Annotated in this window: 41 protein-coding genes, 2 pseudogenes and 1 riboswitch (1 of these 44 running past the window's edge); of the genes and pseudogenes, 15 read left to right on the forward strand and 28 right to left on the reverse strand. The window is 71.9% G+C overall.

Translation table 11 applies throughout. From position 1 onward, the window contains the following. The 7 genes from ACSMXR_RS01225 to ACSMXR_RS01255 form a co-directional block, all read right to left on the reverse strand. Positions 1 to 6,405, reverse strand: partial view of a non-ribosomal peptide synthetase gene (locus tag ACSMXR_RS01225; RefSeq protein WP_473170996.1) — the 5' portion only. 4,518 nt of this gene lie to the left of the window's left edge; only the first 6,405 of its 10,923 coding nucleotides appear in the window; it begins with the start codon at positions 6,403 to 6,405; its stop codon lies beyond the left edge, outside the window. 57 nt (positions 6,406 to 6,462) lie between these two features. Further along, positions 6,463 to 8,250, reverse strand: coding sequence for an ABC transporter ATP-binding protein (locus tag ACSMXR_RS01230; protein WP_137231011.1), 1,788 nt, complete (start codon positions 8,248 to 8,250; stop codon positions 6,463 to 6,465). 46 nt (positions 8,251 to 8,296) lie between these two features. Continuing rightward, a complete protein-coding gene (locus ACSMXR_RS01235) occupies positions 8,297 to 9,349 on the reverse strand; it encodes an iron-siderophore ABC transporter substrate-binding protein (RefSeq protein ID WP_218527149.1) in 1,053 nt (350 codons plus the stop codon). A gap of 209 nt (positions 9,350 to 9,558) precedes the next feature. After that, positions 9,559 to 10,401 (reverse strand): ABC transporter ATP-binding protein, encoded by an 843-nt coding sequence (locus tag ACSMXR_RS01240; RefSeq protein WP_218527148.1) that lies wholly within the window; start codon positions 10,399 to 10,401, stop codon positions 9,559 to 9,561. A gap of 38 nt (positions 10,402 to 10,439) precedes the next feature. Beyond that, the gene (locus tag ACSMXR_RS01245) at positions 10,440 to 11,501 is read right to left on the reverse strand and encodes a FecCD family ABC transporter permease (protein WP_218527147.1); all 1,062 of its coding nucleotides are present in this window, start codon (positions 11,499 to 11,501) and stop codon (positions 10,440 to 10,442) included. A 38-nt stretch (positions 11,502 to 11,539) separates the two neighbouring features. Next, a complete protein-coding gene (locus ACSMXR_RS01250; protein ID WP_137231005.1) occupies positions 11,540 to 12,598 on the reverse strand; it encodes a FecCD family ABC transporter permease in 1,059 nt (352 codons plus the stop codon). Between the two features lie 119 nt (positions 12,599 to 12,717). After that, entirely contained in the window at positions 12,718 to 14,064 is a 1,347-nt protein-coding gene (locus tag ACSMXR_RS01255; RefSeq protein WP_473170997.1) for a lysine N(6)-hydroxylase/L-ornithine N(5)-oxygenase family protein, read from the reverse strand. 327 nt (positions 14,065 to 14,391) lie between these two features. Between ACSMXR_RS01255 and ACSMXR_RS01260 the strand changes: the two genes are divergently transcribed. Then, complete coding sequence (locus ACSMXR_RS01260; protein ID WP_137231001.1) at positions 14,392 to 15,489, forward strand: NAD-dependent epimerase/dehydratase family protein; 1,098 nt, start codon at positions 14,392 to 14,394, stop codon at positions 15,487 to 15,489. Here the strand turns inward: ACSMXR_RS01260 and ACSMXR_RS01265 are convergent. Continuing rightward, the gene (locus ACSMXR_RS01265; RefSeq protein ID WP_137230999.1) at positions 15,470 to 16,576 is read right to left on the reverse strand and encodes a sensor histidine kinase; all 1,107 of its coding nucleotides are present in this window, start codon (positions 16,574 to 16,576) and stop codon (positions 15,470 to 15,472) included. The two genes, ACSMXR_RS01260 and ACSMXR_RS01265, sit on opposite strands and share 20 nt — an antisense overlap. Beyond that, the gene (locus ACSMXR_RS01270; protein ID WP_473170998.1) at positions 16,573 to 17,346 is read right to left on the reverse strand and encodes a response regulator transcription factor; all 774 of its coding nucleotides are present in this window, start codon (positions 17,344 to 17,346) and stop codon (positions 16,573 to 16,575) included. Before ACSMXR_RS01270 ends, ACSMXR_RS01265 begins: the two co-directional genes overlap by 4 nt. Before the next feature lie 124 nt (positions 17,347 to 17,470). On the opposite strand from ACSMXR_RS01270, the gene ACSMXR_RS01275 reads away from it, so the two are divergent. From ACSMXR_RS01275 to ACSMXR_RS01285, 3 genes are read left to right on the forward strand one after another with little or no spacing between them, the layout of a single operon-like run. Continuing rightward, the gene (locus ACSMXR_RS01275; RefSeq protein ID WP_473170999.1) at positions 17,471 to 18,232 is read left to right on the forward strand and encodes a glycosyltransferase family 2 protein; all 762 of its coding nucleotides are present in this window, start codon (positions 17,471 to 17,473) and stop codon (positions 18,230 to 18,232) included. Further along, positions 18,229 to 18,885 (forward strand): TIGR04282 family arsenosugar biosynthesis glycosyltransferase, encoded by a 657-nt coding sequence (locus tag ACSMXR_RS01280; protein ID WP_381796158.1) that lies wholly within the window; start codon positions 18,229 to 18,231, stop codon positions 18,883 to 18,885. The genes ACSMXR_RS01275 and ACSMXR_RS01280 overlap by 4 nt, the downstream gene beginning before the upstream one ends. Next, a complete protein-coding gene (locus ACSMXR_RS01285) occupies positions 18,882 to 19,793 on the forward strand; it encodes a class I SAM-dependent methyltransferase (protein ID WP_473171000.1) in 912 nt (303 codons plus the stop codon). Before ACSMXR_RS01280 ends, ACSMXR_RS01285 begins: the two co-directional genes overlap by 4 nt. Before the next feature lie 418 nt (positions 19,794 to 20,211). Here ACSMXR_RS01285 and ACSMXR_RS01290 read toward each other — a convergent pair whose 3' ends face one another. Continuing rightward, on the reverse strand, positions 20,212 to 21,492 hold the full coding sequence (locus ACSMXR_RS01290) for a molybdopterin-dependent oxidoreductase (RefSeq protein WP_473171001.1): 1,281 nt from the start codon (positions 21,490 to 21,492) through the stop codon (positions 20,212 to 20,214). Positions 21,493 to 21,723: 231 nt separating this feature from the next. Between ACSMXR_RS01290 and ACSMXR_RS01295 the strand changes: the two are divergent. Next, positions 21,724 to 23,165: pseudogene (locus tag ACSMXR_RS01295) on the forward strand (hypothetical protein). 42 nt (positions 23,166 to 23,207) lie between these two features. Here the strand turns inward: ACSMXR_RS01295 and ACSMXR_RS01300 are convergent. The 5 genes from ACSMXR_RS01300 to ACSMXR_RS01320 all read right to left on the reverse strand — a co-directional run bounded on the left by ACSMXR_RS01300 (position 23,208) and on the right by ACSMXR_RS01320 (position 30,109). Beyond that, positions 23,208 to 24,086: a phosphotransferase gene (locus ACSMXR_RS01300; RefSeq protein ID WP_473171002.1), complete on the reverse strand. Its 879-nt coding sequence runs from the start codon at positions 24,084 to 24,086 to the stop codon at positions 23,208 to 23,210. A 47-nt stretch (positions 24,087 to 24,133) separates the two neighbouring features. Continuing rightward, a complete protein-coding gene (locus tag ACSMXR_RS01305; protein ID WP_473171003.1) occupies positions 24,134 to 27,319 on the reverse strand; it encodes an error-prone DNA polymerase in 3,186 nt (1,061 codons plus the stop codon). Further along, on the reverse strand, positions 27,312 to 28,871 hold the full coding sequence (locus tag ACSMXR_RS01310; RefSeq protein ID WP_473171004.1) for a DNA polymerase Y family protein: 1,560 nt from the start codon (positions 28,869 to 28,871) through the stop codon (positions 27,312 to 27,314). The genes ACSMXR_RS01305 and ACSMXR_RS01310 overlap by 8 nt, the downstream gene beginning before the upstream one ends. Beyond that, entirely contained in the window at positions 28,868 to 29,437 is a 570-nt protein-coding gene (locus ACSMXR_RS01315; protein ID WP_473171005.1) for a hypothetical protein, read from the reverse strand. The genes ACSMXR_RS01310 and ACSMXR_RS01315 overlap by 4 nt, the downstream gene beginning before the upstream one ends. A 282-nt stretch (positions 29,438 to 29,719) precedes the next feature. Next, the gene (locus tag ACSMXR_RS01320; RefSeq protein ID WP_376184323.1) at positions 29,720 to 30,109 is read right to left on the reverse strand and encodes an ArsR/SmtB family transcription factor; all 390 of its coding nucleotides are present in this window, start codon (positions 30,107 to 30,109) and stop codon (positions 29,720 to 29,722) included. A 95-nt stretch (positions 30,110 to 30,204) separates the two neighbouring features. Between ACSMXR_RS01320 and ACSMXR_RS01325 the strand changes: the two genes are divergently transcribed. Together ACSMXR_RS01325 and ACSMXR_RS01330 are read left to right on the forward strand one after the other, a co-directional pair. After that, positions 30,205 to 32,208: a heavy metal translocating P-type ATPase gene (locus ACSMXR_RS01325; RefSeq protein WP_473171006.1), complete on the forward strand. Its 2,004-nt coding sequence runs from the start codon at positions 30,205 to 30,207 to the stop codon at positions 32,206 to 32,208. Positions 32,209 to 32,225: 17 nt separating this feature from the next. Then, positions 32,226 to 32,564 carry a hypothetical protein gene (locus tag ACSMXR_RS01330; RefSeq protein WP_137230974.1) on the forward strand — a complete coding sequence of 113 codons (339 nt, stop codon included), beginning with the start codon at positions 32,226 to 32,228 and terminating at the stop codon, positions 32,562 to 32,564. Positions 32,565 to 32,598: 34 nt separating this feature from the next. Here ACSMXR_RS01330 and ACSMXR_RS01335 read toward each other — a convergent pair whose 3' ends face one another. The 4 genes from ACSMXR_RS01335 to ACSMXR_RS01350 form a co-directional block, all read right to left on the reverse strand. After that, positions 32,599 to 33,549 carry an arsenic resistance protein gene (locus tag ACSMXR_RS01335; protein ID WP_032787255.1) on the reverse strand — a complete coding sequence of 317 codons (951 nt, stop codon included), beginning with the start codon at positions 33,547 to 33,549 and terminating at the stop codon, positions 32,599 to 32,601. Positions 33,550 to 33,599: 50 nt separating this feature from the next. Further along, positions 33,600 to 34,085 carry a DedA family protein gene (locus ACSMXR_RS01340; protein ID WP_381796177.1) on the reverse strand — a complete coding sequence of 162 codons (486 nt, stop codon included), beginning with the start codon at positions 34,083 to 34,085 and terminating at the stop codon, positions 33,600 to 33,602. 314 nt (positions 34,086 to 34,399) lie between these two features. After that, positions 34,400 to 37,318, reverse strand: a complete 2,919-nt coding sequence (locus tag ACSMXR_RS01345) for an AfsR/SARP family transcriptional regulator (RefSeq protein WP_473171007.1) — start codon at positions 37,316 to 37,318, stop codon at positions 34,400 to 34,402. A 194-nt stretch (positions 37,319 to 37,512) separates the two neighbouring features. Beyond that, entirely contained in the window at positions 37,513 to 38,361 is an 849-nt protein-coding gene (locus tag ACSMXR_RS01350) for an isocitrate lyase/PEP mutase family protein (protein WP_473171008.1), read from the reverse strand. A 139-nt stretch (positions 38,362 to 38,500) separates the two neighbouring features. On the opposite strand from ACSMXR_RS01350, the gene ACSMXR_RS01355 reads away from it, so the two are divergent. Then, on the forward strand, positions 38,501 to 39,184 hold the full coding sequence (locus ACSMXR_RS01355) for a GntR family transcriptional regulator (protein ID WP_473171009.1): 684 nt from the start codon (positions 38,501 to 38,503) through the stop codon (positions 39,182 to 39,184). 8 nt (positions 39,185 to 39,192) lie between these two features. Here ACSMXR_RS01355 and ACSMXR_RS01360 read toward each other — a convergent pair whose 3' ends face one another. Next, positions 39,193 to 40,074 carry an alpha/beta fold hydrolase gene (locus ACSMXR_RS01360; RefSeq protein ID WP_381854364.1) on the reverse strand — a complete coding sequence of 294 codons (882 nt, stop codon included), beginning with the start codon at positions 40,072 to 40,074 and terminating at the stop codon, positions 39,193 to 39,195. A 106-nt stretch (positions 40,075 to 40,180) separates the two neighbouring features. On the opposite strand from ACSMXR_RS01360, the gene ACSMXR_RS01365 reads away from it, so the two are divergent. Further along, the gene (locus ACSMXR_RS01365; protein ID WP_137230961.1) at positions 40,181 to 40,660 is read left to right on the forward strand and encodes a CGNR zinc finger domain-containing protein; all 480 of its coding nucleotides are present in this window, start codon (positions 40,181 to 40,183) and stop codon (positions 40,658 to 40,660) included. A 34-nt stretch (positions 40,661 to 40,694) separates the two neighbouring features. On the opposite strand, the gene ACSMXR_RS01370 is transcribed toward ACSMXR_RS01365, so the two are convergent. Then, positions 40,695 to 42,155 carry a short-chain fatty acyl-CoA regulator family protein gene (locus ACSMXR_RS01370; protein ID WP_137230959.1) on the reverse strand — a complete coding sequence of 487 codons (1,461 nt, stop codon included), beginning with the start codon at positions 42,153 to 42,155 and terminating at the stop codon, positions 40,695 to 40,697. 270 nt (positions 42,156 to 42,425) lie between these two features. Here ACSMXR_RS01370 and ACSMXR_RS01375 point away from each other — a divergent pair, with 270 nt between their 5' ends. From ACSMXR_RS01375 to ACSMXR_RS01385, 3 genes are all read left to right on the forward strand, one after another. Beyond that, positions 42,426 to 43,946, forward strand: coding sequence for an MmgE/PrpD family protein (locus ACSMXR_RS01375; RefSeq protein WP_473171010.1), 1,521 nt, complete (start codon positions 42,426 to 42,428; stop codon positions 43,944 to 43,946). Between the two features lie 20 nt (positions 43,947 to 43,966). Next, a complete protein-coding gene (locus ACSMXR_RS01380; protein WP_473171011.1) occupies positions 43,967 to 45,100 on the forward strand; it encodes a bifunctional 2-methylcitrate synthase/citrate synthase in 1,134 nt (377 codons plus the stop codon). A gap of 338 nt (positions 45,101 to 45,438) precedes the next feature. After that, positions 45,439 to 45,948 carry a DUF4430 domain-containing protein gene (locus tag ACSMXR_RS01385; protein ID WP_137230953.1) on the forward strand — a complete coding sequence of 170 codons (510 nt, stop codon included), beginning with the start codon at positions 45,439 to 45,441 and terminating at the stop codon, positions 45,946 to 45,948. Here the strand turns inward: ACSMXR_RS01385 and thiI are convergent. The 6 genes from thiI to ACSMXR_RS01415 form a co-directional block, all read right to left on the reverse strand. After that, positions 45,945 to 47,195, reverse strand: a complete 1,251-nt coding sequence (gene thiI / locus ACSMXR_RS01390; RefSeq protein ID WP_473171012.1) for a tRNA uracil 4-sulfurtransferase ThiI — start codon at positions 47,193 to 47,195, stop codon at positions 45,945 to 45,947. The two genes, ACSMXR_RS01385 and thiI, sit on opposite strands and share 4 nt — an antisense overlap. Positions 47,196 to 47,198: 3 nt before the next feature. Beyond that, entirely contained in the window at positions 47,199 to 48,221 is a 1,023-nt protein-coding gene (gene nrdF / locus ACSMXR_RS01395; protein ID WP_473171013.1) for a class 1b ribonucleoside-diphosphate reductase subunit beta, read from the reverse strand. Positions 48,222 to 48,256: 35 nt separating this feature from the next. After that, positions 48,257 to 50,437 carry a class 1b ribonucleoside-diphosphate reductase subunit alpha gene (nrdE, locus tag ACSMXR_RS01400; RefSeq protein ID WP_473171014.1) on the reverse strand — a complete coding sequence of 727 codons (2,181 nt, stop codon included), beginning with the start codon at positions 50,435 to 50,437 and terminating at the stop codon, positions 48,257 to 48,259. Next, a complete protein-coding gene (nrdI, locus tag ACSMXR_RS01405; protein ID WP_218527121.1) occupies positions 50,434 to 50,862 on the reverse strand; it encodes a class Ib ribonucleoside-diphosphate reductase assembly flavoprotein NrdI in 429 nt (142 codons plus the stop codon). The genes nrdE and nrdI overlap by 4 nt, the downstream gene beginning before the upstream one ends. A 170-nt stretch (positions 50,863 to 51,032) precedes the next feature. Continuing rightward, positions 51,033 to 51,256: riboswitch (cobalamin riboswitch) on the reverse strand. A gap of 111 nt (positions 51,257 to 51,367) precedes the next feature. Continuing rightward, the gene (locus tag ACSMXR_RS01410) at positions 51,368 to 51,961 is read right to left on the reverse strand and encodes a molybdopterin-dependent oxidoreductase (RefSeq protein ID WP_473171015.1); all 594 of its coding nucleotides are present in this window, start codon (positions 51,959 to 51,961) and stop codon (positions 51,368 to 51,370) included. Positions 51,962 to 52,133: 172 nt separating this feature from the next. Next, positions 52,134 to 52,553, reverse strand: a complete 420-nt coding sequence (locus ACSMXR_RS01415; protein ID WP_473171016.1) for a TOBE domain-containing protein — start codon at positions 52,551 to 52,553, stop codon at positions 52,134 to 52,136. Positions 52,554 to 52,975: 422 nt separating this feature from the next. Here ACSMXR_RS01415 and ACSMXR_RS01420 point away from each other — a divergent pair, with 422 nt between their 5' ends. After that, positions 52,976 to 53,776, forward strand: a complete 801-nt coding sequence (locus ACSMXR_RS01420) for a hypothetical protein (protein ID WP_473171017.1) — start codon at positions 52,976 to 52,978, stop codon at positions 53,774 to 53,776. Between the two features lie 223 nt (positions 53,777 to 53,999). Here the strand turns inward: ACSMXR_RS01420 and ACSMXR_RS01425 are convergent, their stop codons facing one another. After that, complete coding sequence (locus tag ACSMXR_RS01425) at positions 54,000 to 54,677, reverse strand: PDDEXK family nuclease (RefSeq protein ID WP_473171018.1); 678 nt, start codon at positions 54,675 to 54,677, stop codon at positions 54,000 to 54,002. A gap of 361 nt (positions 54,678 to 55,038) precedes the next feature. Here ACSMXR_RS01425 and ACSMXR_RS01430 point away from each other — a divergent pair, with 361 nt between their 5' ends. Next, positions 55,039 to 55,176, forward strand: coding sequence for a hypothetical protein (locus tag ACSMXR_RS01430; protein ID WP_473171019.1), 138 nt, complete (start codon positions 55,039 to 55,041; stop codon positions 55,174 to 55,176). A gap of 1,231 nt (positions 55,177 to 56,407) precedes the next feature. Next, positions 56,408 to 57,122: pseudogene (locus ACSMXR_RS01435) on the forward strand (HNH endonuclease family protein). Positions 57,123 to 57,671 lie beyond the last annotated feature (549 nt).

Raw genomic sequence — 57,671 nt, forward strand, 5'->3', positions numbered from 1 at the left:
TTCGGTCGCGGACGCGGCCTCCTGGCGGTCCGGCCGCGCGGCCCGCTCGGTGAGCGCCTTGCGGTCCAGCTTGCCGTTGACCGTCAGCGGCAGCGCGTCGAGCGGCAGCACCCGGCCCGGCACCATGTGCCCGGGGAGCCTGGCGGCGAGCAGGGCGGTGAGATCGGCGGGCGGCTCCCCGACGACATGGGCGACGAGGTGGTCGCCGCTGTCCGCCACGGTGACGGCCACATCGACGACGCCGTCCACCTCCCGTACGGCGTTCTCGACTTCGCCGAGCTCGATACGGAATCCCTTGAGCTGCACCTGGTCGTCGGCGCGGCCCGCGAACTCCAGCTCGCCGTCGAGGGTCCGGCGGGCGAGGTCGCCCGTGTGGTACATGCGGGAGCCGTCGGCCGCGAACGGGTCCGCCACGAACCGTCCGGCGGTGAGCCCGGGGCGGCCCAGATAGCCGAGGGACAGCTGGCCGCCCGCGACGTAGATGGCGCCCACCCGGCCCGGCGGCACCGGTCGCAGCCGGTCGTCGAGGAGATAGGTGGTCAGGCCGGGGATCGGCCCGCCGATGGGGCTGACGTCGTCGTCCCGGGCGAAGTCCTCGTCGTTCAGGACCCGGTGGGTGACGTGGACGGTCGTCTCGGTGATGCCGTACATGTTGACCAGCCGGGGCGTCGCGGTGCCGTGCCGCTCGGCCCAGCCGCGCAGCCGCCCGAGGTCGAGCGCCTCGCCGCCGAAGATGACGCGGCGCAGCGCACCGGCCGGTTCGCCGGAGCGCAGGTCGGCCTCGATGAACTGGTAGAAGGCGGACGGGGTCTGGTTGAGGACGGTGACGCCGCGTTCCCGGACCAGCCGGTGGAAGTCGACCGGCGAGCGGGTCAGTCCGTACTCCGGCACGAGCAGTTCGCCGCCGTGCGCGAGTGCGCCCCACAGCTCCCAGACGGCGAAGTCGAAGGAGAAGGAGTGGAATTGGACCCAGACGTCGTCGGGGCCGAAATCCATGTCGGGCCGGGTGTTGGCGAGGAGGGTGGAGACGGCGGAGTGCGGGACGACGACGCCCTTGGGCCGGCCGGTCGAGCCGGAGGTGTAGATGATGTACGCCGGGTCGCCGGGACGGACCTCGGGGACGGTGGTGTCCAGCGGGTGGTCCTCGCCCTGGACCAGGACCCGGGCGCTCACGCCCGCGCGGTCCAGCAGCCGGGTGAAGCGGCTCCGCTGTTCGCGGTCGACGAGGACGACCTGCGGGGCGGCGTCGGCGAGGATGTACTCCAGCCGTTCGTCCGGATACGCCAGGTCCAGCGGGACGTACGCGCCTCCGGCGGTGACGACGGCGACGAGGGCGACGACCTGTTCCAGGGAGCGCGGTACGGCGACGGCGACCCGCTGTCCGGGCCCGACCCCGGCGGCACGGAGGGCGGCGGCCAACTCCGTCTTCGCGTCGGAGAGTTCGCCGTAGGTGAGGGAGCGGGTGGCGCCGTCCAGCGCGCACTGGGTGACGGCGGTGGCCGCGGGGTCGCGGTGCGCGGCGGTGTCGAACAGCTCGCCCAGCGTCGACGGGGCCTCCTGTGCGGGGGCCCGGCCGGTCGCGGGGACCAGGGTGTCGACCGGGGCGTCCGGTCGGCCGAGCAGCCCGGTGAGGCTCCGGGTGAAGGTGTGCAGGATCGCCTCGGCGCTCGCGGGGCGCAGGAGTTCACCGTCGTAGATCAGGTTGAAGCGCGGGCGGCCCTCCGGTGAGCGTTCGACCACGAGCGTCAACGGGTAGTGCGGGGCGCCCTCGTTGACGATGTCGGTGATGACGAGGGTGTCGTCCGGGCGGCGCAGGGCGTCCACGTCGGTGGCGACGTCGAACACCACCAGGGTGTCGAAGAGGGATCCCAGGCCGCTCCGGCGGCCGATCCGGGCCAGTGAGACGTGCTGGTGCGGCAGCACCGCGCCCTGGTGCCGCTTCACGGCGTCGAGCAGCTCGCGTGCGGTCCCGTCCGGGGTCCAACGGGCGCGCACCGGGATGGTGTTGATGAAGAGTCCGACCATGTCGCGGATGCCGGGGACGTCGGCGTCGCGGCCGGAGACGGTGGAGCCGAAGACGACGTCCTTGCTGTGCAGAAGGCTGCCCAGGGTCGTCGCCCACGCGCTGTGCACGGCCACGCTCAAGGACACCCCGGCCGAGCGTGCGGCGATGTCGATGTCGTCGGCGGGTTCGACCGCGAGGTCGGCGAACCGTTCGGAGGGGGTGTGGCCCTCGGCTACCAGGCAGGGGCCCGGCAGTCCGGCGAGCTCCTCGTGCCACACCCGGTCGCTCTCGTCCTGGTCGCGTCCGGCGAGCCAGTCCACGTAGTCGCGGTAGCCGCCGGTCGGGTACCCGGATCCGGGTGCGTGGTACTCGGCCAGCAGGGTGCGGAGCATCGGCGGCACCGACCAGCCGTCCGCGATGATGTGGTGCACGGTCTGCACCAGGACGGTGCGGCCTGCGCCGGCGCGGATGAGCGTGTAGCGCATCAGGGGCCCGGTGGCGAGGTCGAATCCGGCCCGGCGGTCCCGCTCGGCGAGGTCGCGGATCTCCTGGTCGGTGCGGGCGGGTCCGTCCAGGACGGTGAAGGGCGCGCTCCTGCCGCTCTCGACGACGGAGACGACCCGCCCGTCCGCGAGGGCCGTGAAACGGGCGGCCAGATTGGGGTAGAGCGTGAGCAGCCGGGTGGCCGCCGCCGCCAGCCGGTCGGCGTCCACCTCGCCTTCCAGCGTGAGCAGTTGCTGCTCGACGTAGCTGCCCGTGGCGTCGTCGTCGAAGACGGAGTGGAAGTAGAGGCCTTCCTGCAGTGGGGTCAGCGGCAGGATGTCGTGCAGGGCCGGGCCGTCCAGGGCGTCCACGTCGGCCTGGGTCAGCGGCACCAGCGGGAAGTCGCTGGGGGTGTGGCCGCCCTCTTCGAGCGCCGCGAGGGCGGTGAGGGCGGAACGGAAGTGGTCGCCGATGGCGGTGATGTCGGTGTCGGTGAACACGCCGTCGGGCCAGGAGATGGTGGTGACCAGCTCATAGGCGCCGCTCGGGTCGGGTTCGGCGATCGCGTTGAACTCCAGGGCGCGCGGCAGCCGCATGAGGGGGTCGCGCTTCTCCCCCAGCTGTCCGGTCGTGCCCGCGAGTTGCCAGCTCTCCGTGCCGCCCGCGTCGAACCGGCCCAGGTAGTTGAAGAGCACCTGCGGGGCGGGTCCGGTCGGCACGTCGCCGGTGAGGTGGCGCAGGGCGCCGTAGGAGAGTCCGTTGCTCGGTGTGCGGGCGAGGTCCTCCTTGACGGCCTTGAGGGCGGCGGCGAGGTAGCCGGGCCCGGAGAGGTCGGTGGCCGTGCCGGGGTCGACGATGACCGGGAAGAGGGTGGTGAACCAGCCGACGGTGCGCGACAGTTCGGGTTCGAATCCGGCCCCGTCCGCGACGAAGCGGCCCTCGCGGCCGTGCCCTTCCAGCTCGATGTGGGCGAACGTCTGGTCCTGCCCCCGGTCGCGGCGCCACCGGGCGAGGGCGACGGCGAGTGCGGTCAGCAGGACGTCGTTGACGCCGGCGTGGAACTTCGCGGGGATGTCGCCGAGCAGCGCCGCCGTGACCTCGGCTCCGACGGAGACGGTGCGGGTCCGCTCCTGTTCCACGGTGTCGGCCGCGGTGAGGGCGCGCCTGCCGATCGGTGCGTCGGCGGCGGGCAGCGGCCTCGCGTAGTGGGTCCGGTCCGCGGTGAACGGCGTGCGGCTCAGCAGTTGGGTCCAGCGCCGGAACGAGGTGCCCACCGGGGGCAGTTGGACGGGTGCGCCCGAGGAGTGCTGCCGCCAGGCGGTGGCGAGGTCGTCCATCAGGATCCGCCAGGACACGCCGTCGATCACCACATGGTGGGCGACCAGGACCAGCTGCCGTGCCTCGCGGCGCCAGACGGCCCGCAGCATGACGCCGTTGTCCGGGTCGAGCAGTTCGGTGGCGAGGGCGACGCATGCGGCCACGGGGGCGTCGCTCCGCTCCCAGCAGGAGGCGGTCCGCCCGGCGGGCGGGATGTCGAAGCCCCAGCGCTCGCCGCGTACCAGCTTGGCGCGGAGCATGTCGTGCCGGTCGAGCACGGCGGCGAGGATCTCGTCGAGGGCCTCCGGGGTCAGCTCCGCCGGGGTGTTGAGGACGACCGACTGGACGAAGCCGTCGATCGCCTCCGTGGTCTCGCCGAGCCACTGCACGATGGGCGATCCCACGACGGTGCCGGTGCCGACGTCGCCGTGATCGACGGCGGCGGCGGACTCCCGGCTCGCCACCGCCGCCAGCGCCCCGACGACGGTGTGGGTGAAGATCTGGCGTGCGCTCACATGGAGGCCGGCCTCGCGCAGGGCGCTGAGCAGGGAGATCGCCAGGATGCTGTCCCCGCCGAGCTGGAAGAAGTCCTGGTCCACGCCGACGTCGTCCAGGCGGAGCACCGCCGCGACGGCCTCGCACACCAGGCGTTCGTTCTCGGTGGCGGGCGCCACGAGGGCTCCGGCGCCCATGGAGGGTTCCGGGAGGGCGTTCCGGTCGATCTTGCCGTTCGCGGTGAGCGGGAACCGCGTCAGCACGACCAGGTGGGCGGGCACCATGTACTCGACCAGGTGGGCGGCGGCCCAGGCCTTGACCGCGTCCGCGCTCAGATCCCCGTGGCCGGCGGACGGGATGACGTAACCGACCAGGTAGGTGCCGCCCGCGGTGTTCTTCTTCGCGACGACGCAGGTGTGCCGTACGCCGGGGTGTTCGGCGAGAGAGGCCTCGACGTCCTCGATCTCCAGCCGCATGCCGCGGATCTTGATCTGGTTGTCGGCGCGGCCGAGGAAGTCCAGCGATCCGTCCGGGGCGTACCGGGCCAGGTCGCCGGTGCGGTACAGCCGGGAGCCGTCCGTGGCGAAGGGGTTGGCGACGAAGCGGGAGGCGGTGAGGCCGGGTGCGCCCACGTATCCGCGTCCCAGGAGGAGCCCGCCGACGTACAGTTCGCCGCCGACGCCGACCGGCACGGGGCGCAGTTCGTCGTCGAGGACGTAGAGCTGGGTGTTGGGGTTGGCCCTGCCGATGGAGGTCGACAGGCGTGTCGCGGCGCCCCGGTAGATGACGTGGGAGACGCCGATGGTCGTCTCGGCGGGGCCGTAGCCGTGGTAGAGCGGGATGTCGAGGCGGGCGCGGAAGCGCTCGTACAGCTCCGGGGTGAGGACCTCGCCGCCGCACCAGACGTGCCGCAGGCTGTCGAGGCGGCCGGAGTCGCCCGTGATCTCCAGGAGCACGTCCAGCATGGAGGAGACCAGGTAGGTGAAGGTGACGCGCTGTTCGGCGATGACGCCGAGCAGATGGTGCGGGTCGCGTTCGCCGCCGGGCCGCAGGATCACGAGGCGGCCGCCGGTGACGAGCGGCAGGAAGATCTCGTTGATGGAGATGTCGAAGGAGAGCGGGGCCTTGAAGAGCGACGCGTCGTCGTGGCCGAAGTGGAGGATCTCGCCGGACTGCCACAGCAGGCGCTCGCTGATCGCCTGGTGCCGGATCATGGCGCCCTTGGGCCGTCCGGTCGAGCCGGAGGTGAAGATCACGTAGGCCAGGGCGTCGCCGGGGACGGTCGCGTCGGGCGCGTCCACCGGGTGGGCGGCGTACTTCCAGTCGCCGAGGTCGACGGCGACGGCGTCCGGTTCCCCGGAGCCGGCCTTGCCGGTGGAGTTGAGCTGCAGGACGACCCGGGCGTCCTCGGCGACGACAGCCCGGCGGGCGGCCGGCCATTGGGGGTCGAGGGGGACGAAGGCGCCCCCGGCCCGGAGCGCGGCGAGCAGGGCGACGACCATCTCGGCGGAACGGCCGAGCGAGATGCCGACGATCTGTTCGGGTCCGAGGCCGCGTTCCAGCAGGTGGTGGGCCAACTGCGCGGAGAGCTGATCCACTTGACGGTACGTCAGTGAGCGGTGCGGGTCGACGATCGCGACGGCGTCCGGCCGCAGGCGCGCCTGCTCGTGGAACAGCTCCATGATGGTCGGGCGGTCCCGGTCGGCCCGGGTGTCGTTCCACCGGGCCAGCTCCTCGGCCCTCTCCCGGGGACCGGAGGGGCCTATGGTGCCGACCGGGCGGTCCGGGAAGTCGGCCAGGTCGTCCAGTGCCTGCTGGGCGTCGGCGGGGTCGACGCCGGGCGGCACGACGATCCGGAGGCGGTCCACGTCGGTCTCCCACCCTCCGGCCCCGCCGTCGCCGTTGTCGACCCATGCGAGGAGGTCGGGGAAGGGGGTGGCGGGGGTGAGCCGGAGGCCGGCCGGTCCGGTGCCGGTCGCCCAGTACGCGAGCCCGACGGCGCACGCCTCGACCAGGGTCCGGTCGCTGTGGTCGCCGGTCCGCCGGCGCAGCGCGGCCAGTCGGGTGGGTGACAGCAGTACGCGAGAAACGCTGGGTTCCGCCATCGACGTCTCAGCATCCTTCCGAGGTATGCGAGTTGACCTGACCTAGACCCGGTGTGTCTAACTTCCTTCTCGCCACGCACGCCACAGCCGGGCGTACCGGCCGCCCAGCTCCACCAGCTCGCCGTGCGTTCCTTCCTCCACCACGCGCCCCTCGTCCAGCACCGCGATCCGGTCCGCGCTCATCGCCTGGGTCAGGCGGTGGGCCACGAACAGGGTGGTCCGGCCGGAGCAGGCGGCCAGCACGGCGCGTTCGAGCTCGGCGGCGCCCTCGCTGCCCGCCTCCGCGGTCGACTCGTCGAGCACGACCACCGGTGACCGGCCGAGCATCAGCCGGGCCAGGGCGATCTGGGCGACCTTGGTGACGTCCAGGCGTTCACCGCCCTCGCCGACCATCGCGTGCAGCCCGTCGGGGAGCAGTTCGGCCCACTCTCCGGCGCCGACCGTACGCAGCGCGTCCAGCAGTTCCTCGTCGCTCGCGTCGGGGGCGGCGAGCCGCAGGTCGTCGGCGAGCGGGCCGGAGAAGACGTGGGTCTCCTGGGTCAGGATGCTCACCAGGGCGCGCGCCCCGGCCTCGTCCATGTCCGCGAGGTCGTGCGTCCCGATGCGCACCGACCCGGCCTGCGGTCTTCCGATGCCGGCGATGAGCGCGGCCAGGGTCGACTTGCCGGCGCCCGTCGCCCCGACCAGGGCGAGCGATCCGCCGGCCGGGATGGACAGGGACACCTCCCGCAGCACCGGGTCCTCGGACCCGGGGTAGCTGAAGGTCAGCCCCTCCACCGTGACCGGGTACGGCGCGACGTCGGCGGGCAGGACGGAGCCGTCGCCCACCAGCCGCTCCTCGGAGGGCTCGTGGAACACGCCGACCAGGCGGGTGAGGCTCGCGCCGGACTTCTGCGCCTCGTCGAAGGTGAACATGATCGCGCCGAGCGGGGTGAACAGGCGGTGGAACATCAGCGGGGCGGCCGACACCTCGCCCAGGGTGGCGGCGTCCGCCTCCAGAAGGGCGTATCCGACGACCAGGATCAGGACCAGCCCGATGAACTCGGCCCGGTTCTCCCGGCCGACGAACCGTCCGAAGAAGCGGAACACCTCGATGCCGAGATTGCGCACCCGCCACGACTCGGCCGTGACCTTCTCGCGTACGCCGCCCTCCAGGCGGTACGCCCGGACCGTGTCGATCCCGTTGAGTCCGCTGATCAGCGCCTGGGCGCGGTCGGCCTGGGCCACCCGCTGCTTGCGGTAGAGGGGCGCCGAGCGGGGCAGGTACCAGCGCAGCGCCAGCGCGTACGCGGGCAGGGCGCAGGCTCCGGCCAGACCGAGGCGCCAGTCGAGTCCGAACATGCCGATCGTCGCGATGACGACGAGGACGCCCGCCGAGAACACGGTGGGGATGGCCGTCCGGATGCCCTTGGAGATCACGGCCACGTCGTCGCCGACCCGGGAGAGCACGTCCCCCCGGCCGACCTCTTCGACGCGTGCGCTGGGCATCCCCAGCACCGCGCGGACTGCTTCCTCGCGGAGCCGGGCGAGGAGTTCGGCCCCGAGCTTCCCGATCAGGAAGGTGGAGGCGGCGGTGGCTGCCGCGCCGAACAGCGCGGCAGCCACCATCAGCACCCCGACGGTGAGCAGTATCGAGCGTGGTTCACCACCGACCACCCCGTCGACGACCCGGCCGAGCAGCAGCACCGGGACCACCTGGAGCGCGGCCCCGGCCACCGTGGTGAGGACGGTGGAGGCCGTCAGCCACGGGGTCTGCCGGCAGTGCTCGGCCACCCAGCGGGTGGCCTCGCGTCCGGTCGCCGTGCGCAGGGTCGTCGGAGCGACGGGGGTGTCGGTGGCAGTCACACGGATACCGAATCTCGCCGGGGAACGGGGTGGCGGGTCGTCATCTCTACTTGACCGACTCGACGAGCTCGTCGATCGCGTACGGGAGGGAGAGCAGGGTGCCCTGGGACATCGCGGCGCCGACCGCCGGGCCCTCGCTGTCCAGCAGGTAGGAGACCTTGCCGTCCTTGACGGCGGGGAGGTTGTTGAACAGCTCGAACTTCTTGAGCGCGTCCGTGTCGGCCTTGTCGTTGATGACGAAGATGCGGTCGACGTCGATCAGGTCGATGCGCTCGGGCGAGAGCTCGGCGGAGAAGCCGCCGTCCGCGACCTTGTCGATCTCGGTCTGGTAGGTGAATCCGGTGCCCGTGACGAGGCGGCCGCGCACGTCGGTGGAGGTGAACGCCGAGATGGAGTCCTTGTACCAGGACAGCGCGACGGCCTTCTGCCCGCCGAATTCGGGGTGGGCCTTCTTGGCGGCGTCCAGCTTGGTCTGGATGCCCTTGACCAGGTCGGCGCCTTCCTTCTCCTTGCCGAGCGCCTTGGCGATGTGCACCGCGTTGTCCTGCCACGGGGCGCTGAAGAGTTCCTTCTCACCCTTGGTGCGGCCGACGGTCGGGGCGATCTTGGACAGCTTCTCGTAGGCCGCCTTGTCGACCTCGGAGTAGACCGCGATGATCAGGTCCGGGCGCAGCGAGGCGATCTTCTCGAAGTTGGGGCCGGCGTCGCCGTTCTTCATGACGACCTCGGGGCGGGTGTCGCCCCACTTGTCCTTCACCCAGGGCCACTGCGTGTTGATGTCGGGCGTCTGGCCGGTCGGGTTCGGGTACTGGTCGACCATGCCGACGGGCTTGATGCCGAACGCCAGGACGGCCTGGTCGTCGGTGTAGCCGACGGTGACGACCCGCTCGGGGGCCTTGGCGACCTCGGTGGAACCGAACGCGTGCTCCACGGTGACCGGGAACGCGCCCTCGGCCGCGGCCGGGGCGTCGTCCTTCTTCTTGTCGTCCGCCGAGTCGCTGCCGCATCCCGCGAGGAGACCGACGCCGAGGGTGGCGGCGGACAGGACCGCGGCCAGCCGCTGCCACGGCTTCACCAGCGTCGTTCTATGGAGAGACATCCAAAATCCCTTGCTTTCGCGCTGTCCACTGCGCCCCGGTATGAGGGCAGCCAGACTGTACCCCGAGCAAGTGAGGTCAGCCTAGCCTAACCAGTGAACTTTCCACAGGTCAGGACGAGTTGAGCGGCATCGTGGCGTCATGGGCCGTCGCCTTCACTTGACGTACCGTCAATGACGGTCCTGTCGTACGGTGTCGGCGGCCGCGGGTTCTACGGTTCGAGCCGGACGTGCGCCCTGCCGATCGGCACGATGAGCGGCCGGTCGCCCACCGGGTCCTCGATCACCTTGGCCTGCAGCCCGAACGCCTCGTACAGCAGCTCGGCGGTGATCACGTCCCGGGGATGGCCCTGCGCCAGGATGGCCCCGTCCCGCATGACCACGAGGTTGTCGCTGTAGCGCGTGGCCAGGTTGAGGTCGTGCAGCACCATGACGACGGTGCAGCCCGACTCGTGCAGATCGTCGACGAGGTCGAGTACGTCGATGGCGTGCGCCAGGTCGAGATACGTGGTCGGCTCGTCCAGCAGCAGCAGATCGGTGCCCTGGGCGAGGGTCATCGATATCCACACGCGCTGACGCTGTCCGCCGGACAGCGAGTCGACGGGCCGCTCGGCCAGGTCCGCGACCCCGGTCATGGCCAGCGCGCGCCGCACCACGTCGGCGTCGTCCGAGGACCACTGCCGCAGCCAGCTCTGGTGCGGGTGGCGTCCTCGGGCGACCAGATCGGCGACCGTCAGCCCTTCCGGGGCGACCGGCGCCTGCGGCAGCAGTCCGAGCTTCTTCGCCACGTCCCTGGTGCGGAGCCGGCCGATGTCCTCGCCGTCCAGCACGACGGTGCCGCCGGCCGGTTTGAGGAGCCGGGTCAACGTGCGCAACAGGGTGGACTTGCCACAGCCGTTGGGGCCGATGATCGTGGTGACCACGCCCGGCGGGATCGCCACGTCGAGCTCGTCGATGACCGGCCGGCCGCCGTACCCGACGGTGATGCCCCTGGCTGCCAGCCGTGCGGCGTCCTTGACTCCCGCATCGGCCTTGGCGGTGAACTGCGCGGCCACAAGCCCCCCTTACTGAGGTTCGCCTTACTTCTTACCATCTACCGGAGGTTCGCCCGTACCAACAGGTAGACGAGGAACGGGCCGCCGATCACGGCGGTGACCACACCGACCGGCAGGCCGATCGGCAGCGCCGCGCGGGCGACCAGGTCCGAGCCGATCAGCAGCAGCGCGCCCACCAGCCCGGAGGCGATGACCGGCGGCGTCGGCCACCTCGCCAGCCGCATCGCCACCTGGGGCGCCACCAGGGCGACGAACGGGACCGGCCCCGCCGCGCTCACCCCCACGGCGGCCAGCAGGACGGCGCAGAGCAGCAGGACCGCCCGCACCCGGCCGAACCGTACGCCGAGCCCGGCGGCGACGTCGTCGCCGAGGTGCATCGGCTTGAACTGGAAGGCCACGGCGGCCACGACGGCCAGCAGGACGAGGGTGCACCAGAACGCCACCCGGACCTCGTCCCAGGACCGGTTGTCCAGCGAGCCGACCAGCCACACCTGGGCGCGCGCCACGTCCCGGATGTCGGCCGACACCAGCAGCCAGGTCGTGATCGCCTGCGTCATCGCGGTCACCGAGATGCCGATGAGGATGAGCCGGAAGCCGTCGACGCCGCGCCGCCAGGCCAGGAAGTACACCAGCAGCCCGGTGCCGAGGCCGCCCACCAGGGCCGCCGCCGACAGCCCGATCGAGCCGGTGATCGCCGCGGCGGTGCCGCCCGTCGCCGTCACCAGGAACACCGCGACGGCACTGGCGCCGCCGGTGATCCCGAGGATGTCCGGGCTGGCGAGCGGGTTGCGCGCCACGGACTGGGTGATGGCCCCGGACATGCCCAGGGCGACGCCCACGATGAGACCGGCCAGCGCCCGGGGCATCCGGAGGTCCATGACGACGAACTCGTCGACCTGTTCGCCCTGCCCGAAGATGGTGGCGATGACCCGGGAGAGGCCGATCGGGAAGTCACCGACGCTGATGGAGAGGCAGAAGACCAGGAAGGCCGCCGCCGCGAGGACCAGGGTGACCAGGACGAGCAGGGGCCGCCAGACGAACGACACGCTGCCGAGCCGTACGCCCGGCGCCATCACCGCTTTCGCTTCGGTCCCGCTCATGGGCTCCCGGGTTTCCCTCATGTGCTCGTGAACCTGCCTCATGCCTTCTTGAACTTCCCTCGCCACACCAGGACCGCGAAGAAGGGCGCCCCGAGAAGGGCGACCACGACGCCCGATTCCAGCTCGCCCGGCCGCACGACCAGGCGGCCCACGATGTCGCAGACCAGTAGGACGCAGGAGCCGAGCAGACCCGCGTACGGAACCAGCCAGCGGTAGTCGGGGCCGGTCAGATAGCGGGCCACGTGCGCCACCATGAGCCCGAGGAAGGCGATCGGGCCGCAGGCCGCCGTGGCGGCGCCCGCCAGCAGGGTGACGGCGACGATGCCGAGCGTCCGGCTCGCCGCGATGTTCACTCCGAGCCCGCGCGCCACGTCGTCGCCCAGGTTGAGCAGATTCAGGGCGGGCAGCGTGATCAGGGCCAGGACCAGTCCGACGCCGATGAACCCGGTCACCGGCCAGATGACGTCGAATCCGACCCCGGCCACGGAGCCCGCGTTCCAGAACCGCAGCGCGTTCAGCGACTTCTGGTCGGTCAGCGCCACCGCCGTGGTCATCGCCGCGAGGAACACCGTGACGCCCTGCCCGGCCAGGGCCAGGGTCAGCGGATTGCCCGCTCCCCTGCCGATGCTCGCCAGACCGAAGACGACGACACCGGCGAGGCCCGCGCCCACGAAGGCGAACCAGACGTACTGGAAGGGGTTGGTGAACCCGAACACGGCGATGACCGACACCACGGCGAAGGAGGCTCCGGCGTTCACCCCCAGCAGCCCCGTGTCGGCGATGGGGTTGCGGGTGTACCCCTGGATCAGCGCCCCGCCGACCCCCAGGGCCAGGCCCGCCACGACCGCGAGGACCGTCCGGGGCACGCGCACGGTCTGCACGATGAGCCGGATCTCGGTGAGCTTCTGGTCCGGGTCGGGGTCCGCGAACAGCCCGTGCCAGACCTCGCCGGGGCTGAGCGCACGCGCCCCGACGGCCAGCGACACCGCCGCCGCGACCACCAGCGTCACGGCGAGAACGCCCAGCCCCGCGACCCGCCGTCCGCGGATGTCCGTCGTCCCCCCGGGCGCGGGGCGCTCCACTGCAGTCGTGACCATGTCGACGAACGATATCCCTTTGATCAGAACGGTCGCGCCCGGCCCGTCCGGCAGCTCACCGGGCGGGCCGAGCACGGAACTCACGGCGGGCCGACGGGGCTTGTCGCCCCGTACGTCCCTCAGCCGCCGGCGCCCTCGGCGACCGGACGGGACTCGTCGGAGGTGGACTTGACCCGGCGGTCGAGCAGCGAGTCCAGGATCTCGCCGACCCGTATCGCGGTGTTGGAGAGCAGCGATGTGGTGATGCCGTGGGTGTGTTCCGTACCGCCCTGGAGGTAGATGCCGCAGCGCAGTTCCGGGCCGGTCGAGATCCGGTAGTCGCGCTCCACCCGGACCCGGCCCGCGTCGTCGCGCAGGCAGCGGTCGCCGACCTCGCCGAGGAGTCCGAGCGGGTCGGCGGGGCTGTAGCCGGTGGCGAACACCACGACGTCGGCGTCGAGTTCGGTCTCCTCGTCGGTCACCAGTGATTTCACGGTGGCGCGTACGCCGTCGGACTTCTCCTCCACTCCGGTGACCCGGGACACGTTGAGGAAGCGCAGCCGTTCGGTGCCGAGGACCTTCTCCCGGTACATCTGCCGGTAGAGGTCGTCGATCAGGTCGATGTCCACCACGGAGTAGTTGGTGTTGCCGTGGTAGGCCATCAGACGGCTCTTGACCTCCTCGGGGGCGGCGAAGTAGTCGTCGACCGCTTCGGGGTCGAAGATCCGGTTGGCGAAGCTGCTGTCGTCGGCGGGGCTGTAGCCGTAGCGGGAGAAGACCGCGCAGACCTCGGCGTCGGGGAACCTGCGGTGCAGATAGGCGACGTTCTCGGCGGCGCTCTGGCCGGCGCCGACGACGACGAACCGCGAGGGCGAGGTGCCGTCCAGGCCGTCGACCTTCCGCAGCAGGTCGGAGTTGTGCCAGACGCGGTCACCGCGCTCCACACCCTCGGGCATGACGGGGCGCAGGCCGGTGCCGATGACGAGGTTGCGGGCCCGGTGGACCGCGAGTCCTTCCGCGGACCGCACGGTCACGTCCAGGTACTCCACGGTGCCGTCGTGCACGTAGGGCGTGACGGCGACGACTTCGTGACCGTAGGAGACCAGGTCGTCGACCTGGGCCGCGGCCCATTCGAAGTAGTCGTGGAACTCCACCCGCAGCGGGAAGAGGTTCTTGTGGTTGATGAAGTCGATCAGGCGGCCCTGGCTCTGCAGATAGCAGAGGAAGCTGAATTCGCTGGCCGGGTTCCGGAGCGTCACCAGGTCCTTGAGGAAGGACACCTGCATGGTGGCGTCGTCGATGAGCATGCCGCGGTGCCAGCCGAAGCTCGCCTGCTGCTCGAAGAAGTGGGCGGTGACCGAATCCTGCCTGCCGACTTTGCTGTTGTGCTCGCTGAGCGCGATCGCCATGGCCACATTGGACGGGCCGAAGCCGATGCCGATGAGGTCGTGGATCAGTGGTGTGTCGCCAGGAAGAACCTGTGACATGTCACTCCCAATCATCCGGGAAAGCCGCCTGTCAGGCGTGAGGGGAAGGTGCGGAAGGCGGGCACGCCGACGGAGCCGCCCACCTGAACTTAGGTGAGCCTAAGCTCACCAACCCGCCTTGTCGATAGGGCAAATGGAATGTCCCATTATTGATGGATCGTCAATTGTGGCTGAAATTAAGTAGTGTTGTTGCCCGGTGCTGTTGCCGAGTGATGACGCCTTCAGCGGGGTATGCCTGAGCCCGGGGTGCGCCCACGTCCTTACGGTCCCGTGACGTGCGCGCGCCGTGCCCGGTGCGAGGGATCGTCGGGCCCTAGCGTGGCGGTCATGCGCGTACTGGTCACCGGCGGAGCCGGGTTCATCGGGTCACATGTCGTCGACGCCCTCACCGCGGCCGGGCACGAGAGCGTGGTGCTGGACGCCCTGCTGCCCTCGGCCCACCCCGGCGCCACGCCCCCAAAGCTGCCGGGCGACCGGGTGGTCGTCGGGGACGTCCGGGACCGGGAGGCGGTGGCGGACGCGCTGGCCGGGGTGGACGCCGTCTGTCACCAGGCGGCCATGGTCGGCCTCGGCAAGGACTTCGCGGACGCTCCGCTGTACGTCGGCTGCAACGACCTCGGTACGGCGGTGCTGCTGGCGGAGATGGCGGCGGCCGGGGTCCGGGATCTGGTGCTGGCCGGTTCGATGGTGGTCTACGGCGAGGGCCGCTACGACTGCCCGCGCCACGGCACGGTCCGCCCCGGGCCGCGCGCGGAGGCGGATCTGCGGTCCGGGGACTTCGAGCCGCACTGTCCGGACTGCGGTGCGGAACTGACACCCGGGCTGGTCGCCGAGGACGCGCCCGCGGACCCGCGCAATGTGTACGCGTCGACCAAGCTGGCCCAGGAGCACCTGGCCGCCGCGTGGGCGCGGGCCACGGGCGGCCGGGCGGTGTCCCTGCGCTACCACAACGTGTACGGGCCGGGGATGCCGCGCGACACCCCGTACGCCGGTGTCGCCTCGTTCTTCCGCTCGGCCCTGGCCCGCGGCGAGGCCCCCCGCGTCTACGAGGACGGGCGCCAGCGGCGCGACTTCGTGCACGTCCACGATGTGGCGGCGGCGAACGCGGTGGCGCTGGCGGCGGTACGGGAGCGGCGGCCCGCGTCCTTCGCCGCGTACAACACCGGCAGCGGCGAGCCGCACACCATCGGCGAGATGGCCGCCGCGCTGGCCGGCGCGCACGGCGGGCCGGGCCCGGTGGTGACCGGGGAGTACCGCCTCGGCGACGTACGCCATGTCACGGCGGACTCGCGGGCGCTGCGCGAGGAGCTGGGCTGGCGGCCCCGGGTCTCCTTCGCCCAGGGAATGGCGGACTTCGCGGCGGCCCCGCTGCGCGGCGCGGCGGGCCGCCGGGACGAGGGCGCCGTCACACTGTCGGGAGCGTGACCGAGAAGCAGCAGCCGCCCTGTACGTTGCGGACCTCGGCCCGTCCGGCGTGCGCCTCGACGATGCCGCGCACGATGGCGAGACCGAGGCCCGCCCCGGCCGGCGGGGTACGGGCGTGGCTGCCGCGCCATCCGGTGTCGAAGACCCGGGGCAGGTCCTCCTCCGGGATGCCGCCGCAGCCGTCGGTCACCGACATGACGACGGCGCCGTCCGACCGGTGCGCGGCGACGGCCACCGTGCCGTCGGGCGGGGTGCGGCGGATGGCGTTGATCAGGAGATTGCCCAGCACCCGGCTCATCTCCTTGCCGTCGACCTCCACCGGCACCTCGTCGACCCGTACGCCGACCAGCCGCACCCCGTGCTCACGGGCCAGCGGGTCGGCCCCGGCCAGGGCGTCGCCGACCAGGTCGTGGAGGGAGATCCGGGCCGGCGTCAGGGTGAGCGAACCGGCCTGGATCCGGGAGAGTTCGAAGAGGTCGCCGACCATGGTGTTCATCCGTTCGACCTCGGTCCTCATCTGCCGCAGATAGCGTCCGGAGTCGGCGGCCATGCCGTCCTCCAGCGCCTCGGCCATCGCCCGCAGCCCGGCGAGCGGGGTGCGCAGATCGTGCGAGATCCACGCGACGAGTTCGCGCCGCGAGGCCTCCAGCGCACGTTCCCGCTCCCGTGAGGCGTCCAGTTTGGCGCTGGTGGCGGCCAGTTCGCGGGTGAGCGCGGCCAGCTCTGCGGTCGGCTGTCCGGCAGGCGCGGCGAAGGTACCGCCGTCGCCGAACGACCGCGTGGCAAGGGTCAGTTCACGGCTCCGGTCGGCCACCCAGCGGCCCAGCAGTACGGCGGTGGCCAGCGAGACCAGGGCGGCCATGGCGACGACGGTCGTGACGACGTAGAGATCGTGGGACGACAGGAACATCGCCCAGGCGACGGTCAGCGTCCCGGCGAGCATCGCCGCGACGGCCACCCCCGCGACGACACTCACCGAGACCACCAGCGAACGGTGCCTCAGCAGACGCAGGACGCCGGCGCCCAGCAGCCCGGCCGCCGCCGCGCCCAGAAAGGCGAAGAGCGCGATGAGCAGGACGTCGGTCACCGCGGCCCGCTCCCGCCGGGCGGGGCGGCGGCGTCCGCGTCCAGGTCCAGCCGGTACCCCACCCCCCACACCGTGCGGATCAGCCGGGGGCGGGCCGGGTCCTTCTCGACCTTGCCGCGCAGCCTGCGGACATGGACGGTGACCGTCGACAGATCGCCGAAGTCCCACCCCCAGACCTCCCGCATCAGCTCCTCCCGCCCGAACACCTTTCCGGGATGCCGGAGAAGAAAGGCGAGCAGGTCGAACTCCCGCAAGGTCAGCGCGAGTCCCTGTCCGTCGCGGTGGGCCTGCCGGGCCGCCGGGTCGAGGGTCAGCCCGCCGCCGGACAGCGGCCCGGCCCCGCCCGCCGGTACGGCGGTCCGGGCGCGGCGCAGCACGGAGTCGACCCGCAGGACCAGTTCGCGCGGGCTGAACGGCTTGGTGACATAGTCGTCGGCGCCGGTCTCCAGGCCGAGGATGCGGTCCTCCTCGTCGCCGCGCGCGGTGAGCATGATGACCGGGACCGGACCGTGCTCGCGCATCCGGCGGCAGACCTCGAACCCGTCCATGGCGGGGAGCATCAGGTCCAGGACGACGAGGTCGGGCCGGCGTGCCACGAACCGCCCCAGCGCGGCGGGCCCGTCGCCGGCCTGCTCGACGGCGTAGCCGACACGGTGCAGATAGCCGACGACGACCTCGGCGACGGTCGGGTCGTCGTCCACGACGAGGATCCGGCCCCGCTCCCCTTGGGGGACGGGTTCGGGATGCCGGGCGGGCGGGGTGTTCTCCATGGCCTTCACTCTGGCACCCCCGTTCCGGCGCGTCGGCGGCCGACCGCCCCCATCCGGCCGATGTCCATGTTTCGTAAGAACCTCATGCCCTGAATGCCAGACTTGTCTCCGTAGGGTGAGGCGGGTGACCGATTCTTCTGCCGCTCTTCCGTTCCCGCCCGCCCCGCACACCGGTCTGCCGAAGGCCGACATCGTTCTGCCCTGCCTCGACGAGGCGGCCGCCCTGCCCTGGGTACTCGATCGCATCCCCGACGGCTGGCGCGCGATCGTGGTCGACAACGGCTCGACCGACGGTTCGGCCGACCTCGCCCGTTCCCTCGGCGCGAGCGTCGTCACGGAGGAACGACGGGGGTTCGGCGCGGCCTGCCATGCCGGGCTGCTCGCCGCCGAGGCCGAGTTCGTCTGCTTCTGCGACTGCGACGGCTCGCTGGACCCCCTGCTGCTGGCCGACTTCGTGCGGCGGATCGCGGACGGCGAGTGCGATCTGCTGCTCGGCCGCCGCCGCCCGGAGGGCCGGGGCGCCTGGCCGCCGCACGCCCGCGCCGGAAATCTGGCGCTGGCCCGGATGCTGCGCCGCCGCACCGGCCTGCGCCTGCACGACCTCGGCCCGCTGCGGGCGGCCCGCCGCGCCGACCTGCTCGCCCTGGACCTCACCGACCGGCGCAGCGGCTATCCGCTCCAGATGGTGGTCCGGGCCTCGGACGCCGGGCTGCGGATCGCCGAGAGCGATGTCCCCTACCGGCCGCGCACCGGGAAGTCGAAGGTGACCGGCACCTGGCGCGGGACCTGGCACGCGGTGCGCGACATGCGGGGCGTGCTGCGCGAACCACCGGCGGACCGCACGCCGGACCGGTCCGCACGCGCAGGGACGGGGGCCCGCCGATGAGCGCGTACGGGCCCATGGGGCCGACGGAGTTGCTGGTCATCGCGAAGGAACCAGTGGCCGGACGGGTCAAGACCCGGCTCTGCCCGCCCTTCTCCCCCGCCGAGGCCGCCGAGCTGGCCGCCGCCGCGCTCGCCGACACCCTGGAGACCGTGCTCGCCCTCCCCGCCCGGCGGCGCGTCCTGGTCCTCGACGGGCGGCCGGGCCCCTGGGTGCCTCCGGGGTTCGAGGTGGTGCCGCAGAGCGCGGGCGGCCTCGACGAACGTCTCGCGGCGGCCTTCGGCGGGTGTACGGGGCCGGCTCTCCTGGTCGGCATGGACACCCCGCAGCTCACGGCCGCGCTGCTCGCCCCCGCTCTCGGCCCGGACGCCTGGGACGGCTGCGGAGCCTGGTTCGGTCCGGCCGAGGACGGCGGCTTCTGGGCCCTGGGCCTGGCGGATCCCGATCCCGCCCTGGTGCGCGGGGTGCCGATGTCGGTCCCGGAGACCGGTGCGGTGCAGCGGCGCAGGCTGGTGGAGGCGGGGCTCGTCGTCCGCGATCTGCCGGTGCTGGTCGATGTGGACACCGCGGCCGACGCCCACCGGGTCGCGTCGGCCGCGCCGGGCAACCGGTTCGCCGCGGCGCTCGGCCGGCTGACCGGGGCGGGGGTGCGATGAGTACGACCGTGCCCTCGTCCGGACGCGCCGCACCGGCCGCCGCCGACCCGGCAGGCTCCTCCGCCTCCGCCGGGGCGCCCGACACGCACGAGGCGGCCGCCGACAGCGCGTACGCCTCCGACACGCCGGCCCGGCGGGGCCCGCTCCGCACCGCCACCTGGGGCGCCGACCCGTACGCCAACGCCCTGCGCACCGGCCGGGGTCCGCTCTTCCTCCGCCGCAGCGACGGCTGGCTGCTGCCCCTGGACGTGGAGCGCTGGTGCTCCGACGCGGGCTCCGCCGATCTGTCCGCGCTGCACCGGTGCGAGGGGCCGGTGCTGGACATCGGCTGCGGGCCGGGCCGGCTGGTCGCCGAGCTGGCCTCGCTCGGGCACCGGGCGCTGGGCATCGACGTCAGCGAGGCGGCGGTGGCCCGTACGCGCGGTCTCGGCGGCGCGGCGCTGCTGCGCAGTGTCTTCGACCCGCTGCCCGGTGAGGGCCGTTGGGGCACTCTCCTGCTCCTCGACGGCAACATCGGCATCGGGGGCGACCCGGCCGCGCTGCTGGACCGCGCGGCCGATCTGCTCGGGGCCGGCGGACTGCTGATCGCGGAGACCGCCCCCGTCGACGTGGACGAACAAGTCCGGGTCCGGCTCGACGACGGCCGGGGCGGCCCGGACGGGAGGTCCGCGCCGGTGGCCGCGGGCGGCGACGTGGCCGAGCCGTTCCTCTGGGCGCGGATCGGGACGCCGGCCCTGCTGCGGCACGCCCGTGCGGGCGGCTGGCGTACGGGCGATCAGTGGGGCGCGGAGGGACGGACCTTCGTCTCGTTGCGCCGGCCGGAACGGGAGCGGAGCGCCCGGACCAGCAGCCAGAGCGCGGAGAGCGCGAACAGCGCGCCGGTGATCAGCAGCCAGTTGCCGAGGTAGACGTCCGGGGTGGTGCCGGCGGCGGCCTCGTACCGCCGTTCGGTCCGCCGGGCGATCAGCGGGAACCAGATCAGCAGGAGCAGCCCGGAGAGGAACGCCGGCACCCGGACGAAGTTCACCAGGGCCGTCCGGGGGCCGAGCGCGGCGCGCAGGGCCCGGTCCGCCCCGGCGTACACCGGCAGCAGCACCAGGTCGTGCAGAACGGCCGACCCGGCGAACCAGAGCAGCACCCCGACGGTGTCCCCGTCCAGCAGCCGTACGCCCGCGTAGCCGGCCAGGCAGAACGTCGCGGCGAGCAGGAGCAGATGGAGCGGGCCCTCGCCGTACAGGCGGCGCGGTGAGATGCGCGGGCGACGGGGTGCGGTGGACGGGGACGGCGGCGGGGTCTGCGGCGGGGGCGGTACGGCTCGGGTGGACATCACAGCTCTCCGAACGTCAGGGTCTCGACCCACTTGGTGTTCAGCACGCCGGGCGCGGCGGGGACGATGATCCGGGCCGGATAGCCGTGGTCCGGTGACAGCGGCGCCCCGTTCACCTCCAGCGCGAGCAGCGAACGGCCGTCGCGGACCTGGTTGTCGCGCAGCGCGGCCTTGCGGAAGGAGCCGCTGCGCTGGAGCGACTCGACGAACACGCCCGGCGGCCGGTCCGGGTGTCCGGCGAGCGCCGCCAGGTCGGAGAGCCGCACCCCGCGCCAGAGCTGGTCCGAGGTCGACCAGCCCTCCACGCAGGCGATCGGAAGCGCCGCGCTGTGCTGTTCCATGGCCAGCAGATCGGCCCGTGAGAGGCGGAGTTCACCGGCCGGACCCCGTACCGTCAGCCGCCAGCGCTCACCGGTGTCGGCGGGCGTGATCCGTACGGCGGCGGCGGTCTTGTTGATCTGGAAGGCGTTCGGGCCCGGTCCCGGGTCGGTGCCGCCGCGCGGGGTGAGGAGCGCGATGCGGCGCAGCGGTCCGTCGAAGCTGCGGCCGGCCGAGGTGATCAGCAGAAGGAGCGACCCGGCCCCCACCATGGCCAGCGCGCCGCGCCGGGACAGGGTGGCGGGCAGCGGGTCGGGGGCGGCGAGGGTGTCCGGTTCGCCGCGCGGGATGCCGTTGCGCAACACCCGTACGGCCTGGGGCAGTTTGAGGACCGTATGGGTGACGAACCCGGCGAGGAAGACCCAGGCCCCGTAGAAGTGCAGGGTGTAGAAGGACCCGGGGAAGAGGTAGTCCAGCTGGATGTTGAGCAGCCCGGTGAGGAACTCGAACAGGGCCCCGCCCACGAGCAGCAGCAGCGAGATCCGCTCCAGGGCGTGGCCCACGGAACGGGCGGGCGGCAGCGCGAAGAGCCGGGGGATCACCGACCAGAGCTTGGCGAGCAGGACGGGCACGAGCACGATGCCGACGGTGACGTGCAGGCCCTGGGTCAGCCGGTAGAGCCAGTGCGGGCCGGTCGGCCAGGAGAACAGGTAGAAGCCGAGCCATCCCTTGCCCGGGGTCTTGTCGTTGACCCGGTTCAGGTCCGGGTTGTAGGCGGCGTACGAGAGCAGACCGGTGACGAACAGCAGGGTGAGCCCGGCGAGCAGGACGACGCCGAGCACGGCGGTGAAGCGCGCCCCGCGCACGGGGCTGCGCCAGAATCCCGGGTCGGCGGGCGTGCGCAGGGCGCGGAGGGAAGCGGGGAGGTCGGTGAGGGTGCGGATCCGGCGGCGTTCGGGCATGAGGCCGACGCTAAGCGGGGAACACCGCCGGTGGGCGGACGCGACTCCTGACGAAATTCTGACGTCGCGGCCGGGAGGGGCGTCCACCGGCATGCCGGTGGACGGGAAACGGAATGCTGGTGGGTGGGGAACGGCATGCCGGTGGCGGGAGATCTGACGGTTCGGTGACGCGGCCCCGCCGTACCGCCCGATTGCCGTCCGATCGCCGCCCGGTGTGCATAGCGTGCCAGCGTGAAGACCGAGGACATCACCCCCACGGACACCGCGGGCGGCACCGGGCACGGCCCGCCCGCACCGCCGGACCGCACCGACGACCGCGCCCGGCGCGCGGGGCGGGCCGACCTGATCGTGGCCGCCGCGGGCGTGCTGCTGGTCACGGCCGCGGTGGTCGTCGGCCATGTCATCCAGAACCGGGACGGCAGTCTGCGCGCCCAGTGGCCGCCCCTGCTGGCCTCCTGGGACCCGCATCTGGGCCCCGGCACCCCGGCCGCCCTGGTCATGGCGGTCCTGGTGGTCGCCTACGGCCCGCCGCTCGCCGCCCGGCTGCCCTGGCGCGGGCTGCTGGCGGCGGCCTGGGCCGGGTCCATGGCCTGGGTCTTCGCGCTGGCGCTGATCGACGGCTGGCACCGGGGCGTCGCGAAGCGGCTCACCACGAAGCACGAGTATCTGCGGGTCATCGACCGCTTCGAGGACATCCCCGCCACCCTGCGCGACTTCACGAACCACATCGTCATCGGCGAGCCCGGCAACTGGCCCGCCATGTCGCCGGGCACCCGCCGGGCGCGACGCTGACCTTCGTGTGGCTGGACCGCATCGGGCTCGGCGGCGGCGCCTGGGCGGCGCTCTGGTGTGTCGTGGTGGGCAGTTCGGCGGTGCTGGCCGCCCTGATCATCGTGCGGGTGCTGGCCGACGAGCGCCTGGCCCGGCGTGCCGCGCCCTTCCTCGTCCTCGCCCCGGCCGCCGTCTGGGCGGGCGTGTCGGCCGACGGCTACTTCACCGCGGTCGCCGCCTGGTCGGTGGCGCTGCTCGCCCTGGCCGCCACCCGCCGGGTCCGCTTCCCGGCCGTGGCGGCGGTCGGCGGGGGTCTGCTGTTCGGGTGGACCTGCTACCTCAGTTACGGGCTGGGGCTGATGGCGGCGGTCCTGCTCGCGGTGCTGGTGCTCGCCCGGACCGCCCGCACGGTGCCGCTGTTCCTGCTCGGCGCGCTGGTGGCCCCGGTGGCCTTCACCCTCGCCGGGTTCAACTGGTGGACCGCGTACCACCTGTTGGTCGAGCGCTACTACCAGGGCGCGGGCGGTGTCCGCCCGTACGGCTACTGGGTCTGGGCCAACCTGGCCTGCTCGACCCTCGCGGCCGGGCTCGCCGCCGTCGCCGGGCTGCGCCGGAGCGCGGTGGCCGCGCCCGGTGCCGTACGGGCGGCGCTGCGGCGCGGCCCGGCGGCGGCCTCCCCGGAGGGAAGACTGGCGTTGCTCGTGCTCGCGGCGCTGGCGGCGCTGCTCGCCGCGGATCTCTCCGGGATGAGCAAGGCGGAGACCGAGCGCATCTGGCAGCCGTTCCTGCTGTGGCTGCTGCCCGCGGCGGCGCTGCTTCCCCGCCGGAGGGTGCGGTACTGGCTGGTCGCGTCGGCCGTTCCGGCGCTGCTGATCAACCACCTGCTGTGGACGGGCTGGTGAGCGGCGGCCTCTGTGGTGCGGCGTGGCGGGTGCCGGTCTCCGTCAGCCCAGGCGCTGTTCGGCGAGGTCGAGCCAGTGCTCCACGTCGGACGGGGCGAAGTGTCTGACGGCCCAGTCGACCATGCGGAGACTCATGTGCGCCCAGGCGGGCCGCAGGACGTCCTCGGGGAGCGCGTCGAGCACGGCGTCGAGATGCCGCGTCGCCGCCGGGTCCGCTCCCCCGCCGTGGATGCCGAAGCGCAGGGTGACCAGGTCGAAGCGGTGATCCCCGCGGGCGGCTCCGTCCCAGTCGACGACTCCGGTGATCGAACCGCCGGTCGCCAGCAGGTTTCCGGGGTGGAAGTCCATGTGCACGGCGTCGTCGCCGGGCAGCCGGTCGGGGTGGCCCGCACCGACCTCCGCGACCCGGCGTTCCAGCGCGGCGCTGCGGCGGTTGTGCCGGCGGAGCGGTTCGTGCAGGCAGTAGCCGGGGCCGTCCTGACGCAGGAACAGCTCGGCGGCGGGGACCTCGGGGTGGTCGGCGAGCCGGCCGGCCTGCAACCGGTTGAGTGCGAGGGCCTGGAGCAGGGTGGGGTGGTCGAGGTGATCGACCTTCGTGCCGGGCAGGAGCTCCTGGACCATGACGACCGCGTGGCCGACCTGGGCGACCAGCTCGGTGGCCGGGGCCGGACAGCCCGCGCGTCGTAGCACGCGGCTGACGGTGAGCGGCCCTGCCTCCAGGTCCGCGACCCGGCTGTGCGGCCGCCATTTGAGCACGGAACGGCGATGGTCCGGCCCGCGCACATAGGCGGTGCCGACCTGCCCGCCCGGGCAGGGGCCCTCCAGGATCAGCCGGACACCGGTCCGGGCATGGAGGGCGTCGAGCGTCTTCGCGGCATCGAGGCGCTCGACGCGCGCCCAGCGTGGCGAGGGAGAAGTCATGGGTCTCATGATGGCCGCGCGGCGGGGAGCGCGCTCCGGCCCGTGCGCTAGCGGTGCCCGACGTGGCGCCGGGGTACGGGCGCGGCCACGGGGATCGTCTCCACCCGGTCGACGGCGACGTTGACCGTGCCGTCGCTGCGCTCGATCCGGCCGGTGAGGAGGACGGCGGGGGCGTCGATGAGGGTCCGGTAGCAGCGGTCCCAGATGTGCGGGGCGAAGACGAGGTTGATCATGCCGGTCTCGTCCTCGATCGCGCCGAAGGCCACGCCGTGGGCGGTCGGGGGGCGTTGGAGGTACTTCGGCAGCCCGCCGATCCTGACCCGGGCCCGGTCGGGGAGCGTACGGGCGGTGGCCGTGGGGAGCGTGCCGAGGCGGTCCAGGTGGGGGCGGATGTGCTGGACGAGGTGGGCGGTGGCGCTGGCGCCGGTGGCGACGATGTCGGCGGTGGTCTCCTCGGCGGTGGTCATGGAGGTGAGTTCGGGCGCGGTCCCGGGGGTGGCGAGTCCGGGGAGCGGGGGCTGGCGCGTGCGGCCGGGTGCGGTGCCGGCGCTCCACAGGGCGGTGCGACGGTGTCCGCCCAGTCCGTCGAGTGCGCCCGCGGTGGCCAACTGCTCCAGGATCCGGGCCGGCAGCCGGGTACGGGCGGCGAAGTCGTCCAGGTCGGTGAACGGCCGCTCCGTACGGAGGGCGATGATCTCCTCGGCGGCCTGTTCGCCGAGGCCGGTGACGCTGGTCAGACCGCGGCGGATCGCCGGGGGCCGCGCCCCGGACGCCGGGCCGGACATCGAAGCGGGCATCGGGCCGGATGTCGAAGCGGGGGCCGGTCCGGGTTCGAGGGTGGCGTGGACGCGGGAGGTCCGGACGGCGGGTCCGTGGACGGTGATGCCGTGCCGTTCCGCGTCGCCGATGAGGGTCTGGGTGTCGTAGAAGCCCATCGGCTGGTTCGCCATGATCGCCGCGATGAGCGCGGCCGGGTGGTGGTGCTTGATCCAGGCGCTGGCGTAGATGAGCCCGGCCATCGACTGAGCGTGGGACTGCGGGAACCCGTAGTCGGAGAAGGCTTCGATCATCGAGACGATCTTCTGGGCAGCGGCCGGCGGGATGCCGCGTCCGGCCATGCCGGTCAGCAGGCGGCCGCGCATCGCGGCGACCTTCTCCGGGGCGTGCTTGGCCGCCATCGCCTTCCTGAGCCGGTCGGCCTCGCCGGGGCTGAACCCCGCGCAGTCGATGGCGAGTTGCATGGCCTGCTCCTGCCAGAGGGCGACGCCGAGGGTCGGCTCCAGCGCGGCTTTCGCGAGCGGGTGGGGGTATGTCACCGCCTCCTCGCCGCGCCGTCGGCGGAGCAGCGGGTGCTTGCTGCCGGCCTGGATGGGGCCGGGGCGGATGATGGACGCGGCGACGGCCAGGTCCTCGAACCTGGTCGGCCGCAGCTGGGGCAGGGTGGAGATCTGGGCACGGGACTCGACCTGGAAGACGCCGATGGTGTCCCCTCTCGCGATCATCTCGTAGACGTCCGGATCGTCCTGGGGAATGGACGTGAGGTCGTAACGGACGCCGTGGTGCTCGTGGATGAGGTCGCAGGCGGTGTGGAGGGCGGACAGCATGCCGAGACCCAGCAGGTCGATCTTGACGAGCCGGGCGGCGGCGACGTCGTCCTTGTCGCCCTGGAGGACGCTGCGGCCCTCGGCGGTCGCCCACTCCACGGGCATGATCTCGCCGATGGGCTGCCGGGTGAGGACCATGCCGCCCGAGTGCACCCCGAGGTGCCTCGGGAGGGTGTGGAGCTGGGCGGCGAGGTCGCGTACGTCGTCGGGGAGCGCGGTGTCGGGGCCGGGCGGGGTGTGGTGGATGTGCCGGGTCATCTCCCGGGTCTGTGCCTCCGGGTAGCCGAGGACGCGGGCGGCGTCGCGGACCGCGAGCCTCGGCTGATAGGTGATCATGTTGGCGACCTGGGCGGCGTGCCGGCGGCCGTAACGGGTGTAGACGTACTGGATGACCTCCTCACGGCGTCCGGACTCCAGGTCGAGGTCGATGTCCGGCGGGCCCGCCTTCTCCAGGGACAGGAACCGCTCGAAGAGCAGACCGTGCCGGAGCGGGTCGACGGCGGTGATGCCGAGGACGTAGCAGATCACGCTGCTGGCGGCGGAGCCCCGGCCCTGGCACCAGATCCCCTGGTCGGCGGCGTGCCGGACGATGTCGTGGACGATCAGGAAGTAGCCCGCGAGCCCGAGTCCGGCGACGAGTCCGAGTTCGTGGTCGAGCTGCCGCCAGGCCGCCTCTGCCCCCGGGTCGGTGCGGGGGCCGTAGCGGTCGGCGCAGGCGGCCTCGGCGCGGTCCCGCAGCCACGAGTCCTGCGTATGTCCTGCGGGTACCGCGAACTCCGGTAGTTCGGGGCGCAGTTCGCCGAGGTCGATCACGCAGGCGCGGCCCAGGGCGAGGGTGGTGTCCGCGACGCCTGGGTACCGCGACAGGAAGGCCGCGCGTTCGGCCCGGGGGCGCAGATGGGCGGTCGGGGCGGCCATCAGATGCCCGGCGGCCCGGTCCAGGGTCTCGCGGCGGCGCAGCGCGGTGAGCGCCTGGGCCACCCGGGCCTGGCGGGGGGCCGCGTAGTGCACGGCGCCGGTGGCCACCACGGGGATCCCGACCCGGCGGGCGGCCACCCACATCGCGTCGGCGGCGACCGAGTCCTCCGGGAGCCGGTGGTCGACCAGTTCGGCGTGCGTACCGCTCGTGCCGAAGACGTCGGTCAGCCGGGCGAGCCGGTGGGCGACGGCGGTGACGTCGCACCGGTCGGCGTCCGGCGGCGGGCAGCCGGGCAGGACGGCCCAGTGCCCCGCGGCGGCCGCCCGGGCCACCGCGTCCAGGTCGTAGACCGGGGCGTTCTTCGACCCGGCGAGCTGCGCGGCGGAGATCACCGCCGACAGCAGCCGGAACCCTTCCACGGTGCGGGCGAGCACCACCGGTGTTCCCAGGACGGGGTCGCCGAGGGTGAGTTCGGCGCCGTGGACGGTGCCGATCCCGTGCTCGCGGGCGGCGGCGTGCAGGCGGCGCGCGGCGTGGAGGCCGTCCACGTCCGTCACCGCCAGTACGCCGATGCCGAGCCGGGCGGCCTCGGCGACCAGGTCCTCCGGCCCGCTCGCCCCGCGGAGGAAGGAGAACGCGCTGTGCACGTGCAGTTCGGCCCAGCCGTCCTCCGGGCGGTCGGCGGTGGGGAGGCGGAGGAGGTCACCCATAGTGGGCCTCCACCCACCATCGGCCCCGGTCGACGAGGAGCAGCCACGCGTGCCCGTCGTCGGTGGTGACCTGCATCCGGGCGATCCGTCGGCCGCTGTCGCGCGTCCACCACCGCTCCAGCACCGGCCAGGGACCGGCCCACCCGTTCACCCCGGCCCGGCGGCGCCCGTCGACCGCGAGGAACGCGGGCTCGGCCGACAGTTCCAGCCGGCCGGCCACGCCGACCGGCGCGCCGTCGGTCCCGGTGAGCCGGGCCGGACGCCGTACCGGGTAGACCGCGGCCGGGTGCGGGGCGGGCAGCCGTCCCGGCCAGGGACCGTCCCCGGCGCCCGCGCCGCCCGCGCCGTCGTCGGGGACGTCGCCGACCGGGACGAGCCGGATCCGGTCGCCCGGCCCCCGGCCGCCGACCTCGATGATCCGGGTGACCGCCCGGTGCCCGAGCACCGCCTGCACCCGGGCGGCGGCCCGTTCCACCTCCACCGGGGTGTCCCGCTCGCCGTCGAACGCGCCCTGCGAGCCGGTGTCCGGGGAGATCCCGTCGGGGCGCAGGGCCAGGCGGCGGATGCCCGGTTCCGCGCCGCCTGCGTCCAGCAGGCCCTTCTCGGACCAGGCGGCCAGTACGCCGCGCACCCGCTCGGCCACCGCCCGGGAGGACAGCCGCCCCTCGTGCCGGAAGATCCGCGTCAGGGTCCGGCCGTCGGCCGTCCCGACCACGGCTTCCACCCGCGCGCACACCACCCCTGCCGCCGCCAGGCGTTCGTGCAGCTCGTCCGCGAGCGCGACGGCCACGAACACGACCGCTTCCGTCTGCTCCTCGGGGACCTCGAACAGCCGCCGCACCGTGTGGTCCTGGGCGGCGGTCCGTACGGACACCGGCCGGGCCTGCCCGCCACGGGCGACGCGGTGGGCGCCGATGCCCTCCGTGCCGAGCCGCTCCGCGACCCGGCCGGCCGGCAGCCGTGCGAAGTCCCCGACGGTACGGATGCCGAGCTGCTTCAGCAGTTCGGCCAGGCCGGGCACGCCCAGCACGCCCACCGGGTACGGGGCCAGGAACGCGGCGTTCCCGTCCGCCGGGACGATCACTCCGTCGCCCCGGCGGGCCGCGAGCGCCGCCGCGAAGGTGCTGTCGGCGATCCCGACCCGGGCGGGCAGCCCGAGTGCGGTGACGGTGTCGGCCAGCCGTACGGACAGCTGCGGTTCGCCGCCCCAGTACCGGGCGGCTCCGCGCGCCGGGGCCGCGATCAGCCCGGGCCGGATCACCTCCAGCCGGGGCACCACCTCCGCCTCCACGCGGTGCACCACCTGTTCGAACATCCTCACCTCGGCGGCGAGGTCCCGTTCGACGACCCGCAGCCCGGGGCACCGGGCCTGCGCGGCCCGCAGCCGCATGCGCCGCCGGACCCCGGCCGCCCGCGCGGACGCGGAGCACGCCACCACCGCGCCCCGGTGCACCACGGCCACCGGCGCACCGTCCCGCGTACCGCAGGCCAGCACCGGGAAGTCGGGCACCCAGACCACGACCACCCGTACGGAATCGGACGCCCCGGTCATCCGACGACGCGGAGATCCGCCCGCGCCCCGCCCCGCACGGCCTCCGCCGCCCCCTGCTCCGCCATGCCCGTCACGCCCGCCATGCCCACCAGACCGTCCGGACCGGGCAGCCACAGCTCCACGCTGCGCGGCGCGGCGGCAGCGCCGCGCCCGCCCGCCGTCACCGTCACCCGGCGGCCGCGCAACAGCCCGTGCCCCCGGCCCACCCCGGTCCAGCCCACCGGCGCCACCCGGAGCTGCACATCCGCCCCGGGCCAGCGGCCCGCCGCCAGCAGCACCGCTCCGCTGCGCCGCATCACCGCCCGCAGCCGGCGCACCGCCCGCTCCGGCACCCGTACCGAGGCGCCGACGAGCACCACCGGCACCGACTCCAGCAGGACGGCGAGCACCTGGGCCGCGCGTGGCCCAGGGTCGCTCACCACCAGACCTGTGGCCAGATCCAGACCGGCCTGTGCCGCCGCCAGCCCACCCAGCTCCGGCACTCCCACCGCCGCCCACGCCACCGACTCCGCTGCCGCCAATGCGGCCAGCGCCAGTAGCAGCGGCAGGTCTCCGCCCGCACCCACTGTGGTACCAGGGCGAATACCTCCTCCCGGCAGCAGGCCGGAGAGCGGCGACGCCACCGCACCGGCTTCCGCGCCACGCGCCTCGACTACCTGCTGAGCTGTCCACACTCTTCGATATTCGCTCGAACGTTCGAATAATTCAAGCCAGGTCATCCCTGGTCGTTCGATGCACTGAACCACTGATCCCCAGGGCAGCGACGAGACGCCGAAGCGACCGGACCACGCACACTTCGGCGGCGCGGGCTCCAGCTGTCGATCCGGTGCCGGGGGTGGGCGCTCGCGTCAGCGGCCGGTGGTGGCGGCGGGTTCGCGGGCCGAGGTGTCGTGGAGTCCGAGGCGCAGGTGCTCGACGTGATAGAGGGCCTGGTCGAGGAGTTCGGCGACGTGGTTGTCGTAGAGGGAGTAGACGATGCTGCGGCCTTGGCGTTCGCCGGTCACCAGGCCGAGGTTGCGCAGCAGGCGGAGCTGGTGGGAGCAGGCCGAGTTCTCCATGCCGACGGCTTCGGCGAGGTCGCTCACCGAGCAGGGGCCTTCCTGGAGGCGGGCGAGGATGTAGAGCCGGGACGGGGTGGCCAGGGCCTGGAGGGTGGCGGCGACGTCGGCGGTGCCGACCGCGTCGAGGCGCTCGCGGGTGCTGGCGCTGGTGGTGGCGGTGTCGCGTCCGTGGCCCATGGACCTCATCATACCGATGACACTTGAAGACCTGTTCATATGTTCCTGTACGGTGAGGTCGTTGTCGTCGCCCGCCCGTGAAGGGTTGCTCTGCCATGTCTTCTGTCCTGGATCAGCGGTCCGCGCGGCCCGCCGGAGCCGCGCGCCCGGCCCCGCCGAGACGCCGGACCCGCCTGTTGGCGCTGCCGGAGGCCCGGTGGGCGCTCGCGGCGCTGGTGTTGTTCCTCCTCGCCCTGCCCGTCCATCTGCTGGGCGGCCCGGCGTGGCTGTGGGGCGCCCTGTTCGCCGCGACCTATGCCACCGGCGGCTGGGAGCCGGGCCGGGAGGGGCTGAAGGCGCTGAAGGACAGGACGCTGGACGTGGATCTGCTGATGGTCGTCGCCGCCCTCGGGGCGGCCGCGATCGGGCAGGTCCTCGACGGGGCGCTGCTGATCGTCATCTTCGCCACCTCCGGTGCCCTGGAGGCCGTGGCCACCGCCCGGACCGCGGACTCCGTGCGGGGTCTGCTGGACCTCGCGCCCGCCACCGCGACCCGCGTGCTGCCCGACGGGACCGAGGAGAGCGTCGGCTCCCGGGAACTCGCCGTCGGGGACACGATCCTGGTGCGCCCCGGGGAGCGGGTCGGCGCCGACGGCCGGGTCCTCGACGGGACGAGCGATGTCGACCAGGCCACCATCACCGGCGAGCCGCTGCCGGTGGCCAAGCGGGCCGGGGGCGAGGTGTTCGCCGGTACGGTCAACGGCACCGGCGCCCTGCGCGTACGGGTGGAGCGCGACCCTTCGGACTCGGTGATCGCCCGGATCGTGAGGATGGTCGAGGAGGCCTCCGAGACCAAGGCCCCCACCCAGCTGTTCATCGAGAGGATCGAACAGCGCTACTCGATCGGCATGGTCGTCGCGACCCTCGCCGTCTTCCTGATCCCGCTGGCCTTCGGAACCACCCTCCAGTCCGCGTTGCTGCGCGCGATGACGTTCATGATCGTCGCCTCGCCGTGCGCGGTGGTGCTCTCCACCATGCCGCCGCTGCTGTCCTCCATCGCCAACGCGGGACGGCGCGGTGTGCTGGCCAAGTCGGCCGTCGTCATGGAACGCCTGGGCCAGGTCGATCTCGTGGCCCTGGACAAGACCGGCACCCTCACCGAAGGCGCCCCTCGTGTCACCGGCATCCGGCCCCTGCCCGGCACCGGCCTGGACGAGGACGGCCTGCTCGCCCTGGCGGCAGCGGCCGAACATCCCAGCGAGCATCCGCTCGCCCGCGCCGTCGTCGACGCCGCCCGCGAACGCGGCCTTCACCTGCCCGGGGCCACCGGCTTCTCCTCCGTCCCCGGTGAAGGCGTCACCGCCACCGTCGAGGGCCGCACCGTCCGGGTCGGCTCCCCCTCCCGGCTGTCCACCGGCAGCGACACCGCGCCGTCCGACGAGGCCGTGGCCGTGGCCGAGCTGGAGGGCACCGGGCACACGGCCGTCACCGTGGTGCGGGACGGCACCGTGGTCGGCGTGCTCGGCATCGCCGACCGGCTGCGGCCCGACGCCGCGGCGACCGTCGCCGCCCTCACCGAGCTGACCGGCCGCACTCCCGTCCTGCTCACCGGCGACAACGAGCGCGCTGCCCGGCACCTGGCCGCCCAGGTCGGCATCACCGACGTCCGCGCCGGACTCCTCCCCCAGGACAAGGTCGCCGCGGTCAGGGCGTGGGAGGCGGAAGGACGCCGGGTGCTGGTGGTCGGCGACGGCGTCAACGACGCCCCTGCCCTTGCCGCCGCGCACTCCGGGATCGCGATGGGCAAGGCCGGCTCCGACCTCGCCCTGGAGACCGCCGACGCCATCGTGGTGCGCGACGAACTCGCCACCATCCCCTCCGTCGTCCAGCTCTCCCGCACCGCACGCCGCCTCGTCATCCAGAACCTGGCCATCGCCGGAACGTTCATCACCGTCCTCGTCGCCTGGGACCTGATCGGCACCCTGCCCCTGCCCCTGGGCGTCGCCGGACACGAGGGCTCCACCGTCATCGTCGGCCTCAACGGCCTGCGGCTGCTGCGCGAAGCCGCCTGGCCCCGGGTACGGTCCACCGTCGAAGATGTTCCCCTCCGGGGAACGTGACGACGGGAGTGACCACGATGACCGAGCCTGCCTGGGTGCCCCCGTCCTGCACCCTGCCCACCGAGGAACAGCCCCTGCGGGTCGCCGAGTGGGACGCGCTGTTCGCCGAACGGCTGACCGCGCTGTCCCGCCCGTCCGTGCTGCGGCTACGTCTCGACCTGGCGGGCGGCCCGGGGGTGGCGGAGCGGGTCCGTGAACTGGCGTCGCGCGAGAGCGCCTGCTGTTCGTTCTTCACCTTCGCCGTCTCCGCCGCCACCGGCGAGGACCGGGTTCACCTGGACGTCTCGGTGGACCGGGCCCACGCGTCGGTTCTGGAGGCCCTCGCCGCGCGGGCGGGCACGGCGGTACGGCGGTGAGCCAGGGCCTGCGCGGCGGGCGCGGCGGTGCGGATCAGCCCCGGAGCGGCAGCAGCCGGGGGACGGCCCGGACGTAGACCACCATGCCGATCACCTCGACCAGGGTCTGGGTGACCACGACCACCGCGGCGACGGCCAGCGCGTCCGGCAGTGCCAGGGCGAGGGGCAGGACGACCAGGGAGTTACGGGTCGCGCCGGTGAACACGATGGCCCGGCCGGCCGGAGCGTCCAGGCGGAACAGGCGGGCGACGCCGAGCCCGGCGAACGCCATCACGACGAGGAACGCGACGTAGAACGGCACGACACGGCCCACGTCGCCCAGGCTGCCCGAGTCGCCGAGCTTCGGTACCTGGGAGGCGACCACGGTGAGCAGGACGGCGGCCATCAGCGGCACCATCGTCGTGCCCATCGCGTCGGCGACCCGCTGTCCGGCCGGGCGCCGTGCGGCCCACGCCTGGGTCAGCCAGGCCAGCGTGAGCGGGACGACGATCAGCACGACGAACGCCTCGACGAACGGTCCGGCCTCCACGACCTCGGCCAGGTCCGGGCCCATGAACAGGAACAGATAGACCGGCAGCAGCACCATCTGGGCGAGGAGCAGCAACGGGGTGGCGGCGAGCAGGCGTTCACTGCTGCCACCGGCGAGCCCGCTGAAGACGATCACGTAATCGATGCACGGGGCCAGCAGGACCAGCAGCACGCCCAGGCGGACCGCCCGGTCGTCCGGGAGGAAGGCGAACATCGCGGCGACCACCAGCGGCACCACGACGAAGTTCACCACCAGCGTCGCGGCCAGGAACCGCCCGGCCCGCACCGAACGCACCAGTTCAGCGGCGGGCACCTGCAGGAACGTCACGTACAGCAGCGCGGCCAGCACCGGGTTGATCGCGCGCTCCAGCCCCGGCCCCGCACCGGGCACGGCCCAGCCCACCAGGCCCCCGGCGGCCAGGGCCCCCACATAGACGGCGACCTGATGGCGCTCCATCCCCGCGACCGGGCCGGACGGTGACGACAACGTACGTACTCCTCGCGGGTTCACGCCTCGTCGGCGGCGGCGGTGCCACCGGCGGACAGCGCCGCCCTTCTCCTGCGGTACACCACCACCCCGCACACCGCGAGCAGGGCCACGGCCACGGCGGACACCCCGAAGGCCGTCCGCTCGGCGAAAAGCCTACCGAGCACTTCGAGCACGCCGAGTCCCGCGGTCGCGTAGATCAGCGCCCAGGCCGCTCCGCCCACGAACAGGGCGGGGAGATAGCGGGACAACGGCATGCGCATACTGCCCGCGAGGAAGTTGGCGGCGGTCTGGAAACCGACCGTCAGGAAGGAGACGGCCACCATCGGCGCACCCCACCGCTGGATCGCCCGCTCGGCACGCCGGAACTTCGCCGAAGAGATCCGCTCGGCGAACCTGCTGCGCCGGGCGCCGGCGCCGGCGAGCCATCCGACGGCGAAGGTCCCTCCGGCGCGGAGCAGGACGATGACGTACAGGGCTCCGGCCGCGAGCGCGATCTTATCCACGGCGCCCCGCCCCGGGCGCGGACCCGAAACCCGTGTTCCCCGTCACCCGCACGAGCGCTTCCGCCCCGTCGGACGCACGACGCGCACGAGCCCGGTCACCGTCTCTCACCTGAGCCCCGCCCCTGCCTGTTCCGTCCGCCGGGTCCCGTACGAGACGCCGGAACCCGAACCCGCGCGCCCGGGTCCTGTGCTGCCCGGGTCCTGCGCCCAGGCAAGGCCAGCCTAACCGAACGCCCTTACGGCGGATCGGCGAGCCCGGTCACCCGACGTCCGCCCCGGGGCGGGGTGACCGCCGCCGGCACCGGACGTGGCGGTCATGAGCAGGCCCGGAGACCCTGTGCGGCCTGGGCGCGTTCGAGCTCGTACGTGGCGGAACGGGGCAGGGCGAGAGCGGCCCGGAACTCCTGGCGGGCCCGGTCCGGGCGTCCTGCCGTGAGGTGGGCCCGGCCGAGCCGGCAGCGGATGTCCATCTCCAGTCTGTCGCGCTGGGGCTCGTCCTCCGGCCGCAGGCTCCGCTGTACGGCGAGCGCCCGGTCGAGGTGGGCCAGGGCGGTGTTCGGGTCGCCCTCCTGATGGATCGCGGTGCCCAGGCGGGCCAGGGTCAGCGCCTGGAGCAGGAGGTCCTTGGCGTCCAGGGCCAGGACGGCGGCCTCACGGAGCAGAGGGGTCGCCTCGTGCGGTCGCCCCAGGGCGAGGTGGGCGTCGGCCATGCAGGTCAGGGTGCGGCTGAGCACCCGGGGCCGGCCGACCATGCGGGCTCGTGCGTGCGCGGCGCGGAAGCAGTCCAGCGCGTCCTCCTTCCGCTCCTGTGCGATCCGTACGAAGCCCAGGGAGGCGTGCACGGTGGACGCGCCCCAGTCGTCGGACGGCGGAATGGCCTTCAGCGCCGCTGTGGTGTGGGCGTCGGCCGCGCCGATGTCTCCCGCCTGGAGTGCGGCGGTGCCGAGCCCGGTGGTCGCCCGGGCCAGCTCGCGGTCGTCGCCGAGCCGGCGGCTGACCTCGGCGGCCTCCTCGAACCAGATGCGCGCCCGGTCGGTGCGGTAGGCGAAGAGTTCGGTGAGGCCCATGCAGTTGCGCAGCGTGGGCGCCATCCGCCGGTCGCCGCAGTCCCGTGAGGCTTCGAGGGCGACTTCGAGGATGGTACGGGCGTCGTGGTAGCGGCCGCGGCCGGTGAGGTAGTCGGTCAGGGCCTCGGCGATCCAGCACAGCAGGTCGCTCTCGCCGAGCACGAAGGCATGGCCGACCACGTCGACGATCTCTCCCCCGGTTTCGTCGAGCCAGTCCGCCGCGGACCGCCAGTCGGCGAAAGCCGAGCTTTCCGTGGAAGAGGTGGCCGGGAACGCCTGGGGGCCCCAGTCGCTGGCCATCCGGGCCGCGTCCAGGTGGAGTCGCAGGGCGGCCGCGCCGACCGGCCGGGAGAGGTCGGGGGTGGCCGCGGCCAGGCGGCGTGCGTGGGCCCGGACCAGGTCGTGCAGCCGGTAGCGGCCGGGCCGCGGCTGCCGCAGGAGGCCCGCGTCGACCAGCTGCTCCAGGGCCCGGCCCGCCTCGGTGGCCGGCAGGTCCAGCATCGCCGCCGGAGTCAGCGGATCGAACTCGACGGTGGGCGCGAGGCCAAGGACACGGAACATCCGCCGCTGCTGTGGCGGGAGGTGTTCGTAGGAGAGCTGGAAGGCGGCCGCGACGCTCCGGTCGTCGGCGTTCAGCTCCTCCAGCCGGTCCCCGTCATCGGCCATCCGGGCCACCATGTGCGCCAGGGTCCACTCGGGCCGTGTCTGGAGCCGGGTACCCGCGATCCGCAGGGCGAGCGGCAACCCGTCGCAGAGCCGGACGAGTTCACGCGCGGCGTCCGGTTCGCGTTCCACCCGGTCCGTTCCGACGAAGCCGCTGAGCATACGTACGCCGTCGTCGTCGGGCAGGGGCTCCAGGGAGATCCGGCGGGTCGCGTCCAGGCCGGCCAGCCGCCGTCGGCTGCTCACGATGACGGTGCTGCCCGGACCGGACGGCAGCAGGGGCCGGACCTGCCGGGCGTCCAGCGCGTCGTCCAGCACCAGCAGGAGACGCAGGCCGCTGGTCGCCGTGCGCCAGGCGGCGACCAGTTCCTCCTCGTCGTCGCCGATCCGGTCGCCGACCGTGCCCAGGGTGCGCAGCATGCGGGCCAGGGCCCTTCGCGGGGAGAGCGGCTGTCCCGTCGCGTGGGCGCGCAGATCCAGGAAGAGACAGCCGTCCGGGTGGCGGGGAACGAGGTGCCGGGCGGTCTGGACGATCAGCCGGGTCTTGCCCATGCCCGGTGTGCCGTCCACCGCCAGGACCGTGACGTTCCCGGCAGGTCCCGGCTCGGCGAGCAGCGCCAGCTCCTCCTGCCTGCCCACCAACGGTCCTACGTCACCGGGGAGTTCGTTCACCGGTGGCCGCGAGGGGTCGGGGGCCGGGGCGACGGTGACGGCGGGCGGCAGAAGGACGGTGTCGTCCTGCCGCAGCACGGCTTCGTACAGGCTGCGCAACTCCTCGCCCGGCTCGGCGCCGTGCGCCTCGCGCAGCCGGCCGCGCAGCGCGTGGAAGGCGTCGAGGGCCTCCGCCTGGCGCCCGCTGCTGTACAACGCCCTTACGCGGATGGCCAGCAGCCCCTCGTCCAAGGGGCAGGACGCGGTCAACTCGGCCAGTTCCTCGACGGCTTCGGGCGAACGGCCGAGCAGGAAGAGGCATTCCAGCCGCCCTTTCCGCAGGGTGCGCCGCTGTTCCTCCAGTTGTCGGCGGACCGACCCGGCGTAGCGGCCGGGAAGGCCGGCCAGAGGCTCTCCTCCGTACAGTCCGAGCGCCTCGTCGAAGAGGGCCTGCGCGGCGGCCGGTCCGGCGGATGCCTTGACGCTCCGGGCGCGGCGTCCGAGGGCGGCCAGTTCGACGGTGTCGAGCCGGACGCCCTCGGCCTCGAAGCGGTACCAGCCCTTGCCGCTGCGGATGAGGGACGCCCCTGCCGCCGTGCCCTGCGCGTCCAGTGATCGGCGCAGGGAGTAGACATGGCTGGGCAGCACCCGTACGCCGGTCGGCGGCGGGCTCTCGCCCCACACGTCGTCGAGCAACTCCCGGTGGCTCACCCGGCTGCCCGCGCGCAGCACCAGCGCGGCGAGGACCGCCTGCCTGCGTACGGGCCCCAGATCCAGCCGCCGTCCGCCGCGGTACGCCGACAGCGACCCGAGCAGGCCGAGCCGCAGCCGCCCGTCGTCACCGTCCGCCACGTACCCCCCTGCCCCTGCCGACTTCAGCCGGCTTCACATCACTTCATCGTTGCTTCAACGGAATTGCAGCGCAGCGTGAGAGGCTGCCGCAAGCCTTAACCCGGGCGGGTTGACGGCGGTTCCCGGCCACGTGGCCGCGTCTGTTCCGATCGCGCTGCCGGCCGGCCGCGACACGACGAAGCCCTCCGGGCCGTTCAGGTCCCGATCGAGAGGTACTCCGTGGTGCGGACGATGCGCTCGCGCTCGGCGAACGAGGCCAGTCGGTCGCGCACCGCGGAGCTGTCGCCGTCCCGGTTGATCGCCTCCAGCGTCTGCCGGACGGCGGTGATCACACTGCGCTGGAGATCCGAGGGGACGATGATCAGGCGGTACCCCAGCTCGCGCAGGCGGTCCCGGGGGACCAGCGGGGTCTTTCCGCCGTGGAACATGTTGATCAGTTTCGGCTGCGGGATGCGCGCGGCGATCTCCTCGATCTGATCCACGGTCTCGGGGGCCTCGACGAAGATGACGTCCGCGCCCGCCTCCAGGTAGGCGTGCGAGCGCTCGATCGCGCTGTCCAGGCCTTCCGTCGCGATGGCGTCGGTACGCGCGATCACCACGAAGTCCGGGTCCTGGCGCGCGGCGACGACAGCCCGGAGCTTCGCCGTCATCTCCTCCGTGCTCACCAGGGACTTGTCGTCGAGGTGTCCGCAGCGCTTGGGAAACGTCTGGTCCTCGATGTGCAGCCCGGCCACGCCCAGCCGCTCGAAGAGCCGGATCGTGCGGACGGCGTTCACGGCGTTGCCGAAGCCGGTGTCGGCGTCCGCGATGACCGGCAGGCCGGTCACCTCCACGATCTGCGCCAGCCGGTCCGCGACCTCGGTGAGGCCCAGGAGCCCGATGTCCGGCACCCCGCGGCTACGGGCGATGGCTCCCCCGCTCGCGTACAGCAGCTTGCTGCCGCTCTCCTCCACCAGCCTCGCGGTGAGCCCGTCGTACGCCCCGGGGGCGAGGTGGACGTCGTCGCTCTCGATCATCCGGCGGAGGCTGGTCGTGGGGCGCATAGGGATGGGCTCCTCGGTGTTGACCTGCTGATGGGTGCCCGGCCGCTTCGACCGGGCTTCCTGTATACAGACTGTATACAGGAGCCGCCGCGGTCCGACGTGCGAGGACCGTGAGACGGCCGCACCCACAGGGGAGCCCATGAACCAGAGCACACGCGCCTACGAACGCCTCCGCGAGGAGATCGTCGACTGGGAGCTGGCACCCGGCACCCACCTGAGCGAGATCCGGCTCGCCGAGCGCCTCGGAGTCTCGCGCACTCCCCTGCGCCAGGCGCTGCACCAGTTGGCCGGAGACCGTCTGGTCAGGATGGTGCCCGGCCGCGGAGCCTTCGTCATGGAGATCGCGCTGGAGGACGTACGCCACCTCTTCCAGCTCCGCGAGGCGCTGGAAACCTATGCGGCACGCCTGTGTGCCCGCGCACCGCATCGCACCGGCTTCCGCGAGCTGGAGCGGGAGTTCGGCGAGCGGCACACCGCGCTCGCCGCGGCGGCCACGACGGCGCGGATCGACGACTACTACGCGCTGGCCCAGCGGCTCGACGAGCAGACCGACCATGTCGCCGGGAATCCGCATCTGACCGGTGCCGTGCGCTCGTTGCGCACCCAGCTCCGCAGACTGCGCCGGATCGCCCGTCGTACGCCGGAAAGGCTGCTGCGCTCCGCCGAGGAGCACGCGCTGATCTGCGGCGCCATCGCCGACGGGGACGAGCGGCGCGCCGCCGAGCTCACCGCCGCGCACATCAACAACAGCCTGCGCAACATCCTTGAGGCCATGGCCGACGACGTGGGCCGGACGGATCCGACGGCGGCCCAGATGCATTGATCATGAGCTCACCGGTGAGGGGTGGGCCGCAGCACGCGTCCGAGGAAGCCGCGGAGGTAGCCCGCGACGACGTCCAGGTGGCTCTCCAGCAGGAAGTGTCCGCCGTCGATCAGGTGCACCTCCACGTCCTTGGCGTCGCGGGCGAAGGCCAGCGCGCCTTCCGGCGCGAAGATCTCGTCGTTGCGGCCCCACACGGCGAGCACCGGGACATCACTGGTGCGCAGGAACTCGTGCAGGAGCGGGTAGAGCGGGCGGTTGTTCCGGTAGTCGCGGAAGAGCGCGAGCTGGATCTCGTCGTTGCCCTCGCGCGAGACGAGGGCGATGTCGTGCTCCCAGGTGTCCGGACTGATCAGGCTGGGGTCGGGCACGCCGTGGACGTACTGCCAGCGGATGGCGTCGGGGCTCAGCGCGGCACGGACGCCGGGTTCGGTGTCGGGGCCGGGGTTCGCCCCGTAGGCCCAGAGGCCGGCCCAGAAGGAGTCGACGAAGCCGTCCTCGTAGCCGTTGCCGTTCTGGGTGACGAGGGCGGAGATCCGTTCGGGGTGCTTGAGCGCGAGGCGCCATCCGATGGGGGCGCCGTAGTCCTGGACGTAGAGCGCGTAGCGGTCCAGGCCCAGCTGATCGAGGAGGCCGGAGGTGAGTTCGGCGAGGGCGTCGAAGGTGTAGTCGAACTCCTCCGCCGAGGGGGCGTCGGAGTGGCCGAAGCCGAGGTGGTCCGGCGCGATGACGTGGTAGCGGTCGGCGAGCAGCGGGATGAGTTCGCGGAACATGAACGAACTGGTCGGGTAGCCGTGCAGCAGGACGATCGCGGGGGCGTCGGCGGGGCCGGCCTCGCGGTAGTGGATCCCATGACCGTCGACGGTCGCGGTCCGATGGTGCACCGAGTTCATCTCTAACCCCTTTACGCGTTTGATCCGGTTAGTCACTCGCCAGGCAAGCACGGGATCGTCTAACCTGTCAAATGGTTCGATCCGGTTAGGAAGGCGGTGGCACCCGATGGACGTCCTGCTGGACCTGCTCAACAGCAGGCCACTCGTCAACGGCGAGGAGCACGATGCGCTCGGCGACCCGGCCGAAGGCAGGCGCTGGGCGCGTGAGCACGGCGGCGACGGCAGCGACGCGGAACTGGCGCTGCTGCGCGAGGCGCGGGACGTCCTGCGGGACGTGGTGCGCGGAAAGCGTTCACCCGCCGCGTTGGGCCCGCTGCTGGAAGGGGTCCACCAGATACCCGAGGTCACTTCGCAGGGCCTTCGGTGGACGGTCGCGACTCCCCCGCACGCCCGGCCGGCCGTCGAGGCGGTGCTCGCCTGGGCCGACATCGAGCACAGCATGCCCGGCCGGCTGCGCCCCTGCGCCAACGACACCTGTCGACTGTTCCTGCTCGACCGCAGCCGCGCCAACCGCGCCCGCTGGTGCTCGATGGCCGTCTGCGGCAACCGCGAGAAGGCGCGTCGGCACTACGAACGCACCCGCTGAATCGTCAGACACCCCCTGGGGACGCCCAGGGCCCTCAAGAATCCTCGGGCTTGCGGAGTCCGGTGCCTTCCACCGGATACGGCACATACGTCCGCCGGTCCGGATCGATGGCGAGCCGGCCGCCCGCCGGGGGCCGGGCCCGCTGTGCGCAGTCGCGGCGTTCGCAGATGCGGCAGCCGAGGCCGATCGGGGTCGCCGCCCTGGGGTCGTCGAGGGCGATGCCTTCGGCGTAGACGAGGCGGTGGGCGTGGCGGAGTTCGCAGCCGAGGGCGACCGCGAACTCGGCGCGCGGGGCGTGGTGGCTGTAGCCGCCGCGGGTGATCGTGCGGGCGACCCAGAAGTAGCGTTTGCCGTCCGGCATTTCGGCGACCTGGGTCAGGGTCCGGCCCGGCGCGGAGAACGCCTCGTAGACCGTCCACAGCGGGCACGTACCGCCGAGGCGGGAGAAGTGGAAGTCGGTCGCGGACTGCCGTTTGGAGATGTTCCCGGCCCGGTCGACCCGGAGGAAGGAGAACGGCACTCCGCGGTGACCGGTGCGCTGCAGGGTGCTCAGGCGGTGGCAGACCGTCTCGAAGCCGACGCCGAAGCGGGCGGAGAGCAGCTCGATGTCGTAGCGGACGGATTCCGCGGCGGCGTGGAAGACGGCGTACGGCATGAGCAGGGCGCCGGCGAAGTAGTTCGCCAGGCCGATGCGGGCCAGCGCGGCCGACTCGGGCGAGGTCAGCTCCGGGGCGCTGTCCGCGAGGTGGTCCATCAGCGGGCGCTGTTCCAGGAAGGCCAGTTGGGTGGCGAGCTGGAAGGCCCGCTGGCCGTCGCTGAGCCAGGGGGAGAGGAAGAGGAGGCCGGTGTCGGGGTCGTAGCGGCGGGCGTCGGCGGCCGGGCCCGGTGCGGCCTGGACGACGTGGACGCCGTGGCGTTCGGCGAGCAGCGTCGTGAGGGGGTCGGCGGCCCGGCCCGGGCGCAGGCCGAGGGCCTCGGAGGTGTGCTCGGCCGCCGTGTCGAGGGGGCCGAAGTGGTTGTGGTGGGCGTAGAAGAAGTCGCGTACCTCGTCGTGCGGCTCGGCCGGCGGCAGCAGCGTCCGTCCGGTCTCCGGCGAGGCGAGCGCGGCCGCCTGTTCGGCGGTTTCGCGGTAGCGCAGGTGCAGGGCCACCAGCGCGCGGGCCACCTCCGGGTGGTCGCGGGCCGCCTCGGCGATCTCCTCGACGGCCGGCACCGTCACCCCGCACGCCTCGTCGGCCAGGGCCGCGCGCAGATCGGCCGCGAGCCGGTCCCCGGCGGCCTCGGAGAAGAACTCCGCGTCGACTCCGAAGACCTTCGCGATCTGCAGCAGCACGCTCGCGGTCAGCGGCCGCTGGCCCAGCTCGATCTGGTTGGCGTAGCTGGCGGAGATACCGAGGGCGCGGGCCATGTCGACCTGGTTCATGCCCCGCTCGCGGCGCAGGCGGCGGAGCTTGGAGTGCGCGTAGACCTTGTGCTCGGTCGCTCGTCGGGCCACGGGGTCCCTGGTCCCTCCTGGTCGGGTGCCTTCCGGGTGCGGCGTACGGGGCGAGCCACGCGGGCGGCGTACGGAAGCCGCGTACGGGGCGGCGCGCCGGTGTGGAAGTACTTGCGAACATAGCATCCGCCTCCTTCGCAACATTCGCAGATTCGCAGCTCATTCCTGTAGCGGCTCCACAGATTCGACAGGTGGTCGCGGGGCTCCGGAGCGGGCACTGTCCTTGACGTCAGCTCCGACATCACCGAGCACGTTCTGCGAGGAGTCCCGTTGATCGACCACCAGGTACGCGTCCACCCCAGCGCCGCCCGGCTGCCCCGCGAGGAGCAGCTCGCCTGGAAGCTGGCCGTCGTCGCCACCGGCACCCAGGAGGCCGGAGAGCTCGATCCGGAGGCGTCGGCCATGGCCGCCAACCGGATCGTCGACAACGCATCCGTCGCGGTCGCCTCCCTGCTGCGCCGCCCGGTCGCCGTCGCCCGCGCCCAGGCCCTCGCGCACTCCGCCGCCACGCCCGGCGCGTCGGTCTTCGGCTCCGCCCGCCGGGTCTCGCCCGAGTGGGCGGCCTGGGCCAACGGCACCGCCGTACGGGAGCTGGACTTCCACGACACCTATCTCGCCGCCGACTACTCGCACCCCGGCGACAACATCCCGCCGCTGCTGGCGGTCGCCCAGCACACCGGGCGTTCCGGCGCCGATCTGCTGCGCGGGATCGTCGCCGCCTACGAGGTGCATGTCGCCCTGGTGAAGGGCATCTGCCTGCACGAGCACCGCATCGACCATGTCGCCCACCTGAGCGCGGCGACGGCCTGCGGCCTGGGCGCCCTGCTGCGGCTGCCGACCGAGACCGTGTACCAGGCCGTGCAGCAGGCGGTGCACACGACCACCGCCACCCGGCAGTCCCGCAAGGGCGAGATCTCCAGCTGGAAGGCGTACGCCCCCGCCTTCGCCGGCAAGGCCGCGATCGAGGCCGTCGACCGCGCCATGCGCGGCGAGACCTCCCCGTCGCCGGTCTACGAGGGCGAGGACGGTTTCCTGGCCTGGATGCTCGACGGTCCGGGGTCCGACTACACCGTCCGGCTGCCCGAGCCCGGCGAGGCCAGGCGCGCCATCCTGGACACGTACACCAAGGAGCACTCCGCGGAGTACCAGGCCCAGGCGCTGATCGACCTGGCGCGGCGGCTGCGGGAGAAGACCGGGCCGCTGGAGCGGGTGCGTTCCGTGGTGCTGCACACCAGTCACCACACCCACAACGTCATCGGCTCCGGTGCGAACGATCCGCAGAAGTACGACCCCACCGCGAGCCGGGAGACCCTGGACCACTCGGCGCCGTACATCCTGGCCGTCGCCCTGGAGGACGGGGGCTGGCACCACGAGCGTTCCTACGCCCCCGAGCGCGCCGGCCGTCCGGAGACCGTCGCGCTGTGGCAAAAGGTCACCACGGTCGAGGACCCGGAGTGGACCCGCCGCTACCACGACCCGGACCCGGAGCGCCGGGCCTTCGGCGGCCGGATCCAAGTCACCCTGGAGGACGGCTCGGTGGTCGAGGACGAACTCGGCGTCGCCGACGCCCATCCGGCCGGTGCGCGCCCCTTCGACCGGCCCGCCTACGCGGGCAAGTTCCGCACCCTCGCCGAGGGAATCGTCGCCCCGGACGCCCAGGACCGCTTCCTTCTCGCCGCCGAGCGCGTCGCCGAGCTGTCCACCGCCGGCCTGGACGGACTCTTCCCGGCCGTGGACACCGAGTCCGTCGCCGCCCACAACGCCACCCTCCCCCAGGGCCTGTTCCGATGAACGATCCGGAGGCACACCTCATGAGCGTCACCGCACCGGACATCCGCCGCGGTCTGGCCGGTGTCGTCGTCGACACCACCGAGATCTCCACCGTCATCCAGGAGACCAACTCCCTGACCTACCGGGGCTACCCGGTCCAGGACCTGGCCGCCCACCGGTCCTTCGAGGAAGTCGCGTACCTCCTGTGGCACGGCGAACTGCCCGACGGCGCCCAGCTCAACGACTTCCAGGCCCGCGAGCGCGCCCTGCGTCCGCTGGACCGCAGCACACTGGAGCTGCTGACCCGGCTGCCCGGCACCTGTCACCCGATGGACGTGCTGCGTACCGCCGTCAGCTTCTTCGGCGCCGAGGATCCGCTGGAGGACGACGGCACGCTCGCCGCCAACCGGGCCAAGTCCCTCGCCCTGCTGGCGAAGCTGCCCACGGTGGTCGCCGCCGACCAGCGCCGCCGCCGGGGTCTCGCGCCGATCGCGCCGGACCCGGAGCTGGGGTACGCGGAGAACTTCTTCCACATGTGCTTCGGCTCGGTGCCCGACCCGGAAGTGGTCCGCTGCTTCGAGATCTCCCTCACGCTGTACGCGGAACACAGCTTCAACGCCTCGACGTTCACCGCACGGGTCGTCACCTCCACCCTCTCCGACCTCTACAGCGCGGTGACGGCGGCGATCGGCGCGCTGAAGGGCCCGCTGCACGGCGGGGCCAACGAGGCCGTGATGCACATGCTGAACGAGATCGGCGACCCGCGGCGGGCCGGCGAGTGGCTGGACGAGGCGCTGGCCTCCCGGCGGAAGATCATGGGCTTCGGCCACCGCGTCTACAAGCACGGCGACTCCCGGGTCCCGATCATGCAGGAGGCCCTCGACCGTCTGGTCGCCCGGGCGGGCGACCCGGAGGTGACCCGGATGGCCACGCTGCACGCGGCCCTGCGCCACGCCATGGTCACCCGCAAGGGCATCCACCCGAACCTCGACTATCCGGCCGGGCTCGCGTATCACCTGATGGGCTTCGACATCCCGCTCTTCACGCCGATCTTCGTGATGAGCCGCATCACCGGGTGGACCGCCCACATCACCGAACAGCTCGCCCACAACGCCCTGATCAGGCCGCTCGCCTCCTACGACGGCCGTGAGCAGCGTCCGGTGCCGGCCGCCTGAATCGGCGTTCGCCCCCGAGCGGCCCTCCCCCGGCCCTACGATGCGTTCTGCCCGGACCTCACGGCCCGGGCCCACAAAAGAATGCACGCACAGCTGGGGGAAGCCGGTGGGAATCCGGCGCTGACCTGCAACCGTGAACGGCGTTCCGCACGCCGTGAGTCGGAGTACCCGGAGGTGCGGTGTGCACCGCTTCTCACTGTCATGGTCTGCAGGACGAAGCCCCAGCCCGGCCCGGCACTTCCACGCGCTGCCCCGAGGGACACCGCGCGTGGTGCGCGCGGGTGAGCGTCGGCGGGTTCGTGCCGGCAGACCCGAAGATCCCATCGGGAAGGCACTCCATGCGCCGGACACTCACCCACCGCTCCGCGATCACCTCGGTCGCCCTGGCCCTCGCCCTCGCCACCCCTTCCGTGGCGCTGGCACAGACAGAGGCACCGGCACACGCACAGCCCGCGACGAACACCAACAAGGCGGTCAGGGTGACCGTCACGGTCCAGGGTCCGGACGGGCTGCTGTTCAAGGGAAAGGTCAGAACCAAGGGGCACGACGTCACCACGGCCACCGGCGGCACCCACACGTGCGACGGCACCAACGGCGGCGCGAACCCGTCCAAGGTCCCCACGCCGACCGCCGCCCTGGACGACGCCGCCCGGAAGAACGGATTCACCTGGGACGGGGCCTGGTACGCGTCCTTCGACGACTTCTCCGTCGACACCATCAAGAACGTGAGCGGAGGCGGTTCCGCCTACTGGAACATCGCGGTCAACGGCACGCCCACCCCGGTCGGTGGCTGCCAGTTCGAGATAGCCGCCGGTGACCAAGTGGCTTTCACCTGGACGTCGTTCTAGTCGCTCTGCGTCTCTTCCCCCTCTTCCGCGCCGGGCTTCATCACCCGGGCCGCATCGAGCAGCGCCTCGACCACCTCGTCGAGGTCGAGGCGCCGCTCGACGAGGCGCAGTCCGGGCAGCCCGGCGCGGGTGGTGACCCGGGGCGGGGCCAGCAGACCGCAGCAGTCCTCGTCGGGGAGTACGGAGACGTCGGCGGTGCCGATGGAGCGGGCCTCGTCGATGATCTCCTGCTTCTCCCAGGCGAGCAGCGGGCGCAGCACGGGCAGCGTCGCGGCCTCGTCCACGGCGGCCATGTTGGCCAGCGTCTGGCTGGCCACCTGCCCGAGGCTGTCGCCGGTCACCAGGGCCTCGGCGCCGGTACGGGCGGCGAGGGCGGCGGCCGTACGCACCATCAGGCGGCGCTGTGCGACGACCTGGAGCCGGCCCGCCCCTGCCACGGCGAGCTGTTTCTGCGCCTTGCCGAGGGCGATGACGTGCAGGTCGCCGGGCGGCTGGTAGCGGTTCAGCTCGCGCGCCAGCGCGTACGCCTTGTACACGGACGCCGGGGTGGTGTACGGCGCTCCGTTGAAGTGGACGAAGTCGCAGGCCAGGCCGCGGCGCATGGCCCGGTGGGCGGCGACGGGCGAGTCGTAACCGCCCGAGAGCAGCACCAGGGCGCGCCCGCTGCTGCCGACCGGCAGCCCGCTCAGTCCGGGGAGGCGTTCCCAGGAGACGTAGGTCTCCTTGCGGTCGATCTCCACGGTCAGGCGGACGTCCGGCCGGGCCAGGTCGACCCGCAGGCCGGGTACCGCCGCCAGGACGCGGGCGCCGACCTCGGCGTCCACGCGGGACGAGGTCAGGGGGAACCGCTTGTCCCGGCGCTTGGTCCGTACGGCGAAGGTGGTCCCGTGCCGCTCGGGGCCGCTCAGGGCGTCCACGGCCGCGGCGACGATGGCCTCCAGGTCGCTGGGGACGCGGACGGCCGGCTCGACCGCGTTGAAGCCGATCACCCTGCGCGCCCGCTCGACCAGCGCCTCCCGGGGGACCTCGCCGCCCAGCACGGTCACGTTCTGGGCGGTCTTGATCCAGGTGGAGCCGCTGATGCCGCGCAGTGCGACGCGCAGGTTGTCGTGCAGCCTCTCGACGAAGAGGTGGCGGTTGCGGCCCTTGAGGAAGACCTCGCCGTGCTTCAGCAGCACGCAGGGGCCCGGCGAACCGGGGCCGGCGGCCCGGGGCGCGGGCAGCCTGCCGGTGACTGAGGTGGGCATCGCTCAGAAGTCCCAGTCGTCGTCGGCGGTGTCCTCCGCCTTGCCCATGACGTACGAGGAGCCCGAGCCGGAGAAGAAGTCGTGGTTCTCGTCGGCGCCCGGGGAGAGCGCGGCCAGGATCTCCGGGTTGACCTCCGTCTCCTCCCCGCCGAAGCGGGCCGGGTAGCCGAGGTTCATCAGGGCCTTGTTCGCGTTGTAGCGGACGAAGACGGCCACGTCGTCCATCAGGCCGAGGGGTTCGTACAGCTCACCGGAGTACCGCAGCTCCAGCTCGTACAGCTCCTCCAGCAGCTCGTACGTGAAGGTCCGCATGGCCTCCTGCCCGGCCGGGGACAGCTTCTCCAGACCGCGCTGGTACTTGTAGCCGGAGTAGTAGCCGTGCACGGCCTTGTCCCGCAGGATCAGCCGGATCATGTCGGCCGTGTTGGTGAGCAGGGCGTGCGTGGAGAAGTGCAGCGGCAGGTAGAAGCCCGCGTACAGCAGGAGGGAGGACAGGAGCGTGGAGGCGACCTTCCGCTTCAGCGGGTCGTCGCCGTAGTAGTGCGCGAGGACCTTCTTGCAGCGCTGCTGGAGTACGTCGTTGCCGACCGCCCAGCGGTAGGCGTCGTCGATCTCCGCGGTGTTGGAGAGGGTGGAGAAGACCGAGGAGTAGCTGCGGGCGTGCACGGCCTGCATGAAGGCGATGTTGGTGTACACCGCCTCCTCGTGCTCGGTGCGGGCGTCCTGGATCTGCACGATCTCGCCGACGGTGGCCTGCAGGGTGTCGAGCATGGTCAGACCGGTGAACACCCGCATGGTCAGGGTGCGTTCCTCGGCGGCGAGCTTCTGCTGCCAGGCGGCGAGGTCGCCGGAGAGCGGGACCTTCTCGGGCAGCCAGAAGTTGGCGGTGAGCCGGTTCCACACCTCCAGGTCCTTCTCGTCGGTGATGCGGTTCCAGTTGATCGGGCGGAGCCGGGCGGCCGGGTCGTGGCGGTAGGACGGCGGGGTGACCGAGACGTCGGTCACCGGGGCGGGGGTGGTGGTCATCGTGGGTACCTTCGGGTGCGGGCGGCGGCGGGCGGTCACAGGGTGCAGGAGAGGCAGTTCTCGATCTCGGTGCCCTCCAGCGCCTCCTGGCGCAGCCGGATGTAGTAGAGGGTCTTGATGCCCTTGCGCCAGGCGTGGATCTGCGCCTTGTTGAGGTCGCGGGTGGTCGCGGTGTCCCGGAAGAACAGCGTGCAGCTGAGCCCCTGGTCGACGTGCTGGGTGGCGGCCGCGTAGGTGTCGATGATCTTCTCGTAGCCGATCTCGTACGCGTCCTGGAAGTACTCCAGGTTGTCGTCGTCCAGGTGCGGGGCCGGGTAGTAGACGCGGCCGAGGCGGCCTTCCTTGCGGATCTCGATCTTGGCGGCGACGGGGTGGATGGAGGCGGTCGCGTCGTTGATGTAGCTGATGGATCCGGTGGGCGGGACGGCCTGGAGGTACTGGTTGTAGATGCCGTGCGCCCGGACGGACGCCTTCAGCTCCCGCCAGTCGTCCTGGGTCGGCAGCCGGACACCGGCCTGCGCGAAGAGCGTGCGGACCCGGTCGGTGGCCGGCTCCCAGGCACGCTCGGTGTACTTGTCGAAGTACGAGCCGTCGGCGTACGCGGAGTGCTCGAACCCGTCGAAGGCGGTGCCCCGTTCGATCGCGATCCGGTTCGAGGCGCGCAGGGCGTGGAAGGCGACGGCGTAGAAGTACAGGTTCGTGAAGTCGACGCCCTCCTCGCTGCCGTAGTGGATGCGCTGCGAGGCGAGGTAGCCGTGCAGGTTCATCTGGCCCAGGCCGATGGCGTGCGAGCGCTCGTTGCCGTGGGCCACGGAGGGCACGGCGTCGATGTCCGACTGGTCGGAGACGGAGGTCAGTCCGCGTACGGCGGTTTCCACCGTCGTGCCGAGGTCACCGGAGCCCATGGCGGCGGCGATGTTCAGCGAGCCGAGGTTGCAGGAGATGTCCTTGCCGACGGTCTCGTAGTTCGCCGCGGCGTCGTAGGTGCTGGGTGTGTTGACCTGGAGGATCTCCGAGCACAGGTTGGACATGTTGATCCAGCCGGGGATCGGGTTGGCCCGGTTCACCGTGTCCTCGAACAGCAGGTACGGGTAGCCGGACTCGAACTGGAGCTCCGCGATCGTCTTGAAGAACTCCCGCGCGCTCAGCACGGACTTACGGATCCGGGGGTTGGCGACCAGGTCGTCGTAGTGCTCGCTGACCGAGAGGTCGGAGAGCGGCTTTCCGTACTCGCGCTCGACGTCGTACGGCGAGAACAGGTGCATGTCCTCGTTGCGCTTGGCGAGTTCGAAGGTGATGTCGGGCACGACCACGCCGAGCGAGAGGGTCTTGATGCGGATCTTCTCGTCCGCGTTCTCCCGCTTGGTGTCCAGGAACCGCATGATGTCGGGGTGGTGGGCGTGCAGATACACCGCGCCCGCGCCCTGCCGTGCGCCGAGCTGGTTGGCGTAGCTGAAGGAGTCCTCCAGCAGCTTCATCACGGGCACGACACCGGAGGACTGGTTCTCGATCTTCTTGATCGGCGCGCCCTGCTCACGGAGGTTCGTCAGCAGCAGCGCCACTCCGCCGCCGCGCTTGCTGAGCTGGAGGGCGGAGTTGATGCCGCGTCCGATGGACTCCAGGTTGTCCTCGACGCGCAGCAGGAAGCAGGAGACCAGCTCGCCGCGCTGTGCCTTGCCCGCGTTGAGGAAGGTCGGCGTCGCGGGCTGGAAGCGGCCGGACATCATCTCGTCCACCAGCGCGGAGGCCAGCTGCTCGTCCCCGGCGCCGAGGAAGAGCGCGGTGGCGACGACGCGGTCCTCGTACCGCTCCAGGAAGCGCGAGCCGTCGAACGTCTTGAGCGTGTACGAGGTGTAGTACTTGAACGCCCCGAGGAAGGTACGGAAGCGGTGCCCGTGGGCGTACGCCTGCCGGTACAGGCCCTCCAGGAAGCTCCAGTCGTAGCGCCGGAACGGCGCCTCCTCGTAGTAGTCGTTGCCGATCAGGTGGTCGATCTTCTCCTTCAGCGACCCGAACTCCACCGTGCTCGGATTGACGTGCTGGAGGAAGTACTGCCGGACGGCCTCGCGGTCCTGGTCGAACTGGATGCGGCCGTCGCAGTCGTACATGTTCAGCATGGCGTTGAGCGCGTGGTAGTCCCGGCGGGTGCCGACCGACTCACGCCCGGCGGGCGGCGCGGTGAGCGGTGCGGTGATCGTCGTGCTGATGGTGCTCATGCCCTCGGCCGTGCCAAGGGTTCCTGTCGTGTCCAAAACTTCCGCAGCCCTTCCCTCACGGCACGGACATCGCGGTCCGTGCCCAGCAGTTCGAATCGGTACAGCTCCGGGACCCCGCACTTCGCCGAGATGACCCGGCCGGCCAGGCAGTAGTCCACGCCGAAGTTGGTGTTCCCGGAGGCGATCACTCCGCGCAGCAGCGCCCTGTTCGCCTCGACGTTCAGGAAGCGGATCACCTGTTTCGGGACCGCTCCGGCGCGTTCACCGCCGCCGTAGGTCGGCACGATCAGGACGTACGGCCCGGTGGCCTCGGGCATGCCCTCGCGACGCGGGTGCAGGGGGATGCGGGTGGCGGGCAACTCCAGCTTCTCCACGAAGCGTTTGGTGTTCTCCGAGACACTGGAAAAATAGATCAGACCGCTCAACGGTCGCCGCCTCCTCTCGCTCGTTCCTGTCTCCGTCGTCCGAGGACCGGAGAGGAGCGGCGGCACGCGAGGCGGAGAGCGGGGCGGCGCGAAGGAAGACATGCCGGGCCCGGCTCCGTACGACGGCCACGCGACCCTCCCTCGGGGCCTCGAAGCGCGCGCACCGCAGACGGATGCACGCGCCGGTGGCAGGTCTTCGGACTCGCGGGCCTGTTCCGACGTACGCCAGAACACCTAGTGGCCGTCGCTTCCCGGGCCCGTTTCTCGGGCCCAGTGCGTGTGACGGCGGTCGTTCCCGCTCACCGCTGCGGGGCAGTCCCGGATTTTCACCGGGTTCCCTCTTGCCTCGCGGGACGCCACTGCGCCCCGCGAACCACCAGCAACGCCAACACTACATCTGGAGGGTTGGCGATGCACGCAACCCCAGATGTTGTGTTGCGTGGAAAAGTTAGGTATACCTAACTCCTGCGTGAGCGGCTCGACGGCGCGACCCGTACCGGGTCAGTCACCCCTGGGGCCGCTCTTCCTCCTGGTACGAGTGGCGCTGCCCGGTCCAGGGGTCGGCGATGTTGTGATAGCCGCGTTCCTCCCAGAACCCGCGCCGGTCCCGGGTCATGTACTCGATGCCGCGCAGCCACTTGGGGCCCTTGTAGCCGTAGAGGTGGGGCACGACCAGCCGGAGGGGGAAGCCGTGCTCGGCGGTGAGGGATTCGCCGTTGCGGTGGGTGGCCATGAGCGTCCGGTCGGAGGTGAAGTCGGCGAGGCGCAGGTTGGCGCTGTAGCCGTACTCCGCCCAGGCCATGACATGGGTGACGTCCGGTGCGGGCGGCGCGAGCTCCAGGAGGACCGAGGCGGGCACCCCGAAGAACTCGTGCCCGAGGGTCGACGTGCCGGAGGCGCAGTGGAGGTCAGCGGTGATCGTGGCCTTGGGGAGGGCGGTCACTTCCTCGAACGTCCAGGAGTGCTTCTCCCCCGTCGCGGTGGCGCCGAAGACCTGGAGGCTCCAGCGGTCGGCCCGGAACTTGGGCACGGGCCCGTAGTGGGAGACCGGCCACCCCTTGGCCTCGCGCTGCCCCGGAGGAAGGGCTTCACCTCGCACCGCACACCTCACCCATCGCATGGTGGCAACCGTGCCCGGCGGAGAACCGCATCAGCGAGATCAGATCCGGGCTTCACCTGTCAGATGTGAGCCACCGAGGCGGATTGCCCTCTTGAACGAGATCCACTGTACCCATCTCGCCCCGGGCCTCCTGAACCCCGCCGGGAGGGCCTCAGGCGGAGGCGAGGGAGATCTCGGTCGACTTGATCAGGGCGACGACGGAGGTGCCGACCTTCAGGCCCAGGTCCTCGACAGCGTCCTTGGTGATGGCCGAGGTCAGTTCGCCTCCCTCGACGGAGACCTTCACGGAGCCCATGGCTCCGCCCGTCGTCACGTCGGTGACGGAGCCCGTGAGCTGGTTGCGGATGGAGACTCCCTCGACCGGGCCGGTCGCGAGGGCGACCTCGGTCGACTTCACGAGGGCCCTGACCGCGCATCCTTCGGCCAGGCCCAGGTCCTTGACCGCGTCGGCGGTGATGGCAGCGGTGATGTGCTGACCACCGGCCAGGCGCACCTTCACCGACGCCATGGCTTCGCCCGTGGTGACGGCGGTGACGGTGCCGGGCAGCTGGTTACGAATGGACAGGGTCATGGGAACACGCCTCGCAAAGCCGGAAACCAACAGATGTCACTTCTGTGACCTGCGTTTCCGCCGACGCTACCGGAGAGAAATTCCTCTTCCACGGCACGCGTCGCATCCACCAGCCGAACGGGCGTAATCACCTCGCAATACGTGTCCGCATCGAACTCCGCAACTCGTTCCGCGGATGGCGTCGGACACGGGTTGTCGGCAGGATCGTGGAGAGACGCACCGACCGACCCCGATCACTCACCCGCGGCGCACACCGAGGCACCGGCGAGAACGCGGTTCGACAAGGCCTCTGCCACGTTCGTTAGGAGACAGACATGAAGATGCTGATCAACGTCCTCCAGTTTGGTGCGGCCGCAGGTCAGGGCCATGCTGTGGGACCCCAGGTCAGCAAACACCCAGCATAAGTCAGGAAAGGGCACACCTTGGCGACCAAACTTGTCCGCGGCATGGGCAACTTCTTCAAGTCCTGCGCCTGCAAGCACCAGGGCCGCTGCTCACACCTGTACACCATTCGCTTCCGCAACAGCTCGGGGCGTCAGGTGGAAGAGTCGGGCTTCCCGACACAGGATGACGCCCTCGACCGCCTGACGGCCATCTACAGCGAGAAGCGTCGCACACCCATCCAGCAAGCCGAACTGAAGCGGGAAATAGGGAAGCAGCGGTTCGGTCAGTACGCCGCATCATGGCTCCCACGGCAGCGGCACTACGCGGCCGGCAGTATACGCACGGTGAATCAACTCCTGGACAGCCAGATCCTACCGATTCTCGATTCCCGTCGCGTCAACACCTTTTCTTCCACGGCCATCGAAGACTTCATTCTCTCCATGGAAGACCGGGGGGTCGGGCTCGCCACGCAACAGAACGCCTTGGACACGCTCAAGAAAATCCTCCTTGACGCGCTTCGCCGAGGCGGCATGGACGAGGATCCGTTCGATGGCGTCGTCCCGCCAGAGTACGTACCCAATCCGATAACCATCCCCACCATCGAAGAAATTCACGCCATTAAGGCCTCCGGATCGGATGGGCTGCGCGTCGTCATCGACCTCATGTCCGGGTGCGGCCACCGAAACGGTGAAGCGTACGCCGCCAACACCGAACGCCTGGTGGCCGACGACGTGTACCGCATTACCGAGCAAATCGATGGGAACGGCCAGGCACGCGCACAGTGTGTCCAGGTCGAAGTATCGCGCCCTCGCTGGCCTGTTGGTCTGCGGCGGGGATGATGAGCCAATTTCGGCGGAGACGCCCCCGCGGTATTCGGGCCGCCAAGTGATGGAAGCGCCGGGCGCGCGGATCTGTTCCAGACCCGCGGGGTCCAGCTCCGCCCCGGCCGGCCTCGGAGCTGCCGAAGTGCCGTCGCCTCGTGACGGCCGCGCGGTGTCAGGTCGGTGCCGGGCGAGGGTGGACCTTCACCCGCGAATGCGCGAGCACTACGCTTCCGCGCCCTCACTCTTCGTACAGGGCCTCCCAGCGAAAGTCCGACTCGGCGACCTCTGCCTCAGCTATATGATCGGCGATATCCCTGCGGATGGCCACCGTGTCCGCAGGCGACCACCCCGAGCCGCCCCCGAAAGGCAGCACACGGTCGTGGGGCTGGTAGAGCTCCTCGCTTTCCAGATCGCGGCAACAGGCGCGGCACTGCCACGGACGGCGCAGGGTGATCCACTGCCTGAGCCCGCACCAGGGACACAACGCGAAGTACGCGCTGGGCCCGTGAGCGGCGGCCCAGCTGGCGTAGCCCGACCGGCTGCGCGCCACGTTGATGTCGCCGTGGGTGCGTTCCGCGACCCAGCCAGGGAGGACCATCTCTCCACCGGGCCACGCACAGGAGCAGGGGCCGTCACAACCGCAGGCTCGCGCCTTGCCCAACTCGACGGCCTTTTCCTTGCGGGGGGTCGCTGGCCCCTTGACCTCAAGCCATGTCCCGATCTCGGGCAGCCAGAAGTCCGGCAAGTAATGCACCCCTGACGGAAGGGTGATTTGTTCGGGCTCGTACTGCCAGCGGATGCCTTGGGTGTCAAGGGTGCAGGCCCAGTCGGCTTCGAGCCGAGAACGGAAGGTGGTGCCGCTGTACAGCGTCGGTATGGCTTCGATGGGCTCGCCGTCTCCGGGGAAGTCAGTCACGGCGTCTCCGTTCTGATTCAGATATGCGCCCCTCTGCGGTTTGACCGCTGTCGGGCGTCATGCGGCATCCCACCGCGTACGACCGGATCTGGTAGCACGCACCTTCATGGTCCCGGCGGACTGGACCGGGCGCCACATCCAGCGGAACTTCGGCGCGGTGGACTTCTCCCCCACCTTGTGGGTCAAGGGCACCCAGGCCGGAACCCACACCGGAGGCTATGGCGCCTTCGGGTTCGACATCACTCAGCCCTCGTCCCCGGCGACCCAAACGCCTTCGTCGTCCGCGGGGCCGGAACCGTCACACGGGCACCGTCGAGCAGGTCGACCTTGACGTCGTAGACGAAGGGGCTCCTACGCTGGCATGTGGTCGATCTCTGTCGGCAAGGTCGACGGCACCATGGGCACTCTGCTCAACGAACGGCAACCCGTCTTCATGAACGGCACTCTGGACCAAAGATACCGGCCGGACGGCAACATGATCTCCTATCGAGGAGCATGACCGGCTACGCGCCCGCTTCACCAGCGCGGAATCCATGCTGCGGCCGATCGCCAGTGCCTTGTTCGCTGTGTCTGTGTCGAGGTCGACGGCGACAGAAGAGCGAGCGGCCCTCGCGAGTCGTCCCTCCCCCTCTCCATCCCAGGGACTTTTCAGGGACTTTCAGCTCTGCCCCAGGGACTTCCGAGGGACTTTTCGCCGCCTAACGCAGCAAGCTGCTGAAAGATCAGGAAGGGCCTCCGACACAGGTCAGAGGCCCTTCCTGAGGCAAAACCGCAGGTGGCGGCAGACGAGTCGGGCTGTACGCCGAATTCTGTCGTCCTCCCTGTGGGCGAAAGGTCGTTAGCGTCGATTCAGACCGCGCTGTCCACCGCCCACGTGGACAGCGACATGCGGAGGAGCGCCTTCCGCCCCCGACAGCCCCCGCTCTCCTGGCCCACTGCGGTGGAAGCTCGCGTGCAGCTGCTCGAACCCGGTCGCCGATGGAGAGGTCCGGACGGTCGGCTGCGGTCACGGCAGGCGCGGCGGGAGTCTTCCGGCTGCGGCTTCGGGTCACCGGCCGACCCCCCGCTCGTGACGGATCATCTCGCCGACACCGGTACGCGCACCGGCGGCAACGAGACGCCCGAGCACGGGCTCGGAGCCGGCACCGACGGCCTGTGGCACCGGGGCGAGGATCGTCAGGGCACCTACGAGTTGGGTCGTCACAGGCGTTGGCCCCTCTCCTGGAAAGGTCCGGGCAGCGGCTGGAGTGCCCGGGAGTGCGCCGGAGTGCGCCTTCACCACAACGACGATCCCGAGCGCGCTGGCGTGCAGTGGCAACCCGAAGAATGTCACCCAGAGCGAAACCCTGGTGACATACAGATGTTCCCGACTGCTTATCCAGCAACGACAACCACCCCGCGCCACTGAACGCCAACCTCACCACCAGCGAACCTTCCAACGGAGCCCACCAGAGCGTGAATTCGCGCAAACATAGCAAAGAGGCAGAGTGACCCACATCACTGCCAGTCGACGCGGAAGACTCCACCGCGCCCCACCCGCGCACCCGATGCCGCCCTCCGGCCCCGACCGCCCGCCAGCCGTTCAGCGCCGACTGTGACGAAGCCTCGGTGAACGGCAGCCGCCGCACCACATGGCTAGAACCCGAGGCTCGAACGAGTGACGCGACCTCAGGGGTGCTTCTGAGCTGCGAGCATGATCGCGCATCAGCCCCAACCCGCTGGAGTGCCTCGTGTCGCTGCGCCGCCTCGGTTTCCTGTCCGCCGCCCTGCTCACCACTGCCACCCTGACCGCCTGCTCCACCGAGCCTGTGGAGGCCGACGCCCCCCCACCGGCACCACCGCACCGTCCGGCGCGCCCGGCGGAACCCCGGACAAGGGCGGCCTGGCCCTCGCAGAGGCCATCAGGAAGATCCCCGTCGCCGAGGAAAAGCGCACCGGGTACGAGCGCGACTCCTTCAAGCACTGGGTCGACGAGGATGACGACGGCTGCCCGGCCCGCCAGGAAGTCCTCCTCGCCGAAGCGGTCACCGCCCCCGAGCAGGGGGCCCGGTGCACGCTGAGCGGCGGCACCTGGCTGTCGTATTACGACGAGGTCGAGGTCAGCGACGCGAAGAAACTCGACATCGACCACATGGTCCCGCTCGCCGAAGCCTGGGACAGCGGCGCCCACGACTGGACGCCCGAGCGCCGCGAGGCCTACGCCAACGACCTCGACGCCGAGCGGTCGCTGGTCGCGGTGACCGCGAAGACCAACCCGTCGAAGGCCGAAAGGACCCGGCCCAGTGGATGCCGCCCGCCCAGTCCGCGACCTGCACCTACCTGGTCGACTGGACCGCCACGAAGCTCCGCTGGAACCTCAACGCGGACCAGACCGAGCAGGCTGCCCTCCTCGACCTCGCCGAACAGTGCGCCGACTCGACCGTCGAGTACGGGCCCGCCTCGTAACGTAGAGGGCATCCGCCCCTGTCCATCTTCGAGAAGAGCATCGTTCCCCTCTACCGCCTCTGCCCTGTGTGCCTGTTCGTTGTTCTAGGCGGCTCACCTCCGCTCGCGCGGAGAGCACGGCAGCAACCGATCGACGTCCTTGCCGACCTTCGGCTCACCTCCGCTCGCGCGGAGAGCACACCGCCAACGACTCCGACCGCTGGGGCTGAACCGGCTCACCTCCGCTCCCGCGGAGAGCACGTCCTGGACGACAGCCGGTCTCCCCGGCGGATCGGCTCACCTCCGCTCGCGCGGAGAGTACATGGCGGCCGTGAAGGACCCGCAGGTCTGGTGCGGCTCACCTCCGCTCGCGCGGAGAGGACTGAACCAGGTCAGTGGCCCGAGTGGACGCCTTCGGCTCACCTCCGCTCGCGCGGAGAGCACTCTCGACCTGTTCGACGTAGGGGTGAATGTTCGGATCACCTCCGCTCGCGCGGAGAGCACGTCACGAACCCCTGGACGGTGGGCAGGAGGTCCGGCTCACCTCCGCTCGCGCGGAGAGCACAGGCC

This window comes from Streptomyces sp. DSM 106670 (assembly GCF_055792845.1).

Excerpts from the sequence above, each read along its gene's own strand:
- ACSMXR_RS01235 (WP_218527149.1), bottom strand. The coding sequence starts at position 9,349 with ATGTCTCTCCATAGAACGACGCTGGTGAAGCCGTGGCAGCGGCTGGCC.
- ACSMXR_RS01245 (WP_218527147.1), bottom strand. The coding sequence starts at position 11,501 with ATGAGCGGGACCGAAGCGAAAGCGGTGATGGCGCCGGGCGTACGGCTC.
- ACSMXR_RS01250 (WP_137231005.1), bottom strand. The coding sequence starts at position 12,598 with ATGGTCACGACTGCAGTGGAGCGCCCCGCGCCCGGGGGGACGACGGAC.
- ACSMXR_RS01255 (WP_473170997.1), bottom strand. The coding sequence starts at position 14,064 with ATGTCACAGGTTCTTCCTGGCGACACACCACTGATCCACGACCTCATC.
- ACSMXR_RS01260 (WP_137231001.1), top strand. The coding sequence starts at position 14,392 with ATGCGCGTACTGGTCACCGGCGGAGCCGGGTTCATCGGGTCACATGTC.
- ACSMXR_RS01270 (WP_473170998.1), bottom strand. The coding sequence starts at position 17,346 with ATGGAGAACACCCCGCCCGCCCGGCATCCCGAACCCGTCCCCCAAGGG.
- ACSMXR_RS01280 (WP_381796158.1), top strand. The coding sequence starts at position 18,229 with ATGAGCGCGTACGGGCCCATGGGGCCGACGGAGTTGCTGGTCATCGCG.
- ACSMXR_RS01285 (WP_473171000.1), top strand. The coding sequence starts at position 18,882 with ATGAGTACGACCGTGCCCTCGTCCGGACGCGCCGCACCGGCCGCCGCC.
- ACSMXR_RS01290 (WP_473171001.1), bottom strand. The coding sequence starts at position 21,492 with ATGCCCGAACGCCGCCGGATCCGCACCCTCACCGACCTCCCCGCTTCC.
- ACSMXR_RS01300 (WP_473171002.1), bottom strand. The coding sequence starts at position 24,086 with ATGACTTCTCCCTCGCCACGCTGGGCGCGCGTCGAGCGCCTCGATGCC.
- ACSMXR_RS01305 (WP_473171003.1), bottom strand. The coding sequence starts at position 27,319 with ATGGGTGACCTCCTCCGCCTCCCCACCGCCGACCGCCCGGAGGACGGC.
- ACSMXR_RS01310 (WP_473171004.1), bottom strand. The coding sequence starts at position 28,871 with ATGACCGGGGCGTCCGATTCCGTACGGGTGGTCGTGGTCTGGGTGCCC.
- ACSMXR_RS01320 (WP_376184323.1), bottom strand. The coding sequence starts at position 30,109 with ATGGGCCACGGACGCGACACCGCCACCACCAGCGCCAGCACCCGCGAG.
- ACSMXR_RS01325 (WP_473171006.1), top strand. The coding sequence starts at position 30,205 with ATGTCTTCTGTCCTGGATCAGCGGTCCGCGCGGCCCGCCGGAGCCGCG.
- ACSMXR_RS01330 (WP_137230974.1), top strand. The coding sequence starts at position 32,226 with ATGACCGAGCCTGCCTGGGTGCCCCCGTCCTGCACCCTGCCCACCGAG.
- ACSMXR_RS01335 (WP_032787255.1), bottom strand. The coding sequence starts at position 33,549 with ATGGAGCGCCATCAGGTCGCCGTCTATGTGGGGGCCCTGGCCGCCGGG.
- ACSMXR_RS01350 (WP_473171008.1), bottom strand. The coding sequence starts at position 38,361 with ATGCGCCCCACGACCAGCCTCCGCCGGATGATCGAGAGCGACGACGTC.
- ACSMXR_RS01355 (WP_473171009.1), top strand. The coding sequence starts at position 38,501 with ATGAACCAGAGCACACGCGCCTACGAACGCCTCCGCGAGGAGATCGTC.
- ACSMXR_RS01360 (WP_381854364.1), bottom strand. The coding sequence starts at position 40,074 with ATGAACTCGGTGCACCATCGGACCGCGACCGTCGACGGTCATGGGATC.
- ACSMXR_RS01365 (WP_137230961.1), top strand. The coding sequence starts at position 40,181 with ATGGACGTCCTGCTGGACCTGCTCAACAGCAGGCCACTCGTCAACGGC.
- ACSMXR_RS01380 (WP_473171011.1), top strand. The coding sequence starts at position 43,967 with ATGAGCGTCACCGCACCGGACATCCGCCGCGGTCTGGCCGGTGTCGTC.
- ACSMXR_RS01385 (WP_137230953.1), top strand. The coding sequence starts at position 45,439 with ATGCGCCGGACACTCACCCACCGCTCCGCGATCACCTCGGTCGCCCTG.
- thiI (WP_473171012.1), bottom strand. The coding sequence starts at position 47,195 with ATGCCCACCTCAGTCACCGGCAGGCTGCCCGCGCCCCGGGCCGCCGGC.
- nrdF (WP_473171013.1), bottom strand. The coding sequence starts at position 48,221 with ATGACCACCACCCCCGCCCCGGTGACCGACGTCTCGGTCACCCCGCCG.
- nrdE (WP_473171014.1), bottom strand. The coding sequence starts at position 50,437 with ATGAGCACCATCAGCACGACGATCACCGCACCGCTCACCGCGCCGCCC.
- ACSMXR_RS01415 (WP_473171016.1), bottom strand. The coding sequence starts at position 52,553 with ATGACCCTGTCCATTCGTAACCAGCTGCCCGGCACCGTCACCGCCGTC.
- ACSMXR_RS01430 (WP_473171019.1), top strand. The coding sequence starts at position 55,039 with ATGTGGTCGATCTCTGTCGGCAAGGTCGACGGCACCATGGGCACTCTG.